Annotated in this window: 42 protein-coding genes and 3 tRNA genes (1 of these 45 running past the window's edge); 30 read left to right on the top strand and 15 right to left on the bottom strand. The window is 64.4% G+C overall.

Features of this window, described 5'->3' with window-relative positions; genetic code table 11:
* From arcC to C1876_RS03945, 3 genes are all read left to right on the top strand, one after another.
* Nucleotides 1–578, top strand: partial view of a carbamate kinase gene (gene arcC / locus C1876_RS03955; RefSeq protein WP_114545425.1) — the 3' portion only. The gene continues 376 nt to the left of window position 1, outside the view; the window shows 578 of its 954 coding nt (coding positions 377–954); the start codon falls outside the window, past its left edge; it ends in the stop codon at nucleotides 576–578.
* A 160-nt stretch (nucleotides 579–738) separates the two neighbouring features.
* Nucleotides 739–2,340 carry a YfcC family protein gene (locus tag C1876_RS03950; RefSeq protein ID WP_114545424.1) on the top strand — a complete coding sequence of 534 codons (1,602 nt, stop codon included), beginning with the start codon at nucleotides 739–741 and terminating at the stop codon, nucleotides 2,338–2,340.
* Between the two features lie 226 nt (nucleotides 2,341–2,566).
* The gene (locus C1876_RS03945) at nucleotides 2,567–11,005 is read left to right on the top strand and encodes an MSCRAMM family protein (RefSeq protein ID WP_114545423.1); all 8,439 of its coding nucleotides are present in this window, start codon (nucleotides 2,567–2,569) and stop codon (nucleotides 11,003–11,005) included.
* 37 nt (nucleotides 11,006–11,042) lie between these two features.
* On the opposite strand, the gene C1876_RS03940 is transcribed toward C1876_RS03945, so the two are convergent.
* Complete coding sequence (locus tag C1876_RS03940) at nucleotides 11,043–11,477, bottom strand: GNAT family N-acetyltransferase (protein WP_114545422.1); 435 nt, start codon at nucleotides 11,475–11,477, stop codon at nucleotides 11,043–11,045.
* Nucleotides 11,478–11,685: 208 nt separating this feature from the next.
* Between C1876_RS03940 and argS the strand changes: the two genes are divergently transcribed.
* Nucleotides 11,686–13,413, top strand: coding sequence for an arginine--tRNA ligase (gene argS, locus C1876_RS03935; protein WP_114545421.1), 1,728 nt, complete (start codon nucleotides 11,686–11,688; stop codon nucleotides 13,411–13,413).
* Between the two features lie 290 nt (nucleotides 13,414–13,703).
* Here the strand turns inward: argS and C1876_RS03930 are convergent, their stop codons facing one another.
* Nucleotides 13,704–15,704, bottom strand: a complete 2,001-nt coding sequence (locus C1876_RS03930; RefSeq protein ID WP_211309502.1) for a cation:proton antiporter — start codon at nucleotides 15,702–15,704, stop codon at nucleotides 13,704–13,706.
* A gap of 110 nt (nucleotides 15,705–15,814) precedes the next feature.
* Complete coding sequence (locus C1876_RS03925) at nucleotides 15,815–16,360, bottom strand: DUF1836 domain-containing protein (RefSeq protein WP_114545419.1); 546 nt, start codon at nucleotides 16,358–16,360, stop codon at nucleotides 15,815–15,817.
* A 142-nt stretch (nucleotides 16,361–16,502) separates the two neighbouring features.
* Between C1876_RS03925 and C1876_RS03920 the strand changes: the two genes are divergently transcribed.
* Nucleotides 16,503–17,357, top strand: a complete 855-nt coding sequence (locus C1876_RS03920) for a DegV family protein (protein WP_114545418.1) — start codon at nucleotides 16,503–16,505, stop codon at nucleotides 17,355–17,357.
* Nucleotides 17,358–17,465: 108 nt separating this feature from the next.
* Here C1876_RS03920 and C1876_RS03915 read toward each other — a convergent pair whose 3' ends face one another.
* Nucleotides 17,466–18,911, bottom strand: coding sequence for a sensor histidine kinase (locus C1876_RS03915; RefSeq protein WP_114545417.1), 1,446 nt, complete (start codon nucleotides 18,909–18,911; stop codon nucleotides 17,466–17,468).
* 18 nt (nucleotides 18,912–18,929) lie between these two features.
* The gene (locus C1876_RS03910) at nucleotides 18,930–19,676 is read right to left on the bottom strand and encodes a response regulator transcription factor (protein ID WP_114545416.1); all 747 of its coding nucleotides are present in this window, start codon (nucleotides 19,674–19,676) and stop codon (nucleotides 18,930–18,932) included.
* Nucleotides 19,677–19,838: 162 nt separating this feature from the next.
* Between C1876_RS03910 and C1876_RS03905 the strand changes: the two genes are divergently transcribed.
* Together C1876_RS03905 and C1876_RS03900 are read left to right on the top strand one after the other, a co-directional pair.
* Nucleotides 19,839–20,678: an ABC transporter ATP-binding protein gene (locus C1876_RS03905; protein WP_114545415.1), complete on the top strand. Its 840-nt coding sequence runs from the start codon at nucleotides 19,839–19,841 to the stop codon at nucleotides 20,676–20,678.
* Complete coding sequence (locus C1876_RS03900; protein ID WP_114545414.1) at nucleotides 20,668–22,770, top strand: FtsX-like permease family protein; 2,103 nt, start codon at nucleotides 20,668–20,670, stop codon at nucleotides 22,768–22,770. The genes C1876_RS03905 and C1876_RS03900 overlap by 11 nt, the downstream gene beginning before the upstream one ends.
* Before the next feature lie 68 nt (nucleotides 22,771–22,838).
* Here C1876_RS03900 and C1876_RS03895 read toward each other — a convergent pair whose 3' ends face one another.
* From C1876_RS03895 to C1876_RS03880, 4 genes are all read right to left on the bottom strand, one after another.
* Nucleotides 22,839–24,587, bottom strand: a complete 1,749-nt coding sequence (locus C1876_RS03895; RefSeq protein ID WP_114545413.1) for a hypothetical protein — start codon at nucleotides 24,585–24,587, stop codon at nucleotides 22,839–22,841.
* Nucleotides 24,584–25,222: an RNA polymerase sigma factor gene (locus C1876_RS03890; protein ID WP_114545412.1), complete on the bottom strand. Its 639-nt coding sequence runs from the start codon at nucleotides 25,220–25,222 to the stop codon at nucleotides 24,584–24,586. Before C1876_RS03890 ends, C1876_RS03895 begins: the two co-directional genes overlap by 4 nt.
* A gap of 133 nt (nucleotides 25,223–25,355) precedes the next feature.
* Nucleotides 25,356–25,431 (bottom strand) — tRNA-Lys (locus tag C1876_RS03885).
* A gap of 115 nt (nucleotides 25,432–25,546) precedes the next feature.
* Nucleotides 25,547–25,623 (bottom strand) — tRNA-His (locus C1876_RS03880).
* Nucleotides 25,624–25,844: 221 nt separating this feature from the next.
* Between C1876_RS03880 and C1876_RS03875 the strand changes: the two genes are divergently transcribed.
* Nucleotides 25,845–27,458, top strand: coding sequence for an NYN domain-containing protein (locus C1876_RS03875; RefSeq protein WP_211309500.1), 1,614 nt, complete (start codon nucleotides 25,845–25,847; stop codon nucleotides 27,456–27,458).
* Nucleotides 27,459–27,654: 196 nt separating this feature from the next.
* On the top strand, nucleotides 27,655–28,230 hold the full coding sequence (locus C1876_RS03870) for a DUF4230 domain-containing protein (RefSeq protein WP_114545410.1): 576 nt from the start codon (nucleotides 27,655–27,657) through the stop codon (nucleotides 28,228–28,230).
* A 98-nt stretch (nucleotides 28,231–28,328) separates the two neighbouring features.
* On the opposite strand, the gene sstT is transcribed toward C1876_RS03870, so the two are convergent.
* The 4 genes from sstT to C1876_RS03850 form a co-directional block, all read right to left on the bottom strand.
* The gene (gene sstT / locus C1876_RS03865) at nucleotides 28,329–29,585 is read right to left on the bottom strand and encodes a serine/threonine transporter SstT (protein ID WP_114545409.1); all 1,257 of its coding nucleotides are present in this window, start codon (nucleotides 29,583–29,585) and stop codon (nucleotides 28,329–28,331) included.
* A gap of 70 nt (nucleotides 29,586–29,655) precedes the next feature.
* Nucleotides 29,656–29,740 (bottom strand) — tRNA-Leu (locus tag C1876_RS03860).
* 88 nt (nucleotides 29,741–29,828) lie between these two features.
* Complete coding sequence (locus C1876_RS03855) at nucleotides 29,829–31,055, bottom strand: ATP-grasp domain-containing protein (protein WP_114545408.1); 1,227 nt, start codon at nucleotides 31,053–31,055, stop codon at nucleotides 29,829–29,831.
* Between the two features lie 5 nt (nucleotides 31,056–31,060).
* A complete protein-coding gene (locus tag C1876_RS03850) occupies nucleotides 31,061–31,423 on the bottom strand; it encodes a hypothetical protein (RefSeq protein ID WP_114545407.1) in 363 nt (120 codons plus the stop codon).
* A 316-nt stretch (nucleotides 31,424–31,739) separates the two neighbouring features.
* Between C1876_RS03850 and tig the strand changes: the two genes are divergently transcribed.
* From tig to C1876_RS03825, 5 genes are all read left to right on the top strand, one after another.
* Nucleotides 31,740–33,218 (top strand): trigger factor, encoded by a 1,479-nt coding sequence (gene tig, locus C1876_RS03845; RefSeq protein ID WP_114545406.1) that lies wholly within the window; start codon nucleotides 31,740–31,742, stop codon nucleotides 33,216–33,218.
* A gap of 168 nt (nucleotides 33,219–33,386) precedes the next feature.
* Entirely contained in the window at nucleotides 33,387–34,010 is a 624-nt protein-coding gene (locus C1876_RS03840; RefSeq protein ID WP_009304212.1) for an ATP-dependent Clp protease proteolytic subunit, read from the top strand.
* Between the two features lie 17 nt (nucleotides 34,011–34,027).
* Complete coding sequence (gene clpX, locus C1876_RS03835; RefSeq protein ID WP_114545405.1) at nucleotides 34,028–35,446, top strand: ATP-dependent Clp protease ATP-binding subunit ClpX; 1,419 nt, start codon at nucleotides 34,028–34,030, stop codon at nucleotides 35,444–35,446.
* Nucleotides 35,447–35,542: 96 nt separating this feature from the next.
* A complete protein-coding gene (locus C1876_RS03830) occupies nucleotides 35,543–38,227 on the top strand; it encodes a valine--tRNA ligase (RefSeq protein WP_114545404.1) in 2,685 nt (894 codons plus the stop codon).
* 2 nt (nucleotides 38,228–38,229) lie between these two features.
* The gene (locus tag C1876_RS03825) at nucleotides 38,230–39,129 is read left to right on the top strand and encodes a GGDEF domain-containing protein (protein WP_114545403.1); all 900 of its coding nucleotides are present in this window, start codon (nucleotides 38,230–38,232) and stop codon (nucleotides 39,127–39,129) included.
* Nucleotides 39,130–39,465: 336 nt separating this feature from the next.
* Here the strand turns inward: C1876_RS03825 and C1876_RS03820 are convergent, their stop codons facing one another.
* Nucleotides 39,466–39,702, bottom strand: a complete 237-nt coding sequence (locus tag C1876_RS03820) for a helix-turn-helix domain-containing protein (protein ID WP_114545402.1) — start codon at nucleotides 39,700–39,702, stop codon at nucleotides 39,466–39,468.
* Nucleotides 39,703–40,031: 329 nt separating this feature from the next.
* Between C1876_RS03820 and loaP the strand changes: the two genes are divergently transcribed.
* The 13 genes from loaP to thrS all read left to right on the top strand — a co-directional run bounded on the left by loaP (nucleotide 40,032) and on the right by thrS (nucleotide 54,015).
* Nucleotides 40,032–40,544, top strand: coding sequence for an antiterminator LoaP (gene loaP / locus C1876_RS03815; RefSeq protein ID WP_114545401.1), 513 nt, complete (start codon nucleotides 40,032–40,034; stop codon nucleotides 40,542–40,544).
* A 37-nt stretch (nucleotides 40,545–40,581) separates the two neighbouring features.
* Nucleotides 40,582–41,388 (top strand): sugar transferase, encoded by an 807-nt coding sequence (locus tag C1876_RS03810; protein WP_244910027.1) that lies wholly within the window; start codon nucleotides 40,582–40,584, stop codon nucleotides 41,386–41,388.
* 2 nt (nucleotides 41,389–41,390) lie between these two features.
* Nucleotides 41,391–42,305, top strand: a complete 915-nt coding sequence (locus C1876_RS03805; RefSeq protein ID WP_114545400.1) for a LicD family protein — start codon at nucleotides 41,391–41,393, stop codon at nucleotides 42,303–42,305.
* Nucleotides 42,262–43,746, top strand: coding sequence for a glycerol-3-phosphate cytidylyltransferase (tagD, locus tag C1876_RS18175; RefSeq protein ID WP_211309499.1), 1,485 nt, complete (start codon nucleotides 42,262–42,264; stop codon nucleotides 43,744–43,746). Before C1876_RS03805 ends, tagD begins: the two co-directional genes overlap by 44 nt.
* Nucleotides 43,743–44,756: a stealth family protein gene (locus C1876_RS03795; protein WP_158544615.1), complete on the top strand. Its 1,014-nt coding sequence runs from the start codon at nucleotides 43,743–43,745 to the stop codon at nucleotides 44,754–44,756. Before tagD ends, C1876_RS03795 begins: the two co-directional genes overlap by 4 nt.
* A gap of 24 nt (nucleotides 44,757–44,780) precedes the next feature.
* A complete protein-coding gene (locus tag C1876_RS03790) occupies nucleotides 44,781–45,908 on the top strand; it encodes a polysaccharide pyruvyl transferase family protein (RefSeq protein ID WP_114545398.1) in 1,128 nt (375 codons plus the stop codon).
* On the top strand, nucleotides 45,905–47,203 hold the full coding sequence (locus C1876_RS03785; protein WP_114545397.1) for an O-antigen ligase family protein: 1,299 nt from the start codon (nucleotides 45,905–45,907) through the stop codon (nucleotides 47,201–47,203). The genes C1876_RS03790 and C1876_RS03785 overlap by 4 nt, the downstream gene beginning before the upstream one ends.
* A complete protein-coding gene (locus C1876_RS17595) occupies nucleotides 47,197–48,705 on the top strand; it encodes a polysaccharide biosynthesis protein (protein ID WP_158544607.1) in 1,509 nt (502 codons plus the stop codon). The genes C1876_RS03785 and C1876_RS17595 overlap by 7 nt, the downstream gene beginning before the upstream one ends.
* Nucleotides 48,702–50,363: a Coenzyme F420 hydrogenase/dehydrogenase, beta subunit C-terminal domain gene (locus C1876_RS03780; RefSeq protein WP_158544605.1), complete on the top strand. Its 1,662-nt coding sequence runs from the start codon at nucleotides 48,702–48,704 to the stop codon at nucleotides 50,361–50,363. The genes C1876_RS17595 and C1876_RS03780 overlap by 4 nt, the downstream gene beginning before the upstream one ends.
* 15 nt (nucleotides 50,364–50,378) lie before the next feature.
* A complete protein-coding gene (locus tag C1876_RS03775) occupies nucleotides 50,379–50,744 on the top strand; it encodes an NADH-quinone oxidoreductase subunit I (protein ID WP_114545395.1) in 366 nt (121 codons plus the stop codon).
* Nucleotides 50,741–51,232, top strand: a complete 492-nt coding sequence (locus tag C1876_RS03770; protein WP_158544603.1) for an acyltransferase — start codon at nucleotides 50,741–50,743, stop codon at nucleotides 51,230–51,232. Before C1876_RS03775 ends, C1876_RS03770 begins: the two co-directional genes overlap by 4 nt.
* 173 nt (nucleotides 51,233–51,405) lie before the next feature.
* The gene (locus C1876_RS03765) at nucleotides 51,406–51,960 is read left to right on the top strand and encodes a zinc ribbon domain-containing protein (protein WP_114545393.1); all 555 of its coding nucleotides are present in this window, start codon (nucleotides 51,406–51,408) and stop codon (nucleotides 51,958–51,960) included.
* A gap of 141 nt (nucleotides 51,961–52,101) precedes the next feature.
* Nucleotides 52,102–54,015, top strand: a complete 1,914-nt coding sequence (thrS, locus tag C1876_RS03760; RefSeq protein ID WP_114545392.1) for a threonine--tRNA ligase — start codon at nucleotides 52,102–52,104, stop codon at nucleotides 54,013–54,015.
* Between the two features lie 253 nt (nucleotides 54,016–54,268).
* Here thrS and C1876_RS03755 read toward each other — a convergent pair whose 3' ends face one another.
* A complete protein-coding gene (locus C1876_RS03755; RefSeq protein ID WP_244910026.1) occupies nucleotides 54,269–55,093 on the bottom strand; it encodes a hypothetical protein in 825 nt (274 codons plus the stop codon).
* A 150-nt stretch (nucleotides 55,094–55,243) separates the two neighbouring features.
* Between C1876_RS03755 and C1876_RS03750 the strand changes: the two genes are divergently transcribed.
* From C1876_RS03750 to panF, 3 genes are read left to right on the top strand one after another with little or no spacing between them, the layout of a single operon-like run.
* On the top strand, nucleotides 55,244–55,831 hold the full coding sequence (locus C1876_RS03750; protein WP_114545391.1) for a helix-turn-helix transcriptional regulator: 588 nt from the start codon (nucleotides 55,244–55,246) through the stop codon (nucleotides 55,829–55,831).
* Between the two features lie 58 nt (nucleotides 55,832–55,889).
* Entirely contained in the window at nucleotides 55,890–56,165 is a 276-nt protein-coding gene (locus C1876_RS03745) for a YhdT family protein (protein WP_114545390.1), read from the top strand.
* Entirely contained in the window at nucleotides 56,158–57,645 is a 1,488-nt protein-coding gene (panF, locus tag C1876_RS03740; protein WP_114545389.1) for a sodium/pantothenate symporter, read from the top strand. Before C1876_RS03745 ends, panF begins: the two co-directional genes overlap by 8 nt.
* The last annotated feature ends 26 nt before the right edge of the window (nucleotides 57,646–57,671 follow it).

Raw genomic sequence — 57,671 nt, 5'->3', positions numbered from 1 at the left:
CGGCGTTCCAGAACCCCACGAAGCCCGTCGGCGCCTTCCTCTCCGAGGAAGAAGCCAAGGCTAAGGCCGAGGAAACCGGCTGGACGTTCAAGGAGGACGCGGGTCGCGGCTGGCGTCAGGTTGTCGCTTCCCCGAAGCCCGTTCGCATCGTCGAGTTCGATGCGGTGAAGGACCTCATGGACAACGGCTACGTGGTCGTGTCCACGGGCGGCGGCGGCGTGCCGGTGTTCGAGACCGAGGACGGCTACGTCGGCGTCCCCGCGGTCATCGACAAGGACCGTTCTTCGGCCAAGCTCGCGGCTGACTTCGGTGCCGACATGCTGGTCATCCTCACGGCCGTCGAGAAGGTTTGCGTGAACTTCGGCAAGCCCGATCAGGCTCAGATCGACACGATGACGATTGCTGAAGCTGAGGAGTACATCGCTCAGGGTCAGTTCGCTCCGGGCTCCATGCTTCCGAAGGTGGAGGCGTGCATCGAGTACGTGCGCGCGTATCCCGAGGGCAAGGCGCTCATCACGTCGCTCGAGTGCGCTGCGGCCGGTATCGAAGGCAAGACCGGTACGGTCATCACGGCGTAAGCGTCTTACGTATGCGGAAGGCTCCGCGGCTGAGGGTAGTGCGGAGCCTTCCACTGTTTAGGGGTACCGGCGGGTTGTGCGGTTACGCTTCCACAGATCCGCTGTCAATTTCTCGTTCGCCAAAATATCCGACTCGATCCTCAAAATAGGAGGGGTTGTTATGACCGAGAAAGTAAAGGAAAAGAGCAAGAAAAAGCGATCTATTTCATCGTTTACCATCCTGCTGATCATCTTGATCGTGCTGGCGTTGGTCACGGTCGTGATGTCGCTGGCCGGCGTTGAAGGAATTGCCGGCGCAACGGTTGCCAACGTGGCAACGGCTCCCGTCAAAGGCTTTACCGACGCGTTGCCTGTTTGTCTGTTCGTGCTGATCCTGGGCGGTTTCCTGGGTATCGTCACGGAGACGGGCGCGCTGGATGCCGGTATCGCAGCGCTGGTGAAGAAGCTGAAGGGCAATGAGCTCATCCTCATCCCCATTCTGATGTTCATCTTCTCCATCGGCGGTACGACATACGGTATGTGCGAGGAAACGGTTCCGTTCTACCTGCTGCTCGCGGCCACCATGGTCGCCGCAGGCTTCGACAGCGTTGTCGGTGCTGCGGTCGTGCTGCTGGGTGCTGGCTGCGGCGTGCTCGGCTCGACGGTGAACCCGTTCGCCGTTGGCGCTGCCGTCGACTCCCTGAGCACGTCGGGTATCGTGATCAACCAGGGCACCATCATCATGCTCGGCGTGATCCTGTGGCTCGTGACGCTTGCGATCTCCATCGTCTTCGTCATGCGTTACGCGAAGAAGGTCAAGGCGAACAAGGGCTCCACCATCCTGTCGCTGCAGGAGCAAGAGAACATGAAGGCCGAGTTCGGCGAGGCTCAGCAGGAAGCTGAAAACGCCGAGGCGAACCCGAGCGAGAAGCTGATGACGGGTCGTCAGAAGTGGACGCTCGTTGTGTTCGCGCTGACGTTCGTGGTCATGATCGTCGGCTTCATCCCCTGGGGCGACTTCGGCGTCGAGGCGTTCGATGCCGGCGCGGTCACGGAGGAAGTCACGACGCAGGTTTCCGGCGAGGATGTTGCCGCCGTCTACACCGACAAGGATCTTGGCGTGTTCGAGGGCGACGTGTCCGGCACGGTCACCACTGAAGAGCAGGTGTCCGAAGGCTGGTCTGCGTTCCTGACCGGTCTGCCGCTGGGCCAGTGGTACTTCGATGAGGCTTCCACCTGGTTCCTCATCATGGCTATCATCATCGGCATCGTCGGTGGCATTTCCGAGAGCCGCTTCGTGAAAGCGTTCATCAACGGCACCGCCGACATGATGAGCGTCGTGCTGATCATCGCCATGGCCCGTTCGATCACGGTGCTCATGGGCGAGACCGGTCTCGACATGTGGATCCTGAACAACGCGGCTGCTGCACTGAACGGCTTGTCGGCGATTATCTTCGCCCCGCTGTCGTTCCTGCTGTACATCGTGCTGTCGTTCCTCATCCCGTCGTCGTCCGGTATGGCTACGGTGTCCATGCCCATCATGGGCCCGCTGGCGAACTCGCTGGGCTTCTCGACCGACGTCATGATCATGATCTTCAGCGCCGGCAACGGCCTGGTGAACCTGTTCACCCCGACGAGCGGTGCGATCATGGGCGGTTTGGCGCTGGCCAAGATCGAGTACTCGACGTGGCTGAAGTTCGGTGGCAAGCTGTTCGTGATGCTGGGTGTTGCATGCGTGATCATCTTGACGATTGCCATGATGGTCATACCTGGCGCTGCGTAAGGTTTCATCCGCTTGCGGCATTGCCGACAAGCGATAGGGCTCCACGAAAGGGTCTCCCGCTTCGGCGGGGGACCCTTTTGCTGTGCGGGGCACTGAACTGGGGTTAAACTCTTGATTGAATCAGTATTATTGCATCCCCCCTTTCCCTAAACTACACATCGGCATGCGAATTCGACGTACTAGCACATGAGACCGAAGCACAAACACACTCTTTAAGGGGACTCTCATGCAGCGTCGAATTTCTCGCAACTTCGTATCCGTATTCATGGCATTCGTGCTGGTGGTCACGTGCAACAGCGCAACTGCGCAGCCGTTGGCCGCATTCGCCGAAGAGGGGGCGCGGCAAGCGATCGAGGTCGGAGCGGAGGAGGCTCCGAATCCGGAAGATGCGCCCGACCCGGTAGGAGATGCGGAAGAGCCCGCGGAAGCCGAGGGTGGCGCGACGGACGATGCCCCGATGGTCGACGTTCCCACCGAGGATGGCGAGCAATCGGTCGATGTCGAGCCGGCGGACCCGACGGAGGGCGACGAGGCTCCGCTTGCGACCGCGTCGGCCGAGGAAGTGCCTGCCGTCGAGCGGGCCGACGTTGAAGTGCCGGCCGCCGCGACGCGTGCCGATGCGTCGGACGTGACGTTCGATACCGCGCAGCTGTCGCTGGCCATCGGGTCGTTCGCCTGGAAGGACGCAGCGGGCGCGCTCACGGAAGCAGCGCGGGACGACAAGGGCGCCTACCTGCTGCCGACGCCGTTCGAGGGCATCAAGGGCCTGCGGCTCGTGCTCGACTTCGGCGTGCTCAAAGACGACGAGACGCGCACCATCAAGCAGGGCGACCACTTCACGTTCGCGCTCAATCAGACGACGGCTGCGGGGCTGAACCGCTTCTCGCTTACGGATACCGTTGCGCCGCAGAACATCACCTTCGGCGGCCACCTCGTGGCGACGTACGAGATCAAGCACGGCGTTCTCAACGTGACGTTCAGCCAGAACGTGAACTATGAGGAGGGGTTCGCGAAGATCAACGGCGGCATCAGCCTGAACTTCGAGCTGAACGAGGCCGCCTACGGCACCGAAGACGAGACGGGCGTCGATCTCGTGCTGCAAGACGTCAGCAATCCGGCGCACGTCGTGGTGCCGCCGAAGTCGTCGACGGTGGACGGCGTGGAGAAGGAGGGCGTCTACGACCCGGCCACCCGTTCCATCACGTGGACGGTGAGGGCGGGTACGTCGTCGGCCGGGCTCGACATGGCGGGCATGAAGATCGTCGACACCTACGATGCGGGCGCGCTCGAGTACGTCTCGGCGTCGACGACGGCTGCCGACGGGACCGAGACCGACATCACGACGGCCATCGAGCAGAGTACGGGGTCGTGCGCCTACGTGTTCCCCGCAGGGTCCGTGGCACCGCAGACGGTGAAGATCGTGACGAAGGTGAAGGACGCGGCGCTCCCGAAGGACGGGGCGTCGGTGGTGGGCAACGATGTGCGGCTTGACAAGGGCACCTCGCCCTACGACCCCGGCACGCATCGCACGGCGGGCACGACGACCAGCGTACCGGGCATGGGGGTGCAGAAGAACGGCGAGCAGATCGACGGCAACAAGATGCAGTGGTCGATCGTGGTGAACGAAGCCGAGGACGCGTGGCTGTGGAATGCCGTGGTCACCGACGTGCTGGCGGCGAACCTCACGTACCTCGACAACTCGCTGCGGGTGGACGGCAAAGCCGTGCCCGTGTACGACGCGGTGCCCGACACGGCGCCGGCGTCGGACTACGCAACCCTCGTGACGAACGCCGACGGCACCCATACGCTGGCCTTCCACTTCGTGGACACCGAGGCCGCCGATCACGACGGCAAGCCCCTCATCGGGAAGGCGCACCGGCTGACGTTCGAGACGGCGCTTGCGGGCGACGGCATCGAGGACGCGAAGATCGAGAACACCGCCACGTTGAGCGGCGGCTGGCCGGATGGCGACGGCCCCGGCGTGGCGTTCGCGCGCGACATGGGCATCGGCACGGAATACCGCTACGCCTTCGTCAAGAAGGAGGGGAGCGTCGAGCAGCGCACGGGCGTGATCACCTGGTCGGTGAACCCGCAGACGCGCCTCGAGCATTACGAGGGGGCCACGCTGTCCGATGCGATCGACGCGAGCGATCAGGCGTTCATCGACGGGACGGTGATGCTGGAGTACCGGGGAACGACGTACGATCAGGCGCAGCTCGTGAAGGAAGGGTGGCTCACGGTGACGGGCTCGGGCGTTGCCGGCGATCCGACGACGCTCGCGTTCACGTTGCCGAAGGACCCGTTTCCGCTGCTGTCCGACGTGCAGGTGACCTATCGCACGCAGGCGACCGCGGGCTTTTTGGACGGCACGCACGGAACGGCGCACACGTATCGCAACACAGCGAACCTCGAGGTGCAGACGAGCGGCGGCACGTTCGAGAACACCGCCACGGCCGAAGTGCCGCTCGAGAACGATCTCATCGCCAAAACGGCGGCGTACGAGTACGACGACGCGGCGGGCAGGGGATGGCTGCACTACACGCTTACGGCGAACGCGAACAAGATGGACCTGAGCGACGTGGCGGTGTCGGACGACTTCTCGCACTTGGCGACTACCTATTATAAGAACGACGGCTCGACGCTCGATATCCCGGCTACGGCGTGGACGATCGACGAGGGTCGCACGCAGGTGACGGGCGGGGCGCATGAAACCCCGACGTTCACGGGCGGCCGGTTCAGCGTGAAATTGGGCGAGGCGGCCTCGGGGTGGAAGATCGACGGCGCGTACACGATCGACCTTTACCTCACGCTGACCGACGCCGCGCGGCAGGCGTATCTGCTCGATGCGGGAAGCGGCTTTATCCGCACGAAGAACGTGGCCTCCATCGAGGGTACGTCCGGCGGTGGCGCCATCGACCGCACGGCAGTGTACGAGACCACGCCCGAGGGCGGCGACATCGTCAACGAGCTGGTGGACAAGAGCTCGCAGTTCAGCAAGGACACCGGTGTCATCCGTTGGCGCGTCGACGTGAACCCGCAGGGGGCCGAGCTCAAGAACGCCGTGGTGAAGGACGTGCTGAACAAGTCGCTGCAGCTCGACTTCTCGTCGGTCAGGCTCTACGAGAGCAGGCATGCCGCGAACGGGTCGATCGCCGACGATGATCCGGCAACGGCCGGGTGGACGGAGGTGAAGGACGACGCCTTCACCGTTGAGCCGGGCGACGATGGGTCGAGCATCCTGAAAGCAGCGCTGCCCGACGGCGCGAAAGCGTACACGCTCGTGTACGAGACGAACATCACCGAGGCCGTCGCCTCGGGCTACGTGCAGAACCGCGCATCGCTTCTGAACGACGACACCGAGAAGGGCGACGGCTCGCACACCCAAGAGCTCGGCGACGACTCGTGGGGCTACCTCGAGCGTACGGCCTCGTACAAGTTCGTGAAGATGGACGCGTTGGGCGGCTCGGCGCAGCCGCTCGGGGCGGGCGTGACGTTCGGCCTGTTCGCCGACGAGGCGTGCGCGCAGCAGATCAAGCTCGTGACCGCGAACGAGCATGGCGCGTTCGGGTTCTACGGTCTGACGCCGGGAACCACGTACTGGTACAAGGAGACGAAGGCGCCTGCGGGCTACGTGCTCGATACGACCGCGCACGAGTTGGCGGTGCCGGCGGGCGTGAGCGGCGTGCAGCCGGGCGCGATCACGGTGACGAACGATCGCGTGCGGGCATCTGCTCCGGTGACGGTGACGAAGCTGTTCGAGACGACGGCGGGCAGCGACATCGACAAGCAGGCGCGCTTCAAGCTCGTGCTGCGCCCGCTCGGCGCGGGCAGCGGCAAGGCGGTGGGCGTGTCGATGACGGGCTCGGCCGGGACGTACGCCTACGCCGGCACGGCGGGCTCGGTTGATGCGGCCACCGAGCTCGTGGTCGACGCGGCGGCGGGCGCCGAGAGCGCCACGCTTGCGCTGAGCGATTTGCCGTGGGGTTCCTACGAGCTGCGCGAAACCGGCACGACGGCCGGCTACGCGCTGCAGGGCGCTGCGAAGACGTTCACCGTGGCGCAGGACGGCAGCGTGACCTTCGGCGACGCCGCAGGTGCCGAGCTGACGAACAGCAAGACGCATATCACGCTGCACAAGCTTTTGAACGGAATCGAGCAGGCCGTGCCGGGCGTCTCCTTCTCGCTATTCGAGCGCACGAACGGCTCGGTGGGAACGACGGCGGTCGAGAGCCCGTTCACGAAGGGTGCGTACACGTGGACGCCCGACGGCAACCCCTGGGAGATCGTCGGGCTGCCTGCGGGCACGTACACGCTGCGCGAGACGACCGCGGCCGACGACGCGACGATCTCGCAGGTGCAGGACGTGCCCTTCACCATCGCGGCCGACGGCGCGCTCAAGCTCGACAAGAGCGTCGCGCACGTGAAGGCGTCGGGCACGACAATCACGGTCGACAACGTGTCGTGCAGCGCGGTGAAACTGGACAAGCTCGATCAATACGGCCATGCGGTGAGCGGCGCAGGCGTGCTGCTGCAGCGTTGGGACGGAAGCGCGTGGGTGGACGAAGGTGCCCCGGCGGCGACGGCGGGCAGGACGCTGACGTTCGACAAGCTTCAGCGCGCTACGACGTATCGCATCGTCGAGACGCTCGTGCCCGACGGCTACCTTATGGCGCAGCCGGTTGAGTTCACCGTCAACGCGTACGGCGTCGTGGAGCGCGTCAAGCTCGGAAATGCGGTGGGCACGTCGGCTGCATACGGAAACGTTTGGAGCAACGGCACTTTCACCCTGCGCGACGAGCGCATCCTCGGCCATGCGTCGTTCGTCAAGGTGGCGGAGGACGCGGCGGGCACGCCGCTTGCGGGCGCGACGTTCGACCTGTACCGGGTCGAGACGCCGGCCGACGTCAAGGTGCACGGCGCGGGCTCGTTCATCTCGGACGCCCAGGGCCGCGTGAGCACGGTGGGCTCGTCGCTTGCGAACGTCGACACGGGCCGGAAGATGGCCGAGGGTCTCGCGCCCGGCACCTACTACTTCAAGGAGACGGGCGCGCCGGCCGGCTACCGCTTCGATGCGACGCAGCCGGCGATGTCCGAGCGTTTCACGGTGGAAGCCGACGGATCGAACCGCTACACGCAAGCGGCGGGCGCGCCGTCGGGTCAGCACGTCATCGGGCTCGCGGCGGTTGAGAACACGCCGCTCGCCGCGTTGGTGCTCGTGCACAAGGCCGACGAGGGCGGTGCGCCGCTCGGCGGGGCCGTCTTCGCGCTGACCGGCACCGATGCCGACGGCGGCGCGGTGTCGTTCGAGGCCGAGACGGGCGCCGACGGCCTCGCGTCGTTCGAGCGCGTTCCCACCGGCTCCTACGAGGTGCGCGAGACGAAGCCGCCCGCAGGCTACCGGTTGAGCGCCGCCGTGCTGAAGGTGACGGTGGGGCAGGAGACAGCGGGGCTCACGTACGATCTGAACGTCGATGCGCCCGTGGTCAACGAGCTGAACAGCCTCACCGTGTCGAAGGTGGACGAAGCGGGCGCTTCGCTTGCGGGCGCGGTGTTCGCGCTCGAGGGCACGTTCGCCGACGGCTCGAGCGATCCGCTCGTGTGGACGTCGGGCACGGATGCCGAAACGATCGCGGGCAAGCTCGTGGCGTCGAACGTGTACCGGCTCGTCGAGCGTTCGGCTCCCCTGCATTACGTGCGCACGTCCGAGCCGCGCGAGGCGATGATGGACGCCCATGGCGTCCTGTTCGAGCGCGCCGTGGGCGCGTCGGCATGGAGCGCCGTGCAGGGGAACGCCCTGGTGGTGGCGAACGATCCCGTGCGCGGGCAGGTTGAGGTGACGAAAACGGTGTCAGGCGGCAACGGCACCGTTGCAGGCGTGCAGTTCGACCTGTTCAAGCGCGGTGCCGCGTCCGACGGCGACGACTTGGCCATCGCGTCCGCCTGTACGACGGATGCGGCGGGGGTCTGGCGCTCGCTCGACGAGGGGGCGACGAATCCCGACACGGGGCGTCCGCTGTCCGAGGGGCTTGCGGCGGGGTCGTACTTCCTTGTCGAGACGAAGGCCGCGCCCGACACCGAGCTCGATGCGACGCCTCGTAACTTCGAGATCGCCGACGCCGACCACTATGCTGCCGCGAAGGCGGCGGTGGCGGTGTCGCTTGAGAATCGCGCGTTCGGCGCATCGCTCGAGCTGGCGAAACGCGACGCAACGAGCGGTGCGGCGCTTGCGGGCGCGGCGTTCGCGCTCACGTACGTGCCGGAAGGCGGCGATACGTCGCAGGTCATCGTCGTGCCGGCGGCGGGCGACGCGGGCGCGTACCGGGTGGGCGACCTCAAGAAGGGCACGTACACCCTTGAGGAAACCATCGTGCCGAACGGTTACGAGCAGCCGTTCGAGGCCACGTTCTCCCTGACCGATGCCGACAACGGCGCAACGGTGAACGTGCGTGACGACGCGGCACAGGCCGTTGCGGTGACGAAGACGGCCGGCACGTGGGACGCGTCCGGCGTGACGAACGCGCGCAAGCTCGGATCGCTCGCGCTGACGAAGGTGGGCGAGCAGGACGAGCCCCTCGCCGGCGTGCTGTTCCTGCTTGAGCGCAGCGAAGCGGGCGCGTGGAGCACGGTGGGCACGTACGCGACGGGCGCCGACGGCACCCTCGCCGTGTCCGACCTCGCATGGGGTGCGTACCGCATCTCCGAGACGAAGGCGGCGCCGGGCTACGAGCCGGGCGGCAACGCGGTGCCGATCGCGTTCGAGGTGGGGCCGAACACCGGCACCGACGTGAAGCTGACCTGGGATCACGGAATCATTGCGAACGAGCGGACGAGCATTGCCATCGAGAAGGTGGACGATGCCGCAACGCCGCAGCGCCTCGACGGCGCGCACCTCAAGCTGAAGGGCGTCTTCGCTGATCGCACGACCGAGAAGGCGTGGGAGTCGAGTGCGGACGCCGCAGAAGTGCTCACCGGACAGCTCGTCGTGGGTGAGACGTACACGCTTGAGGAAACCGAGCGCCTGCCCGGCTACCTGGCCTTGCCGGGCGCCATCGCATTCGCGCTCAACGGTGCGGGCCAAATCGTGCTCGAATCGGTTCCCGTCTACGGCGACGGTTCGCAGGCGGCGCGTCTGTCCGCCGACGGCGCGCAGCTGTCCGTGCGCAACGTCAAGGTGCGTGGCATGGTGACGCTTTCGAAGATGGACGCCGATGCGGGCATGCCGCTCGACGGCGCCGTGTTCGCGTTGTACGACGGTACGGGCGCCCTCGTGCGGGACGGGCTTGAGACGGGCCGTGCCTACGCGGCCGCCGATTGGTCCGCAACCGACGCAGCGGCGGGTCGGCTGAGCATCGAAGGCCTCGACTTGGGGTCGTACTCCCTGCGCGAGACGGCGGCGGAGGGGTATCAGGTGCCCGATACCGCGTACCCGTTCACCATCGACAACGACAACGCGACGAAGGCGCCCTCGTGCGATCTGGGCACGATTGCCAACCGGCAGACGGAGCTCTCGTTCGTCAAGACAGGGCTCTACGCCGAGCAGTGCTCCGATCCCGTGCTGGGAGGCGAAGCGCCCGATGCGACGCTGCCGCTGGCCGGTGCCGTGTTCACGGCGTACGACGACGCGGCGTGCACGCATGCGGTGGCCACGGCGACCAGCGACGAGGCCGGTCGGGTGACGTTCAAGAAGCTTCCGGCCGCCACGTACTGGGTGCGCGAGACGACGACGCCTGCCGGACACGTGCCGAGCGACGTCGTGTACGTGGCTGCGTTCGCGGCCGACGGCACGCTGAGCGGGTTCGTGCAGCAGGACGCGCCGGACGCGGCGGTTGACACGGTGGTGAACGACGTGTTCCGCGCCGACATCAGCATGAGGAAGGTGTCGGAGAACGACGCGTCGAAGGTGCTGCCGAACTCGGTGTACGGCCTGTACAAGCGCGTGGTCTCGCCGCTTGCGCGCGGGGCGGAGTCCTTGCAGCTCATCGCGAAGGCCACCACCGACGAGCACGGCATGCTCACGTTCAAGGGCGTCCTCATGGATCGGGAATACGTCGTCCAGGAGCTGGAAGCGCCCGACGGCAGCCTCGTGTCGAAGCATCCCATCGCCATGACGTTCGCCGTGGGAAGCGACGGCGCGCCGCGGCTTGCTACGTTCGACGATGGCTCCGGCACGGCCGAGGTGGACGAGAACGGCGTCATCGTGTGGAAGGAGCCGCAGGTGATGGTTGCCTTCAACAAGAAGACCCCCGAGGGCGACGCGCTTGCCGGCGCGCTGCTCGAGGTGGTGGACGAGCGGGGCGCCGTGGTGGTGGAGCCGTGGACGTCCGAGGAGGGGAAGGGCACGCAGGTGGAAGGCGTGCTCGTGGCGGGTGCGACCTACCGCCTCGTGGAGCTCGAGGCGCCTGCGGGCTACGTGCGCGCCGACGACGTGTCGTTCACCGTGGAGAATCCGAAGCTCGGGCCGCGGGAGGGGTTCGTGCAGCAGGTGGACATGGTTGACGAGCTCGAGGCGGCGCCGCCTGCGAAGACGCCTGCCGCAACGAGGCCCTTCGGCTTCCTGGCGAAGACGGGCGACCCGTCGCTCGCGCTGCTCGTTGGGGGCGTGGTGTTCGCGGCGGCCGGCATTGCCGCGGCGAGCGGCGTGCGCCGGCGACGTACGCGCGCGTAAACACGGAGAAGGGGCCCGCGCGGGCCCCTTCTGCTTTCTACAGCGTCTTCTTCATCCAGATGTGCTCGACGTGCTCGTCGAGCTCGACGGCGCCGTAACGCTCATACCCCGTGCGCTCGTAAAACGGCGTGACGTAGCACTGCGCGTGCAGGTGCACCTCCGTCGCCCCGGCTTCGCGCGCAAGGCGCTCGGACTCGGCCAGCAGCTTGCTGCCGTAGCCGCCGTGACGTGCCTCGGGCAGCACGGCCAGGCGGCCGAACACCCAACGGCCCGGCTCGTCGGTGTGGTCGGGATCGGGGAAGATACGGGCGCAACCCACGAGCGCATCGTCCTCGTACAGCGTCACGTGGATGGTGCGCGGGTCGTCGTCCGTGGCGTCGAATTCGTCCTGAAAACCCTGCTCCTCCATGAACACGCGCGTGCGCACGATGCGCGCGTCCGCGAAGTTGCCCTGCTCGAATCGCAATTCCATGCGAGCCTTCTTTCTCTCTTCGGTCGTCGACCACCTTACCATACGTGCGCAATGAAATCAGGCTTTTGCGAGGTCGTGTGGATGTTTTCTGCATAAGAGCCGCGAGGTGCAAAGCAGTGCTCGCGTATGCTTTATTTGTGGTGGAAACATGGTAGAATCGACGGATGTATAAAAAGAAGGACCCATCCGCTAAGGAAAGATGCGTACCATGCAAATTCGCGAAGAACTTGAACAGCTGATCGACGCGGCCGTCGCGGCCGCGTGCGAGGACGGAACGCTCACGCTTGAGCAGGCTCCCGAGGCGGCACTCGAGCGCCCGCGCGACGAGAGCAACGGCGATTGGGCTTCCACCGTCGCCATGCGTTCGGCAAAGCTTGCCAAGAAGAACCCCCGCGAGATCGCGCAGGTCATCGTCGATCATCTGCCGGAGAACGACATGATCGCCTCCGTCGAGATCGCCGGCCCCGGCTTCATCAACATCCGCTTGGCCAACGCCGTCCTGCAGGGCGTCGTCGCCGAGGCGCGCGCCGAGAAGGAAGACTTCGGCAAGGGCGAGATTCCCGAAGGCGAGCGCAAGATCAACCTCGAGTACATCTCGGCGAACCCGACCGGTCCGCTGCACGTGGGTCACGGCCGTTGGGCCGCGCTCGGCGATGCCACGGCGCGCGTCATGCGCCATGCCGGCTACGACGTGTTCGAGGAGTTCTACATCAACGATGCCGGTACGCAGATGGACAACTTCGGCGAGTCGGTTGCGGTGCGCTACCAGCAGCTGCTCGGCCGCGACGTGGAGATGCCGGAGGCGTGCTACGCCGGTTCCTACGTGAAGGACATCGCCCAGGCCATCATCGACGAGGACGGCGACAAGTGGCTCGACGCCGACCAGAAGGAGCGCATGGAGAACTTCCGCGAGCGCGCCTACGCCTACGAGCTGGCCGAACAGCATCGCGTGACCGAGCGCTTCGGCACGACCTTCGAGTGCTGGTTCTCCGAGCGCTCGCTGTACGTGCCCGACGAGACGGGCGAGAGCGCGGTCGACCGCAGCCTCAAGGCCATGGACGAGAAGGGCTATATCTACGTCGAGGACGGCGCCACCTGGTTCAAGTCGAGCGCGTTCGACGACGAGAAGGACCGCGTGCTCATCAAGGCCAACGGCGAGATGACGTACTTCATGAGCGACGTGGCCTACCACTATAACAAGATGGAGCGTGGCTTCGACCACCTCATCAACATCTGGGGCGCCGACCACCACGGCTACATCGCCCGCTGCGAGGCCATGCTGGCCGCCTGGGGTTGGCCCGGCGCGCTGGAAATCATGCTCGGCCAGCTGGTGAACCTGTTCCGCGACGGCGAAGCCGTGCGCATGTCGAAGCGTACGGGCGAGATGATCACGTTCGAGGAGCTCATCGACGAGGTGGGCGTCGACGCGACCCGTTACCTCATGCTGGCGAAGTCCTCCGACCAGCCCATCGACTTCGACATCGAGGTGGCGAAGAAGAAGGACGCCTCGAACCCGGTGTACTACGTGCAGTACGCGCACGCGCGCATCTGCTCCATCCTGCGCAAGGCCGCCGACGCGCAGCTTGCCGAGGCCGCTGCGAACGGCGAGATCTCGATGGACGAGCTGGCCGAGAAGGTCATCCCGGCGAACGTCGACCTGTCGCCGCTCACGCACGAGTCGGAGCTGGCGCTCATGCGCAAGATGGACGACTTCGGCCCGCTCGTGGCGCAGGCCGCCCGCGACCGCGCGGCGTTCCGCTTGACGCACTACGCGCAGGACCTCGCGGCCCTGTTCCACTCGTTCTACACGAACTGCCACGTCATCGGCGAGGAAGAGAACGTGACGAACGCCCGCCTGGCCCTCGTCGACGCCACCCGCATCGTGCTGGCGAAGACGCTCGACCTGCTGGGAGTCACCGCCCCCGCAAAGATGTAGGGAAGAAGCAAGCGCAAAGGGGCCGCCGATGGGCGGCCCCTTTTTTGCGTCTAGTGGTCCACCTGCTCTTCCTTTTCTAGTGCGCCCGCCGGGAGACCCACAGGTCCACCAGTCAATCCGCGGGCGCAAAGGGAGGAGGCGCCTCTCATTCTAGTGCGCCCGCCGGGGGACGTGCTGGCCCCCCGGCCTTCCGTGGGCGCCATGGGGGGTCCCGCTTGTTGCGCCCGCCGGGGGACGTGCTGGCCCCCCCACCTTCCGCGGGCGCAAGGGAGCGATGCGCCTAGCTCTTCCTACACGTTGTCCTCTAAATCCACCTGCATGAGGTACACGTTCTCCCTCAGGCGCTTGTACGATGCTCGGCAGAGGTCGCCGTCTTCGTAGCGGGATTGGATTTGCTCGAGCTCGAGGCGCAGGCCGTGGCGCTCGATGTCGGCGGCCTTGTTCACCGTGTTCGTGAGGGCGGTGATGGACGGGTTCGCGCTGCGCATGGCCGTGATGGAGCGCTGGTATTCCAGCAGGAGCGTGCTCACGTCCTCGGCGGGCTCTGCCGAGTCGGGCGACGCCAGTTTCTCCTGCAGGCGCTCCACCACGTGTTCGGCGCACTGCATCTGCAGGTCGCGGACGGCCTGCACGCGCTCGGTGACGCTTACGCCGGGCAGGCCGGCCAGGATGCGGTGCCAGCCCGAGCGCAGGATGGCGCGCACGCGCAGCACGAGGTTCTGCACCGACCAACGCCCGCGATGGTGCTGCAGCATGTTCTCGATGCGCGCAAGGCGGCTGAGGTACTGGTAGCCCACGATGGGGTAGATGTCCTCGCTGTCGATGAGCTCGATGACCAGCTCCTGCTCCCAATGGATGGCCTGGAGGCGCAGCGCGGTGTTCGGCTTGTCCTCGATGTCGTTGCGGCTCTTGATGCGTGCGATGCGGTCGTTGTACGAGTGGATCACCATCTGCGTGGCGGCGCGGTTCTCGGTGGTCTGGCGCGCGGCCAGGTCTTCGATGACGGTGCGCAGGATCTCGATGTTCACCTCGGTCTCGTCGCAGCGCAGATCCTCGTCGGTGGGCGCCTTCTTCGGTGCCAGCAGCGGCACCACGAACGTTGCCAAAAGCAGCGTGACCACGATGACGCCGCAGGCCATGAATATCATGAGGTCGCGCTGCGGCACCGTGTAGGGAATGGTGAACGCCACGGCCAGGGTGATGGTGCCCTTCGGGCCGCCCAAGGTCATGATGGCCGACGAGCGCAGGTTCTCCAGCCCGAACCGCTTCGATTCGGGGTCGCGCCGATGGTGCACCCATTCCACGCCGAGGATCCAGAGGAAGCGCACCGCGATGATGAGGAAGGCGAGGCCCAGCACGTAGCCGATCAGCACGTCGTTGTTGACGGCCGTGCTCTCCCACGTGCCTTGGAAGGCGAGCGGCAGCTGCGTGCCCAGCAGCACGAACACCACGCCGTTGAGCGTGAACGTGAGCACGCGCCACACGCTGGTGGAGACGATGTTCATGCGCGAGATGGACGGCCCGATGATGCGCGGCGAGATGACGTTCACAAGGCCCGCTGCCACCACGGCCAGGATGCCGCTCGTGTGCAGCGCGTTCGCCACGAGATAGACGATGAACGGGGTGAACACCTCGAACAGCACGTGGAATGTCGTGTTCTCCAACCCCCACGAGCGCACCTTGCGCACGAGGAAGTTGCCCAGGTAGCCCAGCACCACGCCCATGAGGATGCCGCCGAAGAAGCTGAACAGGAAATCGGCCGTGGCGTCGATGAGCGAGAACGTGCCGGTGACGGCCGCCGCGATGGCGAACTGGAAGGACACGATGCCCGACGCGTCGTTGATGAGCGATTCGCCCTCGAGGATGCTCTTGGAACGTGCGGAGATGCTGGTCTCCTTCGACAGCGATGCCACGGCCACGGCGTCGGTGGGGCCGAGCGCTGCTCCCAAGGCGAACGCCGCGAACAGCGAGATGGACGGCACGAGCCAGTTGACTGCGAAGCCCACGATGAGCGCCGTGGCAACCACGAGGCCGATGGCCAGCGACACGACGGGGCGTCGGTTGCGCCACAGCGATCCCTTGTCGATGTTCTTGGCTTCGTCGTAGAGCAGCGGGGCGATGAACAGCACGAGGAACAGCTTGTCGTCGAGCTCGATCTTGATCTGGGTGGAGGCGAGCAGCGCTATTCCCAAGCCGAGCAGGATCTGGATGAGCGGCGAGGATATCTTCGGCACGAGCTGGTCGATGACCGACGAGGCGAGGACGGCGGCAAGCAACAGCAATGCGAGCATGAGCGCTTCCACCTAAGGGCTCCTCCTGTCGGTTGAGGATGGGACAACCCCTTTATTGTAACCGAGCGTGTCGTGCTTCCTTGATCGGATGCACGAAATTTGCGAAGGCGTTAACGTGCCTCCGCATCCGACACCGCGATGCTCGCTTTGATGTACAGGGTGTAGGCCACGGCGGCGGTGGACGCCAACACGAGATCGCGTTCGAAATCGCCTTCGCTCGCGCCGCTTTTGAGGCCTTGCGGGCTGGTGGGGCCGAGGGAGAACAGGGCTCGCAGCGCGGCCTCGAACGCCTCGCAGTAGTAGTCGTAGGCCACGTGCGTGTCGAAGCTGGCAATCTGCATGCGGATGAGGCGGTCGATCTCGGCGATGGAAAAGGTCTGCTTGAGCGTGCAGATGACGATGAGGTAGGCGATGTGGGAGCGCGTGTACTTCTTGCCCGCCGCCGAGGCGAGCACGCCCTGCTTCACGTAGTTGTTCACCATCGAGCGCGTGATGATCTTCTCGTCCGGGCGGTAGAGGGGGGCGAGCATCTCCTCGAGGTAGCCGACGAGCTGGTCCATGTACAGGTCGATGGACGGGATCTCGTCGTAGCGGGGCAGATGGAGGGCAACGAGTCGTTCGGCGTACGAGGATGCGCTGACGGATGCGACGTTCATGGAGGGCCTTTCTTCGGGAGGTGCGGGTGGAGCGCATTCGAGGATAGCAAGAAGGACGTTTCGCGTCAATCTTCTCCACTCCTTGACATAGTGTATATGAACCAATAATCTAGTTATTGAAACTAGATAGAAAGCAGGGAGTATGGAACCCAACCGCATCGCCCTCATCGTCGACTCGTGCACCGACGTGCCGCCCGCCGATATCGAGCGCTACGGCATGTACGTCGTGCCGCTGCAGGTGAATTACCGCGACGAGAGCTTCCTCGACAAGGTGACCATCACGCCGCAGCAGGTGTACGACCGCTTTGCCGACGAGGTGCCCACCACGTCCACGCCCACGCCGGCCGTCGCGCGCGAGGTGCTGCAGCGCGTCGTGGACGACGGCTACGAGCAGGCGGTCGTCGTCACCATCTCGAGCGGGCTGTCGGCCACGTGCGAGCTCATGCGCTCTTTGGTGGTGGGCATGCCCGAGCTGGACTGCTGCATCGTGGACACCAAGAACATCGGCATGGGCGCGGGCCTCGTGGCCCTCGCGGTGGCGCGTCGGCTCGAAGGCGGGGCGACGCTCGACGACCTGCGCCGCGAGAGCGACCGCATCGTGGAGAGCACGCGGGTGTATTTCTGCGTGGACACGCTCGAGTACCTGCACAAGGGCGGGCGCATCGGCAACGTGACGTACGCCGTGGGCAGCCTGCTGGACATGCGGCCCGTCATCAGCTGCAACGAGAAGGGCGTGTACTACACGGTGGCGAAGGCGAAGGGGCGCCGCCAGTCGCTCAAGAAGGCGATGTCCGTCGCCGAGAAGTTCGCCGCGTCGTTTTCGCGCTGCACGATGGCCGTGGTGAATGGCGACGCCGCCGAGGAGGCGGCCGAGGTGCGCGCCGAGCTGGGCGAGCGCGTGCAGAACGCCGATGCCTGGTACGAGGGGCAGATCAGCCCCGTGCTCGTGGTGCACACCGGCCCCGGCCTCATCGGCATCGGGGTGTGCGGCGCGTAAGGCGCAAGCAGGACAGAAAGGGGACGGTTCTTTTTTGTCTCGCGTGATGCACGCGATCCGGATTTACGCGGTGAAGACAAAAAAGAACCGTCCCCTTTCTGTCCTTTCTCAGGCCAGCGGCAGCGCGATCTCCACGGCGAAGCCGCTGCTCGGCGACCCGTACAGCGACGTCGAGCCGCCGTGAGCGCGGGCGATGCGGTCGATGAGCACGAGCCCCAGGCCGTGCTCCTTGTCGAACGAGCCCGCTGCGCTCTTCGCCGTGCGCGCCCGCGCGAGCCGCGCCTCGAGCGCCGCGAGGTCGACGGGGGAGATGCCCTCGCCGTCGTCGCTCACGCAGACGGTGCCGTAGCGGCCCTCCGGCCGTTGCTCGGCGCGCAGCGTCACGCGAATCGTGCAGCCCTGTTCGTTGTGCAGCCGCGCGTTCGCGATGGCGTTCTCCACGGCGCGCGTGAGCAGCCGCTCGTCTCCCAACACCACCGTGTCCACCGCGTCCTCGGCGATGTCGAGCTCCATGGGGTGCAGCTCGTCGAGGCCGCTGTTCGCATGCGCCGCCACCACGGTGCGCAGCAGGCGCGGCAGCAGCACGCGCTCGAGGTGCAGCGGCTGCATGTCGTAGTCGAGCTGCGAGGCGGTGTTGAGGTCGGTGACGAGGTCCTTGATCTTGAGCCCCTGCGTGCGGATGACCCGCGCGCTCTCGCGCGCTTCGTCGGGAGCTGCAGGGTCCTGCGCGAGCGCGTCGGCATAGCCGAGGATCATCGACAGCGGCGTGCGGATGTCGTGCGAGATGCCGCGAATCCAGCTTGCGCGGGCTGCGTCCTTCTGCTCGATGATGGCGCTCGTCTCGGTGATCTGGTCGCCGATGTCGCGCAGGTCGCCCTTGAGGTGCAGCTCGGCCGCGCGCCCCTCCGACAGCGCGTCGAGGGCGCCCGTGATGGGAGCCACCGCGTTTTGCGTCCGACGGCGCGACACCGCGTAGATGCTGAACAGAATGCCCAGGTCGACGGCGAAGATGAGCAGCACGTACAGCGGCAGGTTGCGCACGGTCGACGTGGGGTAGGTGAGCATCGTCGTCCAGAAGACGTCGCCCGGGAACCCGATGACGAGCAGCGCGTCGTCGCGATCCCAGAAGAAGGCAGCGTAGTCGGACACGGCGGCGTAGTGGGCCGCCATGGCGATGTCGTTCGGCGTGAACGACCGCGGCACGTCGGCGGGCACGTTCTGCTCCCAGACCACCGCGCCCGTCGCGTCCACGAGCAGCGCCCAGGCGTCGTGGCGCGCCAGCTCGTCGACGCCCGCCTCGGTGAACGTGTACGCGCCGTCCTCGCCGCGCACGAGCGCCTCGTCCACCGTGCGCGTCACCGAGATGGGCGTGCCGTCGTTGAAGTTCGCCTCCGACTCGCGGTAGGCCAGCACCGCGTACAGGAAGAAGTCCACCACCACGATGAGGAACGCGAGCGCCACGAACAGCAGCAGCTGCTTCGAGAAAAAGTGCGCGAGGTTCGCGGGCTTCGATGAGCGCCGCCCGGCCTGCGCGCGCTGTTCGCGCCGTGCCATGGGGTGTCCTTCCGTGTCCTAGCCGCGTTTCACCAGTTTGTAGCCGAGGCCCTTCATCGTGACGAGCGATACGGGCGCCGACGGGTTCGCCTCGATCTTCTCGCGCAGGCGGCGGATGTGCGCCATGAGCGAGTTCTCGTAGCCGAACGAGGTGCCCCAGCACGCCTCGCACAGCGCGTCGATGGTGACGATGCGGCCGGCGTTGCGCGCGAGCACGCTCAGTATCTCATGTTCCTTGGCGGTGAGCAGCACCGTTTCGCCGTCGGTGCGCTCCACTTCGGCCGTGGCGAAGTTCACGCGGCTCGCGGCCAGCTCGAGCACGGGGTTCTCGGCGACGTAGCAGCGCCTCAGCACGGCGGCGATGCGCAGCACGAGCTCCTGCGGCAGGAACGGCTTCGCGATGTAGTCGTCGGCGCCCAGCGTGAGTCCCGACACCCGGTCGAAGGGCTCGTCCTTCGCCGTGAGGAACAGGGCGGGGGTGGCGGCGTGCGCCGGCAGCTGCCGGATGCGGGCCAGCAGGTCGAAGCCGTCCATGTCGGGCATCATCACGTCGAGCACGAACAGCTCGTAGGCGCGCTCGGGCGACGCCGAGCGCGCCATGATGGCGGCGAGCGCCTCGGTGCTCGCGTTGATGATGTCCACCGACGCGAACCCCGCGCCGTGCAGGATGGTGGCCACCATGTCGGCCAATTCCCGCTCGTCGTCCACGAGCAGTATGCGCTTGGTGCGCAGATGCTCCTCAACCGTGCCGAATGCTCCTGCCATTGCCCGCGCTCCTTTCTCGTCGGATTCCAGTATGGCACACGCGGCCCGGCCCGCGCGCCTGGTTCGGCGCATCGTAAGGCAGGTGCAAGGTGGGCTGCAGGGCGGCGTAAGGAGGGGTTCCTACACTGGAGGCGTACCGGAATGCGAGAGAAGGAGCAGACGATGGACGCACGGGATCGAAACGGATCGACAGTGGTGGAAGTGCGTGCCGTGAGCAAGCGCTACGGCATCGAGGGGCGCAAGCACGATGCGAGCGTGACGCAGGCGCTCGACCGCGTGAGCTTCGCGGTGTGCGCCGGCGAGTTCACCGGCATCATGGGACCGAGCGGCTCGGGCAAGTCGACGCTGCTCAACTGCCTGGCCACCATCGACGCGCCGTCGAGCGGGCAGATCGTCATCGGCGGGCGCGACGTGACGCAGCTGGCCGGCAAGGAGCTGGCGAAGTTCCGCCGCGAGGACCTCGGGTTCATCTTCCAGGATTCCAACCTGCTCGACACCCTCACCGCCTACGAGAACATCGCGCTGGCGCTGACCATCCAGAAGACGCCGACCCGCGAGATCGACGGGCGCGTGCAGGAGGCGGCGCGCCAGCTGGGCATCGTGGACGTGCTGCAGAAGTACCCCTACCAGATGTCGGGCGGCCAGAAGCAGCGCGTGGCGGCCGCGCGCGCCACGGTGACGCGTCCGCGCCTCGTGCTGGCCGACGAGCCCACGGGCGCGCTCGATTCGAAGTCGGCGCGCCAGCTGCTGGAATCGCTCGAGTACCTCAACGAGACGGGATCGACCATCCTCATGGTCACGCACGACTCGTTCTCGGCCAGCTACTGCAACCGCATCGTGTTCATCAAGGACGGCGCGCTCTACGGCGAGCTGCGGCGCTCGGGCGCCGACCGCGGCGTGTTCTACCGCAAGATCGTCGACATCGTGTCCAGCATGGGCGGCGCGGGCGACGAGGCCCAGGAGGCTGCCGTCGCGGGCGAGGGGGCGCGCCATGCTGGCTAGGCTCGCGCTCGGCAACGTGCGCAAGTCCCTCGCGGACTTCGGCATCTACTTTCTCACGGTCATGCTGGGCGTGGCGGTGTTCTACGCGTTCAACTCCATGACGGCGCAGCAGGGCGTGCTGGCCTTCTCGCAGACGCAGGACAGGATGTTCGACCTGTTGGGCATGGTCATCGGCGGCGTGTCGGTGTTCATCGCCTTCGTGCTCGTGTTCCTCGTGGTGTACGCGAACAGCTTCCTCATCCGTCGGCGCAAGCGCGAGTTCGGGTTGTATCTCACGCTGGGCATGAGCACGGCCGACGTGGTGAAGATCGTCGCGCTCGAGTCGCTCATCGTGGGCGCCGCGTCGCTCGCGGTGGGCCTGCTGGCGGGTCTGGGGCTCTCGCAGCTGCTGCTCATGCTGACGTCGGCGCTGTTCCAGGCCGACGTGGCCGACGCGAGCGGGTTCGCGTTCGTGTTCTCGGCCGACGCCTTCGTGAAGACCATCGCCGTGTTCGCCGCCATCTTCGTGGCAGCCGCCCTGCTGAACGCGCGAACGGTGGCGAAGGCGAAGCTCATCGAGCTTCTGCATGCGGGGAGCAAGAACGAGGAGATGAAGCTCACGAGCCTGCCGCTGTCGATCGTGCTGTTCGCGGTTTCGCTCGTGATCATCGGCGTGTCGTACAAGCTGCTCATCGACAACGGGCTCATGGAGCCGTCGCCCCAGTTCGCTGCCGCCACGGTGCTCGTGTGCGTGGGCACGGTGCTGTTCTTCTACGCGCTGTCGGGCTTTCTGCTCAAGCTCGTGCAGCTGGTCAAGCCCGTGTACCTGCGCGGCCTCAACATGTTCACGCTGCGGCAGCTGAACGCGAAGGTGAACACGACGTTCGCGTCGCTGTCCATCGTGTGCCTCGTGCTGTTCCTCGCCATCACCAGCGTGTGCGGCGGCATCGGCATCCGCAACGCCATGGAGGGCTCGCTCGAGAAGGGCACGCCGTACAGCGCGAGCGTGTCCACGTCGTTCGGCTCGTACACGGCCGAGGCGGGCTTCGAGGCGGCGCCGCTCGGCGCGTTCGGGGAGTTCGCCGAGGCGCAGGGCTACGACATGGCGGCGGGGCTGCGCGCGAGCGCGGAGACGCTCGGCGCGAGCGACTTCGACGCGCTCGTGGACCGCTCGGCGCAGGTCGACCTGCTCGTGGACCCCGAGGACGGCCTGGTGATGGACGACGTCGAGCAGGCGAGCGGCCTTACGCTGTCCGACTTCGCGGGATCGTCCATCACCAGCGGCTACGGCGTGTACCCCGTGTACGTGGCGAAGTTGTCGCAGGTGAACGCCGCGCTCGAACTGGCGGGCAAGCCCACGGTGGAGCTGGGAGCGGGGGAGTGCGCCGTGTTCAGCGACTCCGACATCACGAGCGCCTTCTACCAGCGCGTGGTGGATGCGAAGACGAAGCTGGACGTGAGCGGGCACGAGCTCACCGTGACGTCGTTTTGCGGCGACGCGCTGCAAACCACGCCGTTCCCGATGAACACGGGCACCCTCGTCGTGCCCGACGACGTCGTGCCGGCCCGCGCGGTCGTCCTGCAGTCCACGCTGAACGTGTCGTGCGGAAGCGATGCGGACGAGGTGGCCTTCGGCGCGCTCATGGACAAGATCTCCGACACCGACAATCCCGACACCTGGCCCATCACGCTGTCCATCACGCGCACCGACGTGTACGACCAGAGCATCGGCTTGTCCACGGTGGTGGCGTACCTGGCCATCTACCTGGGCTTCGTGCTGGTCATCGCCTGCGCGGCCATCCTGGCCATCCAGCAGCTGTCCGACGCGTCCGACAACGCGCGCCGCTACGGTCTGCTGCGCAAGCTGGGCGCCCCCGAAGGCATGATCAACGGCGCGCTGTTCGCGCAGGTGCTCGTGTACTTCCTGTTCCCGCTGCTGCTGGCGGTGGCGCACTCGGCGTGCGCGCTCGTGGTGGTCACCGACGTCGTGGCGGTGTTCGGCCATCTCGACATCGGCTCGATGGCCCTCACCTGCGCCGCGTGCTTCCTGGCGGTGTACGGCGTGTACTTCGCCGTGACGTATCTGGGAGCCCGCAAGCTCGCTCGGGAGTGAGCGCCGAACCGCGAAGCGCCCCGCAGGTTCAACCCGCGGGGCGCGTGCGTGCGGCAGGCGCGTGACGGCTAGAGCTGGTCGGCGATGGAGAACGCCTGGGTGGCGATGGGCTCGGTTGGGATCGCATTGAGGTAGACGAAGGGAGCGAGCACGAGGTTCTCGTCGTCGATGAGGCGGTTCGGCAGCACGCGCAGGATGGTCACCTGCACCGTGGCGCCGGGGGCGAGGGCGACGGTGCTTCCGGTGCCTCCGTTGTCTGCGCCGTCCACCTGGTAGTCCAAGGCGTAGCTCGTGTTCGCGACGGAAAGGGCGCCGCCCTCGTCGCGCAGGTCGAACTGCATGATCGCCGAGGGGTAGAACGTGGTCTCGGCATCGCCGGGGTTCGTCACGTCGAACGTGGCGGTGACGTAGCGGTGCTCGTCGCTCGTCAGGCTGCCGTCGTCGTTGAAGCCGTAGCCGAACACCTCGTTCGAGAGCTTGTTCATGTAATCAAGGTCGCCGCGCAGGTCCTGCGTCACCCCGATGAACTCGGCAGGGGTCTTGCCGTTGGGCGGCAGGGTGGAGGCGGCAAGCGTCGGATACCCGATGACGAGGGACGCGGCGGTTTTCCCGGAGGGGTCGAGGTGCGCGATTTCGATGCTTCCACCCTCCGTCACGAGGTCGTCGTCGGCAGCGGTCTGGTCGGTTGCCTGGAGCTCGCTCGCGCGCTCGAACGTCGTCGCGGGCAGCACTGCGCCGGCAAGGCTGTTGGCGTTGTCGAGCGACAGCGGGAACGGGTCCTTGTTGGCTTCTACTACGGTGCCGTAGAGGGAGTGGAGGGCGTCTTCCTCGTCGACGATCTCGCCGACGAGCTTCGACGTGCCGTTCTCGTGCTCGACCTTGATGCTGGCCGCGTGCAGCTCGATGACCTGCGTGGAGGTGTGGCCGTCGTCGAACGTGACGGTGACGGTGAGCGTCTGCCCCTCGAACAGGTCGATGACGGCGTTGAACGAGTTGCGCGTGGCGTCGTCGTAGGGGTCGTTCGTCCACAGGCCGAAGCTCGTCTCTCCCGTGGCGATGCCGGGGTCGTCGGCCGCGGACACGTCGATGGTGCTGCCAAGCTTCTTCGACAGGTTGACGCCCACGCGCTTGTCGGGGGAGTCCTTCGGCAGGCCGTCGTCCTCGCTGATGGGCTGGACGGCGTCGTATCCGCTGAAGTAGGAGCCCGTGCCGCGCTTCGACGGCTTCCAGTTGAGCGCTTCGTTCCATTTGTCGCCGCCCTCGCTGCGCGTGAAGCGCTCGGAGGTGAAGCGGTATAGCTCGCCCTTCGAGACGTTCATCTGCACGCGGGCGATGCCGTCGCCCTGCACGCGGAACAGGCAGCCGGTGAAGTAGCCTTCGCTCGCGTACTCGTCGCCTGCGGGCAGGCCCGAGCTCGTGTCGCGATCGAAGATGATCGTCCCGTCGTTGCCCAGCTCGAGGATGGACGAGCCGTCGGCGGCCCAGGCGCGCACCGAGAAGCCGCTTGCCAGCGCGGCCTCGTTGAGGGTCGTGCCCGGCTCGGACGCCCCGTTGAAGGCGGCCACGATGGCAGGCGCGCCGCCCGCCACGAGGGCGACGGTGACGAGGCACGCCGCCACGGGCAGGCCCCATCGCCGGACGACGGCCGCGCCGCCGCCGGCCTGAGGGCCGCGGCGGTCGGTGCGCCGATGCGGCTGCGCGGCCGCAGGACGGGCGGAGGCGCGCGCAGCGGCGAGCGTGCGCTGCTTGAGGTCGGACGACGCGTGCACCTGATGCTGGAGGGATTCGTACTCCCTGCGGAAATCGTGTTCGTTCATGAGTGCGCTCCTAGGTTGATCTTGAGGGCCTTGCGTGCGCGGTGGAGGTGGGATCGCACGGTGCTCGGGCGTTCGCCGGTGATCTGCGCTATCTCGTCGGTCGCGTATCCTTCGAAGTAGAACAGGTGCACCACCGTGCGCTGCTGGTCGGTGAGGCGGGCGAGGGCCGCGGCCAGATCGTCGCGGTCGAGGTTGCGCGCGGCGAACGCGTCGTCGGGCTCGCGCCCGGGCTCGTCGAGGGCCGAGGCGCGCAGCGTGGCCGCCGTGGCGTCGCTGAGCTCGGCGCGGCGCTTTCGCCAGGGGCTGCGATGCACGTCGTTGCAGCAGTTGATGGTGACGCGCAGCAGCCACGCCTTCAGGTGGTCGTCGTCTTCGAACGCCTCGCCCGCTTGCAGCAGCCGCATGAACACCGTTTGGAATACGTCCTCGGCGTCGGCGGCGTTGCCCATGCGGCTGACGGCGAGGCGCAGCACGGTATCGCCCCAGCGTTCCACGGCGCCCTCGAGCGCGACGGTGTCGGCAATGCGTCCGATGGCGCGTCCTCCTGTCCTGCCGGGTCTTCGGCCGATCGCTGCAGCATTCGGCCGAGCTCCCGGAGATCCCGGTGCATCGAGAGCTTCGCAACCTGTAGTCATAACCCATCTCCTTTCCGTAACCAACACGGTTGAAGGAGCGCGATGTTGCACATATTTTTGCGCAATTGGGGCATTGTTCCTGCCTGAAAAAGAAAACAGCCCGGAGGCTGATGCCTCCGGGCTGGTTAAGTTCTGGTGGACTGTCGGGGACTCGAACCCCGGACCTTGGGATTAAGAGTCCCCTGCTCTACCAACTAAGCTAACAGTCCGAAAAAGTAACGCCTATGTCAAAGTTCAGAACTCGAAGTGCGCAAAGCGCTGGATTATTTTAAAGCACGGTTCCAGCAATTGCAAGCACTTTTTCAAAACTTTTACTAAGCGCGCTGGGGTGGATGATGGGACTTGAACCCACGACCTCCAGAGCCACAATCTGGCGTTCTAGCCGACTGAACTACACCCACCAAGGCGCAAGGTGGAAGTATACGGATTATCGAGCCCGAGCGCAAGAGGAAAATGAACAAAATGTGTCAGGCAATTTGCAATTGCCTGCCATTTACTCAGTTTCAGGTAGTATAGAATCAGATAAGACGCCGAAACGGCCGGTCCAGAGGGCTTGGTCGGAAGGCGGCGTCCGAGGGTTCGAGCATTCGGCTCGCCCACAATCGGAATGAGGAGCACCACATTGGATAGCAAGCAATCGTCTGAAAAGCGGTTCGCACTTTTGATCGATGCCGACAACGTGTCGGCGAAGTACATAAAACCCATCACCGACGAGCTGTCGAAGTACGGCACCGTCACCTACAAGCGCATCTACGGCGACTGGACGCTCACGCTCCATGCCAAATGGAAGGACGCGCTGCTCGAGAACTCCATCACGCCCATCCAGCAGTTCGGCTACACGCAGGGCAAGAACGCCACCGACTCGGCCATGATCATCGACGCGATGGACATTTTGTACACGCGCTCGGTGGAGGGCTTCTGCATCGTGTCGAGCGACAGCGACTTCACGCGCCTCGCCAGCCGCATCCGCGAGAGCGGCCTCACGGTCATCGGCATGGGGGAGAAGAAGACGCCCGTGCCCTTCCGCAAGGCGTGCGACATCTTCACCACGCTCGAGCTGCTGCTGGGCGATCAGCCCAGCAAGCAGAGCAACCGCAGCAAGAACCGCCACGAGCAGGGCGCTTCGGCGGGCAATCAGAACGCCGTGGCCTCGGCGATGAGCAAGGAAGAGCTCGAGCAGGCCGTGGTGAACATCATCACCGACAACCTCAACAACGGCAAGTCGACGGGGCTCGGCGAGGTGGGCAGCCGCCTTCTGAAGCGCTACCCCGACTTCGACGTGCGCAGCTACGGAACGAACCAGCTCAAGAAGCTGCTCGACGAGTTCGCCGGCATCCGCATCACGAAGGACGGCAGCTCGGTGACCGTCGAGCTTGCCGAAGACAAGGACGCCGGGCGCGAACCGGTTGCCGAGCACGCGGGCGAGCAGGCGGAGGAGCCCACGGTTGAAGAGGCCGTCGCCGTTGAGGAAGAGCCGGCGCGCGAGAAGCCGCGCCGCCGGAAGGGCTCGGGAGGCAAGGGCCGCGCCGCCGAGGCGCCGACCGCGCCGGCGCGCGAGGACGCGGGCGAGGCTGCCGCGCCGAGCGCCGACGCCGAGGTGCCCGCCGCCGCGCCCGAGCCGGCGGAGTCGACGGAGGCCGCGACGGCGTCCGAGAAGAAGCCGCGCCGCTCCACGCGCGTCTCGTCGGCGAAGAACGCAAAGAAGCCGCAGCCGGCGCAGGTCGTCGAGACGGCCTCCGAGCCTGCGGCGGCGCCCGAGACGGTCGTCGAGCCGGCGTCCGAACCCGCAGCCGAACCGGCGCCCGCAGGCGAGCCCGAGCCCGCCCCTGCGGCCGACAACCGCCCTGGCCGCGCGCGCAGGAAGGCCACGGCATCGCGCGCGAGCGCGAAGGAGCAGCCCGCGCCCAAGCCGGCTGCCAAGCGAGCGAAACCCGCGGCGAAGCCCGCACCCAAGCCCGCTAGCGCCCCTCAGCCCGCCAGTGCCCCCAAGCCCGCCAAGCCGGCCTCCCAGCCTGCCGACGCCTCCACGCCCGAGGCCCTCGTCCGCCAGCTTGCGGCCGAAGCCGGCCCCGAGGGCGTCGCGCTCGCGCTGCTCGGCAAGCGGGTGCGCGCGAAGTTCCGCACGTTCAAGCTGCGCGATCTGGGCTACTCGCAGTTCAAGTCCTACGTCGCCGACCTCGACGGCGTGGTCGTCGAACAGCGCGACGGCGAGCCCCGCGTCGTCTCCGCCTCGTAGCCTCCGTACGCGCCCGCACCGCACCGCCCCGTCCGCTCCCGCGGCGGGGCGGTGTGCGTTTTCCTCAACGAGCGGTTGACAACTGCCGGTTGAGGCTCTCCGGGATGTTCGAAGGGCGGCCCGCTCATGGTATGCTGGGCGGCGAGAAACGCCGCGCGCGCCGTCCTCGGCGCGCCGTCAACCCGGGAGGCCCGCCTTGAAGAAGATCGTCATGCTCGTCGTCGCCGTCGCGCTCGTCGCGGCCGGCGTGTTCGGGACGCTCGCCGTGCAGCGCACGCTCGAGCCTAGCGTCTCGCTTTCGTCCACATCCATCCAGGAGCAGTTGTCCGACTGCAGCGAGCTGGCCACGGCCAAGCTCGACTACCGCGGCCTCGTGCGCTACGAGAACGGCGACATCGACTTCATCACGAAGAAGGCGTTCACCATGGTCTACGACGCCGAGGTGCGCGCGGGCGTCGATTTGGCGCAGGCGAGCGTCGAGGTGAGCGGCAACGCCATCACGGTGAGCCTGCCCGCGCCGAAGCTGCTGGGCATCGAGATCGACCCGAACTCCATCGAGTTCTACGACTCGTCGTTCGCGCTGTTCAACTGGGAGAACAAGCAGGACACGGCCGAGGCACTCAAGGTGGCGCAAACCGACGCCGAGGGCAAGGTGAACCAGGCGAACATGCTCGAGCAGGCCAAAACCCAGGCGCACACCCTCGTCGAGAACCTGCTCAAGCCCTTCACGGTGGGCGACAACGCCTACACGGTGGCGGTGGTGGACCAGTAGGTCGCGCGCCGCACGTCCCCTTCAAGCCCCAAAACGAACGGAGCCCCGCAGATGCGGGGCTCCGTCTGGTCTTGCGCATTTCGCTTGCGGCACGTCGCCTACGCCAGTTCGTCTTCGCTGAACGCGTCTTTGCCGAAGGTGATCTCGCGGCCCTCGCGCCGCCATTCGCGGTACTCCGAGGTGGCCGTGAACAGCACGTCGGAGGACGAGTTGAGCGCCGTCTCGCACGAGTCCTGGATGACGCCGATGATGAAGCCGATGCCCACCACCTGCATGGCCACGTCGTTGCCGATGCCGAACAGCGAGCACGCCAGCGGGATGAGCAGGAGCGACCCGCCCGCCACGCCCGACGCGCCGCATGCGGACACGGCCGCGAGCGCGCTCAGGATGACCGCGGTGGGCAGGTCGATGGCCACGCCCATCGTGTGCGCCGCCGCCATGGCCATGACCGAGATGGTGACGGCCGCGCCGGCCATGTTGATGGTGGCGCCGAGCGGGATGGACACCGAGTAGTTGTCCTTGTCGAGGCCCAGCTTGCGGCACAGCTCCATGTTCACGGGGATGTTCGCCGCCGAGCTGCGCGTGAAGAACGCCGTGATGCCGCTGTCCTTCAGGCAGCGTAGCACGAGGGGGTAGGGGTTCTTGCGGATGCCCCAGAACACGAGCAGCGGGTTCGTGACGAAGGCGATGAACAGCATGCAGCCCACGAGCACGAGCAGCAGCTGGCCGTACTCGGTGAAGATTTCCAGCCCGTTCTTGCTCACCGTGGAGTACACAAGCCCCAGGATGCCGAAGGGAGCGAGCGCGATCACCCAGCGCACCACCTGCGACACGGCGTCGGACACGCTCGTGAACACGTCCTTCGTGTTCTGCGATGCGGCGCGCAGCGCAATGCCCAGCACGACGGCCCAGGCGAGGATACCGATGTAGTTCGCGTTCATCAGCGCGTCGAGGGGGTTCGACACCACGTTCATCACGAGCGTGCCCAGCACCTCGCCGATGCCCGACGGCGAGCTTTGCTCGATGGCCGGCGCCGACAGCGTGAGTTCGATGGGGAACAGGAAGCTGGCCACCACGGCCACGAGCGCCGCGATGAACGTGCTCACCACGTACAGCAGCACGACGGTTTTCATGGAGCCGGCGGCCTTCGCGTTCGCCAGCGCGCTGATGACCAGGAAGAATACGAGAATGGGCGCCACGCCCTTCAACGCCGACACGAACAGCGTGCCCAACAGCGTGATGATCTCGACGTTCGGCACGACGACGCCCAGCACGCCGCCGATCACGAGCCCGATGACGATGCGCTTCACGAGGCTCACCGCGTTCCACGCCTGCGCAACCTTCTTGATACCCATAAGCTTTCCTCTTCCTTTCCCGGGGCGAAAACAGCTGGGGGGAGGATGCCGATGGCACCCTCCCCCCAGCTGGTGCGGGCGAAAGGACTTGAACCTTCACGAGTTTCCCCACCAGAACCTAAATCTGGCGCGTCTGCCAATTCCGCCACGCCCGCACGTTTTAGGCGCGTTTCGAAACCGCGCAGCGCCCATGATAGCAAAAAAGCGGCCGAATGGAACCGACGACCTGCAGACGGCGGTCGTTTACGCCGATCGCGCGTGCGCGCCTTCCGATCGGATGCGCTCGATGGCCGCGGGTTCCACGCTGTAGGCGCTCACGGCGTCGGCGGCGATGGCGGCCACGCTGCGCGGGTTCGCCAGCAGGCGCGCAGCCACTGCGGCAAGGGGCACGATGCTCGGCGGGTCGGCGCGCACGGGCGTGAGCACCTCGATGCCCGGCGCGGGGCGCACGAGGGCCTCGAACACGGCGCGCCGCGTGCCGCACCGCTCGGCCGCGCCCAAGAGCAGCGCCTGCCGGCTGCGCGTGCGCACGCCGGGCGCTCCCACGAGCGGGGGCCCGTCGAACGACACGCCGCGCGACAGCTCCATGAGCAGCGCGGGGAAGTTGACGCCCGCGCGCTCGGCGTTGCCCGGCTCGATCATGCGCGGATTGCATTCGAGGTAGCGGGGGCGCCCGTCCACGTGCATGAAGTCGAGCGTGAGGGGTCCGTGCCAGCCGATGCGCTCGCCGACGAGCGCAAGGTGCTTCCGGGCGAGGGGGAAGTCCACGCTCAGGCGGGCTGCGGCGGAGTTCCCCGCACCGACGCCCGTCTGCACGGTGGTGTGGGACGCGACGAGGCGGCCTTGGTCGAACAAGCCCGCAACCTGGCCGTAGGTTCCCGGCGCCTCGGCCTGCGCCATGAGGCGCGTCCCGCTCGCGGACAACGCCGCCACGGTGCGGCGAAACGTTTCCGCGTCATGCACCCGCCGGGTCGAGCGCCCCGCGGTGCCGAAATCTGCCTTCACCCAGAACGGCAGCGGCAGGTCGGGCAGCGTCGCATCGCCCGTCGCGATAGGACGCCACGTGGGCTGCGGCACGTCCAGCTCGTCGAGCAGCTCGGCGAAGGCGATCTTGCCCTGCACGCGTGCGAACGCCTCCGCCGAGGCGAGGGCGAGGGGCACGCGATCGGGCACGAGGCCCGCTCGGCGCCCTTCCGCTAGAAGCCACGCCTGCTCGTGGGTGGGCAGCACGGCGATGTAGCCTCCTTCGTCGACGAGGCTCACGAGTTGTTCGAGGTAGGCGAGGGGGTCGGCGTTCGCGTTCGGCACGCGCAGCAGACGGCCGCGCCATCGGCTGAAGCGGGCGAGGGGCAGCGAAGCGCAGGACAGAACGTCCACGTCCAGGCCGCAGGAGCGCAGCGCGGTGAGCGTCTCTCGGGAGGTGAGGCTCGAGCCTTCGGTCAGCAGAATCCGCGCGCGCTCGTCCGCCATCGGGCTTACGCGAAGAACTTGCCCAGCAAAAAGCCGATGACGACGGCGATGAGGGCGAACACGGCGGCGGTTCCCACGAGACGGGTTTCGCGGCGTTCGCGGCGGCGGCGCTCCTCCTCTTCCTGCTTGAGCATGGGGAAGTAGGAGTAGCCGTCGGAGGTGATGGTGACCACGGTGCCGCGCCGGTCGTCGATCTTCTGCATGAGCGCGCCGTGCGCGATGAGCTCCATCTGCAAATCGTCTTCGGGGCGGTAGGGGAACGCGCAGTGGTACACGAGGTCGCCGTCCACGGTGCACGTGGCGCGTTCGTAGTCCAACAGGCGTGCGAGTTCGCGTTCCTGCAGTATGTTGAGATCGATGGTGGGCATAGGGCCTCTCGCGTCGTGCACGGTCAAAATGGAATGGAACCATGATACCGTGACCCGGCGGTCGGGAGGGGGAAGAAATCGATCTGTTACGTTCCGATAAGTCTTGTTCGGGCGCTGCGAGCGCCCCGGTGGGCACGTTTCGTCGGTTCTTCGTGAACCTCCGTCATCTTTGCTTCCTCAAAGGCTCCATATGTGCGATAATTCCGTCTCGGTGTGCTTGGCTCTCAGCCGGTTCTACGCGCATCACCGCATGAAAGCCAAGGCAGTCGCACCGCACGATGCCGCAAGGCGACATATGAATGATGGAGGATAGTAAGTGGAAACAAAAGTTGAGGCATTGGAAGATAACCGCACGAAGGTGACCGTTACCGTCGATGCCACGGACATCGATGCCCGCATCAAGAAGACCTACAAGGACTTCGCCAACAAGTACAACTTCCCCGGGTTCCGCAAGGGCAAGGCCCCGCGCCCGATCATCGACAACGCCCTGGGCGCCGAAGCCGTTCGCGCTACGGTGACCGACGATGTCGTCAACGCCACCTATCCTCTCGCCGTCGACGACTGCGGCTTGTTCCCCATCGCCAAGCCCGAGTTCGACGAAACCGACCTCGTCGAGGCCGGCAAGCCCTACACCTTCTCCTTCACCGTCACGGTGAAGCCGGAGATCGAGATCGCCAACTACGAGCCCGTCGAGATCGAGCTGCCCGCCGACGGTGCGAGCGACGCCGAGGTCGACGAGCAGATCGATGCCCTGCGCGAGCACTACTACTCCTTCGAGGACGCTTCCGCCGCCACGAAGGTGAAGGCCGACAGCTACATCGACCTGGCCATGAAGGCAACCGACGACAAGGGCGAGGAAATCCCGTCCCTCACGACGGAGAACCGTCCCTACGGCCTGGGCGCCAACCTGTTCCCGGCCGAGTTCGACGAGCAGCTCGTGGGCCTGAAGAAGGGCCAGACGGCCACCTTCACCCTCGACATGCCGGCCGACCCGCCGATCATGCTGTCCTCGCTGGCCGGCAAGACCGACAAGATCACCTTCGAGGTGGAGGTCAAGGTCGTCAAGAAGAAGATCGTCCCCGAGGTCACCGACGAGTGGGCCAAGGAGCAGATGGGCTTCGAGAGCGTCGAGGACCTGCGCACGCGCATCGCCGAGTCCATCGCCAGCCAGAAGGCCGACATCATGCCGCGCCTCAAGGAGAACGCCTGCCTGTACGCGCTCGCCGAGCGTGTGGAGGCCGAGGTGCCCGAGGCCCTGCGCGAGGATGCGGAAGCCAGCCTGATCCAGGACTTCTTCCAGCAGCTTCAGAGCCAGGGCATGACGTTCGACGTGTACCTTGCGCAGCAGGGCATCACGCCTGACCAGTTCAAGGAAGACGTCAAGCAGCAGGCGCTCGACATGTCGAAGCAGGACCTCGCGCTCGACGCGTGGGCCCGCCACTTCGGCATGGAGGCCACCGACGAGGACGTCGCCGACGAGTTCGTGAAGAGCGGCGTGGAGGACCCCAAGGCCCTGCAGGCCGAGTGGCGTGCGAACGGCCAGCTGCACATGGTGCGCCAGGGCGTGCTGCGCACGAAGGCCGTGCAGGACATCATGGAGAAGGCCGTCGTGACCGAGATCGACCCGTCCAAGAAGGACGAGGAGAAGCCGGCCAAGAAGGCTGCCAAGAAGTCCGCGAAGAAGGAAGAAGCCGAGGGCGACGAGCCGGCGAAGAAGCCGGCCAAGAAAGCCGCTCCGAAGAAGGCTGCGAAGAAGGACGAGGAAGAGCCGGCCAAGGCCGACGACGCCGAATAGCACCGCGCACCAACTCGAGCCGCCCGGCTGCGCACGATTGTGCGCGGTTGGGCGGCTCGAGGTAACGAAACGGTACCCGGGCCTTGCACAGCGCAGCGATACACCGCACTATGGCATACACGCAAGCAGAGCCGCCAAGCGGCCGCAAGAGACAAGCGAGGCATACCTATGAGTTTTGATCCGAAATCCGCATTGATCCCCTACGTTATCGAGCAGTCTCCCCGTGGCGAGCGCAGCTACGACATCTACTCCCGCCTGCTCAACGATCGCGTCATCTTCCTCGGTGAGCAGATCGACGACAACGTGGCGAACTCCGTCGTGGCGCAGCTGCTCCACCTCGAGAGCGCCGACCCCGACAAAGACATCTCCCTCTACATCAACTCCCCGGGCGGCTCCGTGACCGCCGGTCTGGCCATCCTCGACACGATGGACTTCATCAAGTGCGACGTGTCCACCATCTGCCTGGGCGAATGCGCTTCCATGGCCGCCGTGCTGCTTTCCAACGGTGCCAAGGGCAAGCGCCTGTGCCTGCCGAACTCCATGGTGCTCATCCACCAGCCGTCCGGCGGCGCGCAGGGCCAGCAGACCGAGATCGCCATCGTTGCCGACTTCATGCTGAAGACCCGCAACCGCCTGAACAAGATCCTGGCGGACAACACGGGCCAGACGCTTGAGACCATCCAGAACGACACGGAGCGCGACAACTACATGACCGCCGAAGAGGCTGTTGCCTACGGCCTGGTCGACCGCATCACCACCTCGCGCGCGGTTGCGCCGAGCACCGACGAGTAGAAGAGCGAAAAGGATACATGAACGACAGACGCGACGACGAATTCGAAGGCCGGAACCCCTCCGACATCGCTTGCGCCTTCTGCGGCAAGCAGCCGCATCAGGTGGCGGCTATGATCTCAGGGCCGAACGGCATCTACATCTGCGACGAGTGCATCTCCGTATGCGCCGACGCCATGATGCACGACCTGGGATTGAACGTTCCCGGCCACGACGCGGACGCGTCGAGCGAGGGCTTCTCCCATGCGGAAGAAGGCCGCCATGCGCGGGTGGGCGACGGTGCCGTGATGGCGCAGGTCGCCGACCCGTCGCCGGACGACGTGCTGGCCGATCTGCCCACCCCTCACGAGCTGTACGCGGAGCTTTCCGAGCACGTGGTGGGCCAGGAGCAGGCGAAGCGCGCGTTGTCGGTGGCCGTGTACAACCACTACAAGCGCATCAGCCTGGGTGCGGACGCCGAAGACGGCGACGTGGAGCTGGCGAAGAGCAACATCATGCTGCTGGGCCCCACGGGCTCGGGCAAGACGCTGCTGGCTCAGACGCTGGCCCGCACGCTGCGCGTGCCGTTCGCCATCGCGGACGCCACGACGCTGACCGAGGCCGGGTACGTGGGCGAGGACGTGGAGAACATCCTGCTCAAGCTCATGACGTCGGCCGACTTCGACATCCCGCGCGCCGAGATCGGCATCATCTACATCGACGAGATCGACAAGGTGGCCCGCAAGGCCGAGAACCTGTCCATCACGCGCGACGTGTCGGGCGAAGGCGTGCAGCAGGCGCTGTTGAAAATTGTCGAGGGCACGGAGGCGAGCGTGCCGCCGCAGGGCGGGCGCAAGCATCCGCAGCAGGAGCTCATCCACATCGACACCACGAACATCCTGTTCATCCTGGGCGGTGCGTTCGTGGGGCTGTCCGACATCATCGCGCAGCGCGTGGGCAAGAGCGGCCTGGGCTTCAACTCCGAGCTGCCCGAGAGCAAGAAGCACGCCGAGGCCGAGCTGTTGGCCCAGGTGTTGCCGGAGGACCTCAACAAGTACGGCATGATCCCCGAGTTCGTGGGCCGCATCCCCGTGGTGACGTCGCTCAACGAGCTGTCCGAGGAAGATTTGGTGCGCATCCTCACCGAGCCGAAGAACGCGCTCGTGAAGCAGTACACCAAGATGTTCGAGTTCGAGGATTCCGAGCTCACGTTCGAGCCCGAGGCCCTGCGCGCCATCGCGCACGAGGCCGTCGAGCACGGCACGGGGGCCCGCGGCCTGCGCTCCATCTGCGAGCGCGTGCTGCAAGACGTGATGTACGATCTGCCCGAGCAGAAGGGGCCGTCCGCGGTGACCATCCGCGCGAGCGACATCACGGGGGAGACGAAGCCGGACATCGAGCCGACGTGCGGGACCGAGGCCCTGCCGGAAGGCGACGAGGCGAGCCTGCAGAGCGCATAGCTTTGAGGTAGGATACGGGTATACGAGCGGGCGGATCGCGACGAGCGGCGCGCCCGCTTTTCGGTTTGAGAGACTGAGACGACGAAAGAGCAGATCATGGCCGATAACACGAATGAAAAGAGCGGCGGCAAGAAGATCGATTACGACTTCGCCGCCCACGAGCGCCCGCTTTTCCAGGCGTGGATGGACGCGGGCTACTTCCAGCGCACGCCCGAACTGGGCGCGGGCAAGGGGCAGCCGTACACCATCGTCATCCCGCCGCCGAACATCACGGGCGTGCTGCACATGGGCCATGCCCTCAACGACACCATCCAGGACACGTGCATCCGCCGCGCCCGCATGCAGGGCCGTCCCACGCGCTGGATTCTCGGCACCGACCACGCCGGCATCTCCACGCAGACGAAGGTGGACAAGAAGCTGGCCGACCAGGGCATCAGTCGTTTGGAAATCGGACGCGAGGCGTTCATCGAAGCGTGCTACGACTGGTACAAGGAATACGGCACCACCATCGTGAACCAGATCAAGGGCATGGGCTGCACGTGCGATTACGCCGACGAGCACTTCACGCTCGAGCCGGCGTACGTGAAGGCCGTGCGCAAGCTGTTCGTGGACTGGTACCACGACGACCTCATCTACAAGGGCAAGCGCATCGTGAACTGGTGCCCGCACTGCACCACGTCCATCTCCGACGACGAGGCCGAGTACGTGGACGAGAAGGGCCACCTGTGGTACCTGCGCTACCCGCTCGCCGAGCCCGAAGACGGGCTCGAGTACCTCGTGGTGGCGACGACGCGCCCCGAGACGATGCTCGGCGACACGGGCGTTGCGGTGAACCCCAAGGACGAGCGCTTCAAGCACCTCGTGGGCAAGACGGTGAAGCTGCCGCTCGTGGACCGGGAGATCCCCATCTTCGCCGACTGGCACGTGGACATGGAGTTCGGCACCGGATGCGTGAAGACGACGCCGGCGCACGATCCGAACGACTGGGCCATGGGCGAGCGCAACGGCCTGGAGCGCATCAACATCTTCGACGAGACGGCGCACGTGGTGGACGGCTACGGCGCGTTCAGCGGCATGGACCGCGACGAGGCGCGCGAGGCCGTGGTGGCCGCGTTCGACGAGCTGGGACTGCTCGACAAGGTGGAAGACCACGACCACAGCGTGATGACCTGCTACCGCTGCCACACGAAGCTCGAGCCCTGGGAGTCCGAGCAGTGGTTCGTGGCCGTGGACGGCCTCAAGCAGGATGCGTCGCGCGTGGTGGAGGACGGTTCCATCCAGTTCCATCCCGAGCGCTGGAAGCAGGTCTATCTCGACTGGCTGGCGAACCTCAAGGACTGGTGCATCTCGCGCCAGCTGTGGTGGGGCCATCGCATCCCCATGTTCTACTGCGACGAATGCGGCTGGGAAGACGCATCGGTGGAGGATATCGAAGTCTGTCCCGTGTGCGGAAAGCCCGTGCGCCAGGACGAGGACGTGCTCGACACGTGGTTCTCGTCGCAGCTGTGGCCGTTCGCCACGATGGGCTGGACCGAGGAGGGCATGGACGCGCCGCAGATGAAGCAGGCGTATCCCACGCAGGTGCTGTCCACGGCTCGCGACATCATGGGACTCTGGGTGGCGCGCATGGTGATGGCGTCCATGTACTGCACCGATACCATCCCGTTCGAGCACGTCATCATCCATCCCACGGTGATGGCGGCCGACGGCAAGCCCATGTCGAAGAGCCGCGGCAACGGCGTGGACCCGCTGCGCCTCATGGAGGACTACGGCGCCGACGGCATGCGCTTCGGCCTGCTCATGCAGGTGACGGGTGCGCAGGATCTCAAGTTCAACGAGGCGAAGCTGGAAAGCTCGCGCAACTTCGCGAACAAGATCCGCAACGCCGCGCGCTTCGTTTTGATGAACCTCGACGACTACGAGCCGGGCGCGCCCGAGCCCGTCACGCCGGTGGACCGTTGGATCTTCTCGCGTCTGGCCGGGTTGGTGGCGCGCGTGGACGCGGCTCTCGACAACTTCGAGTTCGGCGAGGTCACCCGCGAGCTGTACGCGTTCTTCTGGAACGAGTTCTGCGACTGGTACATCGAGTTCTCGAAGGCGCGCCTGAACGGCTCGCCGGAGGATCGCGCCGCGTGCCAGCGCAACCTCGTGTTCGTGCTCGACCAGGCGCTGCGCCTGCTGCATCCCATCATGCCGTTCGTGACCGAGGAGATCTACCAGCAGCTGCCCATCGACCGCACGGACGCGCCGTATCTCATCGTGGCCGCGTGGCCCGATGCCGCCTCGCTCGCGCGCTACGTGGACGCGGACGCCGAGCGCGCCATCGACATGGTGACCGAGACGGTGTCGGCCATCCGCTCGACGCGCGCCCGCTACGGCATCTCGCCGAAGACGGAGCTTGCGGTGGCGGTCAAGGCGGGGGAGGCCGACGTGACGCTCATCGAGGCGCAGCGCGGGCTCATCGAGGGCATGGGCAACACGAGCTCGCTCGTGATTGCCGCCGACGCGGAGAAGCCAGCCGAGTCGAGCGTGTCGCTGGCTCCGGGTCTCGAGGTGTACATCGTGCTGTCGGGCCTCGTGGATTTCGACGCCGAGCGCGACCGTTTGCAGAAAGAGCAGGTCAAATTGGCTGCCGATGCGGCTAAGCTGGACAAGAAGCTGTCGAACCCGGGCTTCTTGGCGAAGGCTGCTCCCGAGATCGTCGAGAAGGACCGCGCCAAGCACGCCGAAATCGCCGACAAGCTGGCCCGCGTGGAAGCGCAGCTGGCGGAACTGGGGTAGCCGTGTTCCCGTACGCGAACATCCATCCGGACGTGGCGAACGCTGCGTTCGACATGCTGCAATTCGACTTCTACCGGCTGGTCGATGCGCGGGATCATCGGGTGTTCGCGTACCATCGCGACGTCGAGGCGCTGCAGGTGACGGACGAGCCCTGCTACCACATCTGGAAGCAGGGCGCACCGTGCCTCAACTGCACCTCGCGCTCGTGTCTGGCGCAGCAGGCGCCCATGTTCAAGATCGAGTACCTCGACGGGCGCGTGCTGCTCATCGCAAGCCTGCCGACGGAGGTGGAGGGACAGCCGCTCGCGCTCGAGCTCATCAAGGACGTGACCGAGAGCCTGCTCGTGGCCGACGTCGAGGTGCGCGACAACATCGAGATCACCCACATGATCACGAAGTTCAACGACCTCGCCGTGCGCGACGGTTTCACGAAGCTATTCAACAAGACCTACATCAACAATGAGCTCGAGAGCCTCATCCAGGTCGCAAAGGAGCATCCCGAGGGCTCCGATGCCGCGGTGGTGGTGCTCGATATCGACGACTTCAAGCTAATCAACGACACGTACGGGCATGTGGCCGGCGACGACACGCTTGTGTACTTCGCCAACCGGCTGCGCAACCTCGCGCGCGAGAGGGGTGCTTGGGTGGGCCGCTTCGGCGGCGACGAGTTCGTGCTGTGCGTGCCCGACGGCCTGTCCGACAGCGATATGGAAGGACTGTTCGGCGAGATCGACGCCATCGAAGAGCACGTGTTCGACACCGAAGCCGGTTCCTTCTCGCTCACGGCGAGCTGCGGCGCCTGCTTCGTACGTTCTGACGACACCGTCCGGACGCTCCTCGACCGCGCCGACGAGGCCATGTACCAAGCCAAATCCCTCGGCCGCAGGTTGGCCGTCCGGTAGAAGGCCCATCTGCTTGTAATCGTGTGAATACAACTCAGAGAGTGCATTCGCGCGCTTCCCATCAGGGGAAACGGCTCAAACTTTTTATTTTCTCAGGAAAAAACTCATAATTCACGACTGAACATAGTTCAACCGCTTTGCTACGATGGGGCGCGACGGGGGACGGGTCGTCGGGGAGCACGCCGCGAAGCCGTTTGCCGTGGCCCGCCCCTCACGACGTTGGTGTCCCTCATCCCGTTCGTTTCGAATTTCATGGCATTCGTTACAGCATTGTTGCTTTTATACAACATATAGGTATAATCAAGTGCGCGGCAGGCAAACCGTAGGACAGAAGGGTCAGGCGCTCGGGTCGATGCGGGGGATTCCCTCGAAGAACTCGGACAGCGTCATGTCGAACCCGTTCGCGATTTTCGCGAGGTTCTGCAAGGTGACGTTGCGTTGCCCGACCTCGATGGAGGCAAGGTAGGTGCGGTCCATGCCGATTTTGTTGGCAAACCGCTCCTGACTGACGTCGTGGACGGCACGTAGGTCCTTGATACGCAGACCGACTTTTGTTTGTAGAGTGTTTCGCATCGTCGCAGAGTACCGTGGGTGTTGTGTATATAACAACGGACTATATACAACATTGCAGAAACGTTGAGGGAAGGACAGGCGCTCGTCGCCTTTTTCTTTCGGCGTGAATGTTGTATGTATGCAACATTACATCGAGCCGTACGGCTCGCTACATATCTTGAGAAGACGAAATCGTCGCGAAGCGCGTTCCGTCGATCGACAAGAGGATGAATAGATGCGTTCGGCTCGTATGAGCGGCCGTTGCCTATCGGCGACGGCGGGGCGCAGCTATTCGTCCTCTTTTCTTTTGACGGAGCGAATACGCGCATGCGAGGGGAAAGGAGCAGACAATGTGGTACGTCGCGCAAGTGCAAGCGGGTCGTGAGTCCTCGACGCTCGAAATGTGCCGCCGCTTGGTACCTTCTTCCGTCATGGAAGATTGCTTCATGCCCGAATACGAGGTGATGTGGAAGATTCGCGGCGAATGGCGCCTCGTGAAGCGGCTGCTGTTCCCCGGCTACCTGTTCTTCGTCGCCGACGACCCCGAAGCGCTCCATCGCGAGCTGTCGAAGGTGCCCATGCCCATCCGCTTGCTCGGCAACGAGGAGAACTCGTTTTTCCCGCTGACGGGCAAGGAGCGCGATTGGTTCCTGTCGTTCATGGACGGCAGCCACACCGTGCGCATGAGCGAGGGCTACATCGCCGGCGACACGATCAAGGTCACGCGGGGCCCGCTCATGGGCTTCGAAGGCGACATCCGCAAGATCGACCGCCACAAGCGGCGCGCCTACATCGACGTGAGCCTGTTCGGGCGCACCGTCCCCGCCAGCGTCGGCCTCGAGATCGTCAGGAAGTCCGCATGAGGCCGTTTCGCCCGACGGGGGGGGGGGTGCTGACCGCATGGCTTTCGCCATGGATGGCGCTACGCTTTCGGATGAATGCTCACTTGACCCGGATGAAGTAGGATTCGCTGCAGATGGAGCCGCTCTTTCCGGTGCGGAACAGCACGTAGCGTACGTCAACAAGCATGAGTTCGAGGTGGGCAGCGCCGAATTCGAACAGGCGTGTCGTGAAAAGGACGCGCGAACGGTGGGATATCGATGCGTCAAGCGCTTGGTTGACGTCGTGGTGAGCCTGGTGGTCGTGGCCTTCCTCGTGTTGCTTTGGCCTCTTACCCTGATGGTTCTGGCTGCGGCAGCGGTTTCCGCCCATGCAAATCCGCTGTACGTGCAGAAGCGCGTCGGACGGTACGGCCGGGTGCTCAACATATTGAAGCTTCGCACCATGGTGGGCGATAGCGACGATGTCGAAAAATACCTCGACGACCATCAGTTGGAGCAATGGCGCAAAGAGCGCAAGGTCGAGAACGATCCCCGCATCACGAAGGTGGGAGCGTTCCTGCGCAAGACCAGCCTTGACGAGATCCCTCAATTCATCAACGTGCTGCTGGGCCATATGAGCATCATCGGACCCCGTCCTGTCTCGATGGAAGAGATTGCTTGGTACGGGGAAGACAAGACGCTCGCGTTGTCGTGTCCGCAGGGAATCACGGGATGGTGGCAGATAACGGATCGAAATGATGCCGTTTGGGACGATGGCAGTCGTCAGGAAGCGGAGCTGTACTACGTGCGAAATGCGAGCTTGAAGCTGGATGCGAGCATCTTCATCGGCACCTTCAAATCGATTACTGAGAAGACGGGAAGGTAGCCTTGTCTGAGGAACGAAATTCGCCCGCGTTCGAGCGGGCGTGCGAGGGCGGCGCTTTGGCCATCGTGCAGGGAACGGTGTTGGAAATGGCCACCTGCCTTGACGGGATATGCCGCAAGCACGATCTGCGCTACAGCCTCGCTTTCGGATCGCTGATCGGGGCGGTGCGGCACAAAGGGTTCATACCGTGGGACGACGATATCGATGTGCTCATGTTTCGCGATGACCTCGATCGCTTCCTTCGAATCGCCCCTGACGAATTGCCCGATTATTACGAGGTTCAGCACTTTTCGTTGGGGAATACGCGACGCTACGTGACGCGAATCGTGGACAACCGCACCCTCATGCGACTCGATTCGTATGGCGAGCGGAACGATCTTGCCATCTGGCTGGACATCTTCGTCCTCGACGGCATTCCCGACGGACGTTTCGGTCGTGGCATTCAGTACCTCCGCATCCTGTGGCACAAGGCGATGTGCGCCTTCGCTTCTTTCGAGGAGACGGTCAACCGATCAAGGCCCGGACGCGCGTGGTGGCAGCAGGCCATCATCGAATTCTGCTCGATCACCCATTTCGGCAGTTGGATGGATGTTGGCGAGCGCTTGAAGAAATACGACGCTGCTCTCAGGCGCTACCGATGCACTGAGGGCGAAGCGTGCTTCTGCGGCGTGGGAACGTACTCCGGAGAACGTCAAACGTGGCCTCGAGCTTCTCTCGAAGATCTTGTCGAATACGAATTCGAATCAGCGGTGCTCAAGGGGCCGCGCGACTACGATTCGGTGCTTTCTGCAACGTACGGTGACTACATGGTTCCCCCTTCGGAAGGGCATCGGGCCGTCCATAGCGTGCACGTGGTCAAGCATCCGATGTTCGATGGCAACGGTGACGAAGAGGATGGAGCGAGTGTTGTCGGCTAACATGGCGCATGAAACGGGATGCGTGGAGCGTATATGCATGATAGGGAGCGGAACCTGGGGTATCGCGCTTGCTCGGCTGATGGCTCTGCAGGGGCATCAGGTTGAGGTGTGGTCTGAAAGCACGAAGAAATCGATGCGGTTGGACCTTGAACGGTCGCTGCCTCAGCTTTCCGGTGTGCGTATACCCGAGAGCGTGCGACTCACGGACGATCTCGAGCGTGCCTGCAAAGAAGCGACGATCATCGTGTGCGCGACGGCGTCTCAATTCGTTCGCGGCATCGCGAAGACGATTGCCCGCGTGGCGGACCCTTCTCAGATCATCGTCTGCGCGACGAAGGGAATAGAGGCGGACACCCTCTTCTCTATGACCGCAGTGATCGAGGATGAATTGACGAAGACGGGCTCTCCGTGCAATGCGCTTGTCGCCTTCTCCGGCCCTACGCACGCTGAGGAGGTTGCGCGCGACATGCCGTCGGCCATCGTCGCAGCGAGCGCCCATCGCGCAGCTGCACTTCGCGTGCAAAAGGCGTTTTCCAACGAGGTTTTTCGCGTCTATACCGGTTCGGATGTCAAAGGAGTCGAGCTTTGCGGAGCGCTCAAGAACGTGGTTGCGCTGGCATCCGGTATGGCTGCGGGTTTGGGGTACGGGGATAACTCGCGTGCTGCGCTCATTGCGCGCGGCATCGCCGAGATGACCCGCCTCGGCGTCGCAGCGGGGTGCCTCGCGGAGACCTTTAGCGGCTTGGCCGGGGTGGGGGACCTGGTGGTTACCGCTTCGAGCGTGCATAGCAGGAATTATCGGGCCGGCTTTCTCATTGCCGGCGGCATGTCCGTCGAGGAAGCGGTTGCCGAGGTGGGCATGGTCGTTGAGGGCTTGAACGCCCTTCCTGCCGCCGTGCAGCTGTCCGTGCGCTACGGTGTGGACATGCCGATCGTCGATGCTGTGCAAGCGGTCGTCAGCGGATGCGCGCGTCCTCAGAGCGTGGTTGGAGCGCTCATGACGCGCAAGCTTACCTGTGAGGCGTACGGACGCAAGCAGAGAACGGTGATGACGTACGGAACGTTCGATCTTCTGCATTACGGTCACATCAACTTGTTGCGTCGTGCTCGCGCGCTGGGCGATCGCTTGATCGTGGCGATATCGACCGATGAATTCAACTGGAACGAGAAGAAGAAACGCTGCTATTTCAGTTACGAACAGCGCAAAACCATGGTTGAAGCGGTCGGCTACGTCGACGAGGTGGTGCCGGAGTCGAGCTGGGACCAGAAGCGTCGCGATATGCATGCCTACGACGTCGATGTGTTCGCCATGGGGGACGATTGGACGGGGCAGTTCGACTTCCTGAAAGAGGAAGGCGTGGACGTAGTGTACCTGCCGAGGACGCCCGAGATATCCACGACGCAGATCAAAACGGACATGTCAAAGGGGGACAAGAAGTGAGTCCTGTCGAAGACTTTCCCGTTGACGTCGTCGTTACCTGGGTTGACGGATCGGATGAGGGCTGGGCGGCGGAGCGCGCTCGCTACGAGCGGAACGATTCGTCGATTGCCGACGATTGGGCGAAGGGAGCTATTCGGTTTCGCGATTGGAATACGCTGCGCTACTGGTTCAGGGGGATCGAGCAGAACATGCCCTGGGTACGGTACGTGCATTTCGTCACGTACGGGCATGTTCCGTCATGGCTGAACGAACGCAATCCGCACCTGCGTATCGTACGGCATGAGGACTTTATCCCGAGTCGGTATCTCCCCACGTTCAACTCCCATACGATAGAACTCAATTTCCATCGCATTCCGGAGCTTGCCGAGCACTTCGTGTACTTTAACGACGATGTGTACGCGTTGCGTCCTCTTGCGAAGAGCGACCTGTTCAAACGAGGTCTTCCGTGCGACTTCGCCGCCTTGAACGCCCCTTCTCGCGATCGGTACAACAAGTTGCTGATGGAGGTGAACAACGTTGCCGTGATCAACCGCCATTTCCGGAAAAACAAGGTGCTGCGAGATCACTTCTTCAAATGGTTCAATCCGAAATACGGTGCAAAGATGCTGAGGACGCTCTGTCTTCTGCCGTGGCCGAGGTTCACCGGCTTTATCGAGCAGCATACGGTTCAGACGTTCCTCAAGAGCACGTTCGAGACGTTGTGGGAAGAGGAATACGACGAGCTCGATGCGACGTGCCTGACGAAATTCCGCGCGTACGAAAACGTGACGCCCTGGCTTGTCCGCGACTGGCAGCTGGTCACGGGCTCGTTTGCGCCGAGCGATTTACGCGGCAGACGCTATTTCAAGCAGGCCGTTGACGCCGATATGCTTGCGCAGGTTTTCGGCGGCCAATACTCCATCGTGTGCATAAACGACGTTGCGACGGCCGAAACCTTTCCTGCGGAACGGAGGGCGCTTGCGTCTGCGTTCGATGGATTGTTTCCGGACAAGTCTTCTTTTGAGCGGTAAGTCGAGGGTGAGGTAGGGATCACTATGGAGGAGCGTCCGAAAGGCCGGCAAACGGAGCGGAATCGTCAGGGTGTCGTGGCAACCCTCACGTTTCATGAGGCGATTAACTACGGTGCCGTGCTGCAGTCGTACGCGTTGCAACAAGCCGTGCTGAACGAGGGTTTCGATACGGAGTTGTTGAACTATTCGTGCGAGGCGATACGCGCATCCCACTATGCTGCGGGCAGGGGAGTCAAGGCGAAAATCGGCTGGCTTGCACGATCTCGATTCCGCACCGTCAAACATGCGAAGTTCGCAGAGTTCAGAGAGAATCATCTTATTCTGACGGAGCCTGTTCGCAAGGATGAACTTCGCGCGTATTGCGATCGGTTTCGCTTGGTTATCGTGGGGAGCGATCAGGTTTGGAATCCTGCGATCACCGAGGACGACACCTCGTACTTCCTCGACTTTATCGACGACTCGAGACGAAAAGCGTCCTATGCCGCCAGCTTGGGGGTCAGAAGCTGGTCCGAGTCGTTTCAGCCCGTCGGAACGCGTCTTGTCCGGGATTTCTCCTTGGTGGGCGTTCGGGAGCAAGGTGCGGCCGCCTACCTTCGAACCGCAGCGGGCGTGGATCCGTGCGTTGTGTGCGATCCAGTCATGTTGTTGTCGAAAGAAGCGTGGGAACGCATGGCGGTTGATCCGCGACAGGCTCGGCCGTACCTTTTGGTATTCGGCCTGGGGCGAGTGGATGCGGATTGTCTGCAGTGGGCTCGGCGGATTGCCGATCAGATGGGCGTCGACGTGGTCGTGCTTCATAACGGCGCGTTCGCGCTGAGCGGCGTCACGAACGTGCGGGATGCGGGTCCCGAAGAATTTCTCGGCTGGATCAAGCAGGCAAGCTTGGTGGTCACGAACTCGTTTCACGGAAGCTGTTTCTCCATTCTGATGGAGAAACAATTCTGCTGGTTTCAAAGCGCGCAATGCAGCGATGCGCTGAAAACGAGGGAAAGCAGGTTGGAGGATCTTCTTGATGCGTTCGACCTGCGCAGCCGCCGAGTGTCTTCAGGGGATGCGCTTGCGGGTCCCATCGACTACGAACGTGTGAGGGGCCGTCTTGAGGAATATCGGCGCGCATCTCTCGATTTCTTGAGAAGGATGCTTCGCTCGTGACAACCGAAACCCAACGTGACGCGCCGGTTACCCTGGCGTTGGTTCTGCTGCTGGCCCCGCCGTTTTTCTGCCAGACCTTGCTGAAGTCGACGGCCGTGCAGTGTCTGTCGATCTGTCTTGCCGTTGCGTGCTTGACCTTCCGGGTTGCGCGGGGGAGATGCAGGCTCTCGATTCCGAAGCCCCTCATTGCCTTCATCGGGTTCTTCGCTCTGGCGGTGCTGAACAAGAACGTGGATATCGTCGCGGGAAACGGGTTGGCCTGGTTCGCTTTGTTCGGCATGTCCCTCGTGGCGGTCGTGCTCTTGGTCTCGCTGCCGCACGCCGGATGGATTCGCACGGCACTCGTTCTGATAGCGGTGTTTTCGGCATTCCATGCACTTGTCACGATTGCGACCTGGATGGTTCCGGACCTGTACGATCGGTTTATCTACCCGCAGTTTTTCAGCGATAGGCTGACCATCACCGGCCGCGGCTATCGATCGGGGTTCACGGCTCACTACTCGACGAACGGAATCTATCTTGCCCTCGGGGCGTTGGCTTCGTATGCCCTCGCAATGGAGCACAAGAAAAAAGCGCCCTACCTTGCCCTGCTCGTCTTGATTCTGTTCGCGCTGCTGCTCACGGCGAAGCGCGCGCATTTGGCGTTCGGTATCGCTTCGATAGCGGTTTCCTTCGTGGCGATGCGCGGCACGGGAGGAATCGGGAAGCTTGCCGTGGTGGGCGCCGTCGGCGTTCTCGCCTTGTTCGCCGCTTCCTTTATCGCGCCCGATGTGCTGTTCGTGTTCGATCGGTTTTCCGACGCGATGGAAGATGACACCATGAACGGGCGAACCCCGTTTTACGAGCTCTGCATGACCATGTGGGGTGATGATCTGCTTTTGGGCAACGGATGGGGCTCTTACACCCAGGCATTCAACGCGAGCTTGCTGAGCTGGTCGTTTTTGGCGCGCGGATTCGAGACGATGAATGCGCACAACGTGTATCTGCAGGTGCTTGCCGAAGAGGGTGTCGTCGGCCTCGGTCTGCTGGTGGCGGCTGCGGTGGGGCTGTTTGCCGCGAGCATGAAACTTGCGAAAGACAGAGAGGCGTTTCGCGACCATGCTTCCGACGCGTCCATAGAAGGGGCGTTGGCGGGGTCGTTGGCCATACAGGCGTTCTTCATCATGTACTGCCTGACCGGCAACCCCCTCTACGATATGCAGGTGTACATTCCCTATCTGGTGGCGTGCAGCATGTCGTTGTGGGTGTACCGCAGGCGGCGCTCGGAGCATGCGGGACGGAGCGAGTCGTGCTGAGCCGCTCGAAATCGTTCTTCGGCAATGCCTTTTGGTCGTTTGCCTTGCAGATGGTGAACATCCTCGTCGCCTTTATCGTGCCCCGCGTGGTGATTTCTTACTACGGTTCGGACGTAAACGGTCTGGTCACCTCGTTGACGCAGTTCGTATCGTATATAAGCCTGGTGGAGGCGGGCATATCGGGTGCTGCCGTGTTCGCGCTGTACAAGCCGCTCGCATCCAAGGATTACGGAGCCGTGAGCGTGGTCGTCTCGGCGGCGAAGCGGTTCTACTATCGATCGGGCTGGATATTCGTGGCCCTTATCGCGGTGCTCGCTTTCGTGTATCCCGTTTTCGTCGACTGCGGCTCCATGGGCAGCGTGCAAGTTGTCCTGCTGGTGGTTTCGTTGGGCTCGATGGGGGTGCTCGATTTCTTCACCTTGGCGAAGTATCGCGTGCTGCTCACCGCGTCGCAGCGTAACTGGGTCATTCAGATAGCCACCATTCTGTACAAGGTGCTGTATGCGTGCGTGATAGCGGCGCTTGCTTTTCTTGGCTTCTCGGTGGAAATCGTATACATCGCGGCCATCGCTCCGGTGATTATTCGCTCGGTGATCCTGTCCCTGTACGCCAAATCGAAATTCAAGCAAGTGGACTTCTCTGCCGACGACAAGGGATATCGGCTTGATCAAAGATGGAATGCGTTTTACCTGCAAGTGCTCGGTGCGGTTCAAAGCGGGGCTCCGGTTATCATTGCGACTTTCGTGCTGCAAGACCTCGCCCTCGTCAGTGTGTTTTCGATCTATCTTCTGGTGGCGAATGGGATTCAAAGCGTGTGTACGTCGTTCATCGGCGGTACGCAGGCCTCGTTCGGCGATGTGATCGCTCGGGGGCAGGCGGAGACGCTGCAGTGCGCATTCAAGGAGCTGCAAACCATATCGTATACGAGTAACGCCCTCATGTGCGGGATTGCTCTCGCGCTGATCAACTCTTTTGTTGGACTCTACACCTCGGGAATCACGGAGTTGAACTACGTCTATCCCGCGGTCGGGTTTCTCGCGGTGCTGAACGTGTTTCTCTACCATCTTAAGACCCCTCAAGGATTGCTCGTCATCGCAGCGGGGATGTATCGAGAGACGCGTATACAGACGACTTTTCAGACGCTCATATTGCTGGCCGGCTCGATCGTCGGCGGTTTGGTTGCCGGAATGCCGGGAATACTGATCGGATGCTGCCTGTCGAACCTGTATCGCGACCTCGACTTGCTGGTGTTCATACCGAACGTGTTGACGAAAACCCCCATACGCGATACGGCGAAGCGCATGCTCGTGAGCGTCGTGGAATGCGCGTTGATAGCAGCGCCGTTCATAGCGGTTGGGTATTCGGGCAGCAGTTGGACCGATTGGCTGATAGTGGCTGCGGCCATGCTGGCGTGGGGGTTGCTGGTTTGCGTCTCGTGCTGCTGGCTCGCGGAGCGGGAGCAATTCAGAAGCTTGATGACGAGACTGAGGAAGATGCTATGAGCGATAAGGTGAACGGTTTGATCACCTGCGATCTGGTTTGTTTAGGCGTTCCGTCGCCGAAGGGCTTTCGTTCCTATGTGGACTGGCTCGAAGCATGCACGGGGAAGCACGTTGTCGGATACCGGCATCGCGGGCACACCCCGTGGGGTTTATACGAGGAGCGGGCCGTGTACGACGACGGAACGTTCGAGGAAGCGACCGTGCGAACGCGGGCTTGGAAGCGCGTCTGGAACAAGATGATGCTGCGTCCGAGTTGTTTGGCATGCTCGTACCACTCAATCATTCGCCCCGGCGACCTGTCGATGGGCGATTACTGGGGAATCGAACGGGCTCATCCGGGTATTGCCGACGATACGGGGGTGTCGTGCCTTTTCGCAAATACCGCGCATGGTCTTCGTTTCCTGAAGGGAGCTGCGCATTCGCTCAATCTCGTGGCCAGCGCTCCTTCCCTCTGCGCGAATCCGGAACAGCCTATGCTCCTTCACCCGCCTCGGGCATCCCGCCTGCACGACGGGTTTTGGGAATCGCTGGTGAGGGATGGGTTCGGCGCAGCCTGCAAGAACGTTGGCGCGCTTGGGGCGAGACGATCGCTCAAGGATGCTGCGCACCTTGTTTTTCATACCGGCGGCAAAGGGGTGGAACGTGATAGAAGGGAGAGCGTCGGAATGGATGCGAGCATCGATCTCGATCGTGTGCAGGAAGAGGAGTTTCCACTGGTGTTCGCGGCAAAGCATCGTTCAGACGAAGTGCGGGAAAAAAGCTCGTCGGGAGGTATGTTCTATGCGCTTGCCGATTACATGATAGGCCAAGGGGGCGTTGTGTACGGCTGCGCGTTCGACGACGGCCTCGAAGCTCGTCATATTCGGTGCGAGACGCTGGAGGAGTGCGAACGCTGCATGGGGTCGAAGTATTCCCAGAGCGATATGGGTTCGACGATAGCCATGGTGAGCGCCGATCTTTCCTCTGGTCGACCGGTTCTTTTCACGGGCACGCCTTGCCAGGTTGACGCTGTGCGCCACGCGTGCGGCGAGATGGGGGGGGGGTGGCTGTTGACTGCTGACCTTATCTGCCATGGCGTGCCTTCCCCCGGCCTGTTCGCCGCGCATCTCCGGTTTCTCGAGCGGCGGTTGGGTTGCAAGGTGGTTGCATACAACCACCGGCCCAAGAATCGCGGATGGGGGCATTGCGAGGCCGTGGCGTGCGACGACGGAAGCGTTCATCAGGGGAGTCGCATGGTCGAGTCTTGGAAAAGGCTGTTTTATGGAAACAGAATGCTTCGCCCTTCCTGTTACGCATGCCCTTATACGACCTCGAATCGTTCTTCCGATGTGACCATCGCCGACTTCTGGGGCATCGAACGTACGAGGATTGCGGCATTCTCAGACGATTTGGGGGTCTCGCTTGTTCTTGCCAACACGCCGAAGGGCCTTGACGCCGCGAAGCGTTGCGACATCGACGCGCGCAGGTCTTCCTTGGAAGAGTCGCTTCCCGGCAATCCGATGCTGTCGCGTCCTACATCGTGCACCCAACCGAGGGAACCCGTGTGGGAGGCCCTTTGCTCGGACGGATACGACGGCATGATGAAACGGTTTCGCTTCCTGCCGAAGCGGGTTCGGTTCGCGGGAGCCCGCTTCAAGCGGTTCTTGCATCGTCTTTAGGAAATCGGAGTGCACATGGGATTGTTTTCAACAAAGCGCGTCAGCCCTCAGGCATCGTGGTACCTGCCGGACAACGACCAATACGCATACCGCGACGGAACGAGGCTCGATACGTCTTCCGGCTATCACCCTCATCGGTCCACACGGTTTAGAAACCTCGAAACGGTGGATGCGAAGCGTCGTGACAGGTTGCCGGAGCTGTACGCGCGACGCAGCGAATGCTGCGGCTGCAGCGCCTGCGCCTTCGCCTGCCCGCAGGACGCCATCGCTCTGGAGCCCGATGAAGAGGGCTTCGACTACCCGGTTGTCGATGCCGCAGCGTGTATCGGGTGTTCGAGATGCATCGATGTCTGCGTGTTCAAGAACAGGGGCGGCGCATGATGGAGTTCGCGGAAAGGCTCGTATGCAAGCTGTACCGGTTGATGAAGATGGCGTTTCTTCGAAGCCGTTACGGTTCGAGACTCGACGTCGGAGGAGGGGCGATCAGTTTTCGGAAGCCGTTTTTCTGCCGGCTCGGTCCACAGGGGTGCATGCGTCTTGGAAGGGGCGCGTTCTTCAATTACGGTTGCAAGATCATCGCTCATGAACGTATCGAGATCGGGAGCGACTGTCTTTTCGGACCGAACGTGCAGGTGTTCGATTTCGATCACGGCCACGACCGCTCCGATATCGCGTACAAGAAACAGGGAATGGAAACGAAGCCGGTGGTCATCGGCAACAACGTTTGGCTGGGTGCGAACGTCGTCGTGTTGAAGGGGGTGACGATTGGGGACAACGCCATCGTGGGTGCGGGGACGATCGTGTCGCACGATGTTCCTCCCGATGTGACGGTGTACTCCAAGCAGGATATTCGAACCGTGCACCATTGATGCGAGCATCTCGCAGCACCGCTCCATCAACCTGTAACTCAACAGCTTGCGGAAATTACCTGAACGGGCGCGCGTCAAGGGGCATCTTTGCTATAATGACTGATCGTGTGCACGTATCGCGCGTTTTCGGTGCCTGCATACAGCGGGTTCGATAACAAGAAAACGAGGTTGAAATGAGCGAACTGCTGTCCCAGCTGTGGACTCCCGAACTGCAAGCAGCGTTCACCGTCGTGGTGGTGCTGCTGGTTATCCTGTACGTGCTGTCTATCATCTGGGTGGTCCGCGACGCGTATCTGCGCGGCTCGTATTGGTACGTGTGGGCCATCGTTGCGCTTATTCCGTTGCTCGGCATCATCGCGTACTGCTTGCTGCGTCCGCCGCTGCTGCAGATCGATCGCGACGAGCAGGAGCTGGAAATCGCGCTCAAGCAACGCGAACTCATGAAGTACGGCGAGTGCGCGAACTGCGGCTATCCGGTGGAGGCCGACTTCGTGCTGTGCCCGAACTGCCATCAGCGTCTCAAGAACCTCTGCGGAACCTGCAACCACGCCCTCGACCCCACCTGGACGGTGTGCCCGTACTGCGCCACGCCGGTGTCGGGCGGTCCCCGCACCCGTCGTGCCCCGCAGCAACAGCAGCGCGGTGCGCGAACGCAGCAGCCGCAGCAGGCGGCACCCCAGCAGCAGTCGAGGCAGGCGCGCCCCGCTCAATCCGAGCGCGCCCAGTAACCACTTCGCATTTCATCGAAGCCGCCTCGTGAACCATGGGGCGGCTTCGTTGTTTTGTCGCATCGGCGGGCGCGCAGTGCGCTCGCTGCGAACCGATCGTGCAGGCGCTTTGTGCGCGCCCGGCACAGGAAAGGAACTGATATGAACATCGTACTTCCCGACGGCTCGACCAAAGACGTGGCCGAAGGCGCCACCGTTGCCGACGTGGCAGCCGCCATCGGCGCGGGCCTGGCGAAGGCCGCGCTGGCCGGCATCGTGAACGACCAGCCGGTCGACCTCTCCGCACCCGTGAACGCGGGCGACGCCGTGGCCATCATCACGGCCAAGAGCGACGAGGGCCTCGAGCTTTTGCGTCACTCCACTGCGCACGTCATGGCCGCCGCGCTCGTCGACCTCTACGGCGACGTGCAGTTCGGCGTGGGCCCCGCCATCGAGGACGGCTTCTATTACGATGTCAAGCTGGATCGCGCGCTTTCGCCGGACGACTTCGCCGCCATCGAGGCCCGTATGGCCGAGATCGTGAAAGCCGACGAACCCTTCGAGCGCCGCGTGGTCACCCGCGCCGAGGCCGAGGAGATCTTCGCGGATCAGCCGTTCAAGCTGGAACTCGTCGCCGAGCTTCCCGAGGACGCCGTCATCACCACCTACACCATCGGCAAGTTCACCGACCTGTGCCGCGGGCCGCACCTGCCCTCCACCGGTAAGATCGGCGCTTTCAAGCTGACGAAGCTGGCCGGCGCCTACTGGCGCGGCGACGCCGAGCGCGAGATGCTCACCCGCATCTACGGCACGGCGTTCTTCAAGCAGAAGGAGCTTGACGAATACCTGCACAACATGGAGGAAGCCGAGAAGCGCGACCACCGCAAGCTGGGCCGCGAACTGGGCATCTACACGATGGACCCGCTGGCCGGCGTCGGTCTGCCGCTCTACCTTCCCAAGGGCGCGCGCGTCATCCGCACCATGCAGGAATGGCTGCGCCGCGACCTGTACGAGCGCGGCTACGAAGAGGTCATCACCCCGCACGTCTACAACGCCGACGTGTGGAAGATGTCGGGGCACTACGACTTCTACCATGAGAACATGTACTTCTTCAACATCAACGAAGGCGACGACGAGAACCCGCGCCTGACCGAGTACGCCGTGAAGCCCATGAACTGCCCGGGCCACGTGATGCTGTACAAGAGCGAGCTGCATTCCTATCGCGACCTGCCGCTGCGCTACTTCGAGTTCGGCACCGTGTACCGTCACGAGATGAGCGGCGTCGTGCACGGCCTACTGCGCGCCCGCGGCTTCACCCAGGACGATGCGCACGTGTTCTGCACGCGCGACCAGGTAGTTGACGAAGTGGTGGCCATCCTCGACCTCGTGGACCACATCATGTCCACCTTCGGCTTCGAGTACACCGCCGAGATATCCACGCGTCCGGCGAAGAGCATCGGCTCCGATGACATGTGGGAGCACGCGACGAACGCCCTCAAGGAGGCATGCGCGCGTCATGAGCTGGAATACGAGATCAACGAGGGAGACGGTGCGTTCTACGGCCCGAAGATCGACATCAAGGTGAAGGACGCCATCGGCCGCACCTGGCAGTGCTCCACCGTGCAGGTTGATTTCAACTTCCCCGAGCGTTTCGAGCTGACCTACCGCACCGAGGACAACACCGAAGAGCGTCCCTGGATGCTCCATCGTGCCATCTTCGGTTCCATCGAGCGCTTCCTGGGCATCCTCATCGAGCACTACGCCGGCGCGTTGCCGCTGTGGTTGGCTCCCGTGCAGGTGGCCGTGTTGCCGCTTGCCGATCGTCACAACGAGGCGGCTGCGGCGCTGGCGAAGCAGCTCAAGGCCGCAGGCGGGCGCATCGAGGTGTACGATCAGAACGAGCCCATGCGCGTGAAGATCGCGAAGGCGCAGAGCCAGAAGATCCCGTACATGGTGGTGCTGGGCGATAAGGAAATCGAGAACGGCACCGTGAGCGTGCGCGAGCGTCACGAGGGCGACCTCGGCGCGTGGCCGGTCGAGCAGCTCGTGGAGAAGCTGCGCGAGGCGGCGCTGTAGCGCTGCGCTGCGGCGGCATGGCTTTGAAACGGCCCCGGGGATGCCCGGGGCCGTTTTTTATGCGCGGGGTTGCCGTTATTGGCAAGAAATTGCGCGATTGCGTGCTTCGTTCGCGCAAGAGCGTCGTTTGACTCAACGCGACCAGGTGTTTTGTGGCGGCGGAGGTTCACGGTGGGTTTTCCAGCGCCCTAAAAGCATCGTTGAAGCCGCAATCGCGAAAAAACGTGCCATTTCGTCATGAAAATCGGTGCACTCACCCCAGCCATAGGCGGTAGATCGTGGGCGGGTCGTAGTCGGCGAGGGCGAGGCAGAACTTCGACGGGTCGATGTCGTCGTATGCTTCCGGGTCTTCGAACATGCTCCGGTACACGAGGCGGGGCAGCGTCCAGGTGTGCGTCTCGCCGGGTTCGAGCACGTCCCAATCGTCGGGCAGGGTGTACTGCACGAGCCCTTTGCCGGAATCGACGCCGTACAGCTCCGACAACAGGTAACCGCCGTCGCTTCCGACGCCCTGATCGAGCACATCGCCCGCCCCGTTGAGCTCCTCGCTCCAGAGTGCGAGCGGCGGCATGCGCTGAGCGTAATCGGCGGTGTTCGTCATGGTGACGTCGACCAGCAGCACCTTGCATTCGTGTCCGTGCGCCTGCGTATAGCCGGTCGTCTGAGCGTAGTGCGGATACCATTCGGCGAAGGCGTCCAGGGTCACGGCCTTCATGTCCGTGGGCGTGATCTCAATGCCGTCGATCTCGAGGATGTACTGGTATTCGGTCAAGAAGCGCTCCCGCTCCTCCTCGCTCCACGACGCGCGTTCCTCTTCGCTCCACGAGAACCATTTTCCGCGCGTCACGCCCTGTGCGGTGAACGTCTGGCCGAAGGGGACGTCCACGACGGTCTCCGCAACGTAGCGGCCGTTGCCCGCGCCCGCGATGCTCGCGCCGTAGCGATCGTCGCTCGAATCGGCCGAGCGCGGCGTTCCGGGCGTAAAGTGGAAAGCGAACCAGACAAGCGCGCAGGTGGCGACCGCGATGCAGGCGATGCCGATGAGGGTTCGTGCGATGGCGGTGCGGGTCGTGCTCATGGCGTCTCCTTTGCCGGGGCTTCCGCGTTCAACCTACCACGAGGCGTCGGCGGGCGGCAATGATGAAGTTTTTCATCACCTGTTCCCACCACGCGCGCCGGAGCGATCCGCTATGCTGGTGAAAACGGACGGGTGCGGGAAAGGACAGCGATGGTTTCATGGTCGACGGTGGCGGCGCTGCTGCTGGCATGCCTCATGTACGGGGCGTTCTGCGCGGCGGCCGTGCGGGCGTTCCTGCGACGCTGCGCCGACCGCGTGGCATATCGGCTGGCGGCCACGTGGGGCGGGTGCTTCGCGGCCGCCATCGTCGGTACGCTCATGGTGTCCGACGCGTTCGGCCTCGACATCGCCGTCGCGTTCGAGGCCATCATGTGCGCGGCGTCGTTCGCGCTGTGCACCGCGCTCGGCCGTTGGTGGCGCAACCGCGAGATGGCCGCCGCCGTGACGTACCTGCAGCTGCACCGTCCCGTTCCCGCGCCCGTCCCTGCGCCCGCGCCTGCCGCGCCGCCGACTCTCGACCTCGAAGCGCACTGCGCCCGCATCGCCCGCGCCTACGATCTCACGCGCCGCGAGGAGGACGTGCTGAGCCTGCTCATGGAGGGCTGCACTTTCGCGCAGGCCGCCGACAGCCTCGTGGTGTCCCTCAACACCGTCAAAAGCCACGTGCGCCACCTCTACGCCAAGATGGGCGTAACCGGCAAGCAAGACCTGCTGGACAAGGTTTCGTCGGATTCGTAGCCTGTTCTGGTGTACCATACGCTCATCGAAAACGGGATGAGGGGCGAAGGGGGCTGTGATGGCGCGCAAGGCGCTTGCGACGTATCGGGAGAAGATGGCGCAGACGAACCGGGAGGCGCGGGCCACGGTGGTGGCGCTCGGGGGCATCGTGGCGGTGTGGCTCGTCGGCGGGTTCGGGCTGGCGGGCGTGGACGTGCAGGTGCTCGGCACGCCGCTGTGGATCGTCGTAGGCTGCGTGGGCACGTGGGCGGCGGCCATCGTGGCCGCGGTGGTGCTGACGCGCTTCGTGTTCGCCGACTTCAGCCTCGACGACGAGGAGGGCATCGATGGGTGACGTCGTGGCGCTCGTTCCCGTTGCGGCGTTTCTCGTGTTCGCCGTGGGCATGAGCATGGTCGTGCGCCGTCGCGCGGCGAAGGCATCCACCGGCGGCGGGTTCATGAAGGAGTACTTCATCGGCAACCGCGGTCTGGGCGGCTTCGTGCTGGCCATGACCACCATCGCCACGTACGGCTCGGTGAGCTCGTTCGTGGGCGGGCCCGGCCAGGCGTGGAGCGTCGGCTTCGGCTGGGTGTACATGGCCGTGGTGCAGGTGACGGCGCTCGTGCTGCTGTACGGCATCGTGGGCAAGAAGATGGCGCTCATCGCGCGCAAGCTCGACGCCATCACGGTGATCGACGTCATCCGCGCCCGTTACGGGTCGGATCTGCTGGCGAACGTGTCGGCCCTCATCATCGTCGTGTTCTTCGGCGCCACCATGATCGCGCAGTTCGTGGGCGGGGCGAAGCTGTTCGAGGCCGTGACCGGGTACTCCTACGTGTTCGGCCTCGCGCTGTTCGGCGTGGCCGTCGTCCTGTTCACCACCATCGGCGGGTTTCGCGGCGTGGCGCTGACCGACGCGCTGTGCGGCATCGCCATGCTCGTGGGCATCGCGGTGCTGGCCGTGGGCATCCTGGATGCGGGCGGCGGCTACGAGGCCATCATGGGCTCGATCGCACAGAACCATCCCGAGATGCTCGAACCCCTGGCGGGCGGCAGCATGCCGCCGTCGCTGTACTTCACGCAGTGGCTGCTCGTGGGCGTCTTCACGTTCGTGCTGCCGCAGTCGGTGGTGCGCACGATGGGGTACAAGGACGTGAAATCGCTCCATCGCGCCATGATCGTGGGCACCGTCATCATCGGCGCCATGATGATCGGCGTCACGGCCCTCGGCGTGCTGGCGGCGGGCGTGCTCACCGAGGACCTGGCGACGTACGGCGGCAGCGTGGACAACATCATCCCGCTGGCCATCGTGCAGACGCTGCCTCCCGCGCTGGCGGGCGTGGCCATCATCGGGCCGGTGGCCGCGTCCATCTCCACCGTGTCGTCGCTGCTCATCTCGTCGTCCTCGGCCCTCGTGAAGGACATCGGGGTGCATTACGCCGAAGCGCGCGGGAAGCGCGTGGGGGAGCGCACGCTGTCGGTGTCGAGCCAGGCCGTCACGCTCGGCCTGGGCGCCGTCGTGTTCGTGCTGGCCATCGTGCCGCCCGACGTCATCTGGAAGATCAACATGTTCGCGTTCGGCGGCTTGGAGACGGCGTTTTTCTGGGTGCTCGTGTGCGGCCTGTTCTGGAAGCGGGCGAACCGCACGGGCGCGCTGTGGTCGATGGCGGGCGGCACGTTGGCGTACTGCGTGACGATGGCCCTCGGCTTCAAGGTGGCCGACCTGCATCAAATCGTCATCGGCATCGCCGTGGCGGGCGTGTGCATGGTGGTGGGCTCGCTTGCGGGCAAGCATGCGCGCGGAAGCAGGGTGGAGGTGTTTTTCCCGGAGTGAGGGAGTGGGGAAGGGAGGAGGGGGGA

The sequence above is a fragment of the Eggerthella sinensis genome (genome assembly GCF_003339815.1).
GTDB lineage: Bacteria > Actinomycetota > Coriobacteriia > Coriobacteriales > Eggerthellaceae > Eggerthella > Eggerthella sinensis.
This window is presented reverse-complemented; position numbering and strand designations above follow the sequence as displayed.

What these genes read in the sequence shown, in the direction of transcription:
- C1876_RS03765 (WP_114545393.1), top strand. Translation starts at nt 51,406, where the DNA reads ATGAGCGAACTGCTGTCCCAGCTGTGGACTCCCGAACTGCAAGCAGCG.
- argS (WP_114545421.1), top strand. Translation starts at nt 11,686, where the DNA reads ATGCAAATTCGCGAAGAACTTGAACAGCTGATCGACGCGGCCGTCGCG.
- C1876_RS03895 (WP_114545413.1), bottom strand. Translation starts at nt 24,587, where the DNA reads ATGAACGAACACGATTTCCGCAGGGAGTACGAATCCCTCCAGCATCAG.
- C1876_RS03820 (WP_114545402.1), bottom strand. Translation starts at nt 39,702, where the DNA reads ATGCGAAACACTCTACAAACAAAAGTCGGTCTGCGTATCAAGGACCTA.
- C1876_RS03790 (WP_114545398.1), top strand. Translation starts at nt 44,781, where the DNA reads ATGGAGGAGCGTCCGAAAGGCCGGCAAACGGAGCGGAATCGTCAGGGT.
- C1876_RS03810 (WP_244910027.1), top strand. Translation starts at nt 40,582, where the DNA reads ATGGCTTTCGCCATGGATGGCGCTACGCTTTCGGATGAATGCTCACTT.
- C1876_RS03925 (WP_114545419.1), bottom strand. Translation starts at nt 16,360, where the DNA reads ATGAACGTCGCATCCGTCAGCGCATCCTCGTACGCCGAACGACTCGTT.
- loaP (WP_114545401.1), top strand. Translation starts at nt 40,032, where the DNA reads ATGTGGTACGTCGCGCAAGTGCAAGCGGGTCGTGAGTCCTCGACGCTC.
- C1876_RS03910 (WP_114545416.1), bottom strand. Translation starts at nt 19,676, where the DNA reads ATGGCAGGAGCATTCGGCACGGTTGAGGAGCATCTGCGCACCAAGCGC.
- C1876_RS03855 (WP_114545408.1), bottom strand. Translation starts at nt 31,055, where the DNA reads ATGGCGGACGAGCGCGCGCGGATTCTGCTGACCGAAGGCTCGAGCCTC.
- C1876_RS03900 (WP_114545414.1), top strand. Translation starts at nt 20,668, where the DNA reads ATGCTGGCTAGGCTCGCGCTCGGCAACGTGCGCAAGTCCCTCGCGGAC.
- C1876_RS03850 (WP_114545407.1), bottom strand. Translation starts at nt 31,423, where the DNA reads ATGCCCACCATCGATCTCAACATACTGCAGGAACGCGAACTCGCACGC.
- C1876_RS03930 (WP_211309502.1), bottom strand. Translation starts at nt 15,704, where the DNA reads ATGCTCGCATTGCTGTTGCTTGCCGCCGTCCTCGCCTCGTCGGTCATC.
- C1876_RS03840 (WP_009304212.1), top strand. Translation starts at nt 33,387, where the DNA reads ATGAGTTTTGATCCGAAATCCGCATTGATCCCCTACGTTATCGAGCAG.
- C1876_RS03905 (WP_114545415.1), top strand. Translation starts at nt 19,839, where the DNA reads ATGGACGCACGGGATCGAAACGGATCGACAGTGGTGGAAGTGCGTGCC.
- C1876_RS03780 (WP_158544605.1), top strand. Translation starts at nt 48,702, where the DNA reads ATGAGCGATAAGGTGAACGGTTTGATCACCTGCGATCTGGTTTGTTTA.
- sstT (WP_114545409.1), bottom strand. Translation starts at nt 29,585, where the DNA reads ATGGGTATCAAGAAGGTTGCGCAGGCGTGGAACGCGGTGAGCCTCGTG.
- clpX (WP_114545405.1), top strand. Translation starts at nt 34,028, where the DNA reads ATGAACGACAGACGCGACGACGAATTCGAAGGCCGGAACCCCTCCGAC.
- C1876_RS03940 (WP_114545422.1), bottom strand. Translation starts at nt 11,477, where the DNA reads ATGGAATTGCGATTCGAGCAGGGCAACTTCGCGGACGCGCGCATCGTG.
- C1876_RS03775 (WP_114545395.1), top strand. Translation starts at nt 50,379, where the DNA reads ATGGGATTGTTTTCAACAAAGCGCGTCAGCCCTCAGGCATCGTGGTAC.
- C1876_RS03750 (WP_114545391.1), top strand. Translation starts at nt 55,244, where the DNA reads ATGGTTTCATGGTCGACGGTGGCGGCGCTGCTGCTGGCATGCCTCATG.
- C1876_RS03890 (WP_114545412.1), bottom strand. Translation starts at nt 25,222, where the DNA reads ATGACTACAGGTTGCGAAGCTCTCGATGCACCGGGATCTCCGGGAGCT.
- C1876_RS03745 (WP_114545390.1), top strand. Translation starts at nt 55,890, where the DNA reads ATGGCGCGCAAGGCGCTTGCGACGTATCGGGAGAAGATGGCGCAGACG.
- C1876_RS03915 (WP_114545417.1), bottom strand. Translation starts at nt 18,911, where the DNA reads ATGGCACGGCGCGAACAGCGCGCGCAGGCCGGGCGGCGCTCATCGAAG.
- tagD (WP_211309499.1), top strand. Translation starts at nt 42,262, where the DNA reads ATGGCAACGGTGACGAAGAGGATGGAGCGAGTGTTGTCGGCTAACATG.
- C1876_RS03950 (WP_114545424.1), top strand. Translation starts at nt 739, where the DNA reads ATGACCGAGAAAGTAAAGGAAAAGAGCAAGAAAAAGCGATCTATTTCA.
- C1876_RS03920 (WP_114545418.1), top strand. Translation starts at nt 16,503, where the DNA reads ATGGAACCCAACCGCATCGCCCTCATCGTCGACTCGTGCACCGACGTG.
- C1876_RS03945 (WP_114545423.1), top strand. Translation starts at nt 2,567, where the DNA reads ATGCAGCGTCGAATTTCTCGCAACTTCGTATCCGTATTCATGGCATTC.
- C1876_RS03830 (WP_114545404.1), top strand. Translation starts at nt 35,543, where the DNA reads ATGGCCGATAACACGAATGAAAAGAGCGGCGGCAAGAAGATCGATTAC.
- C1876_RS03755 (WP_244910026.1), bottom strand. Translation starts at nt 55,093, where the DNA reads ATGAGCACGACCCGCACCGCCATCGCACGAACCCTCATCGGCATCGCC.
- panF (WP_114545389.1), top strand. Translation starts at nt 56,158, where the DNA reads ATGGGTGACGTCGTGGCGCTCGTTCCCGTTGCGGCGTTTCTCGTGTTC.
- C1876_RS03770 (WP_158544603.1), top strand. Translation starts at nt 50,741, where the DNA reads ATGATGGAGTTCGCGGAAAGGCTCGTATGCAAGCTGTACCGGTTGATG.
- thrS (WP_114545392.1), top strand. Translation starts at nt 52,102, where the DNA reads ATGAACATCGTACTTCCCGACGGCTCGACCAAAGACGTGGCCGAAGGC.